Here is a 57671-nt window from a genome sequence, read left to right on the forward strand (position 1 = left end):
CTATGTTTATTCATGTTAGCCTCTGCTGTTTAGTTGATAGACAAACTAATTATGGCTCTGGCTTTGAATTAAGCTAACCCACGAAAAGCGGAGGCTAACACCGTGTGGGAGTCATTATGTCTATGTTTTACGAGGCATCGAGTAGATGAAGCTAATCTATTACTCTAATGCGCAGCGTCTCTGAACCTCTTTGTGAATAATTCAATAAAAGATTTTTTGCACAAAGAGCAGAGAATGAGAAGTAAATGAGGATTATCTTAAAGGCTAATATTAGCATGCGTAAAACACGATGCATTAATAAAGGTAAGCTGCTACCTCATCAAATAAGCCACTTAAACACCTGTCATACATTCCAAAACGCCCATTAAAGCAACAGCAAATCCTCTTTTTATATTTTACGTAGAATCGAAGTAACTAATTGAATCAAAATAGGAACTCGGCTATGGTTAATGCATCAATAAAAATAAATTAAAAACGGGTTATTCTACAAGCTCGTTATACGTTTCAGGAGGCTTGGTTTAATTCCTTAAGTGACTCGGATAAAGAGATGGTAAAAAGTATTATATCTGATGCTGTAAATGAATCTGTTTTTGGTTTCCTTTGTGTACTCGATGGTGTCAGGTCAATTTTTGATACAGGTGACTCTAACAACCTAAAGTTAACGCACGGTGACACTCTGCTTAACGACATAGAAAATGAATGCTTGCACGATTTGTATAAAAACGTATAACAAGCTGTTAAACAAGAACAAAAAAACAGTTAGTTTCGCTTCGATCCACATTTTAGCCAACTGTTTCCGTCCGCTTAATTGGGCGATATTTTTATCGACGAGTGATGCGCATCGCGCTATACTTGTGTCATGATTAAATCTTTCAAACATAAAGGCCTCAAGAAATACTTCCAAACAGGAAGTATTTCTGGAATTCAGGCCAAACATCAACGCAAATTGCGCATGCAACTTGCAGCAATAGATACCGCACAAGAAATTGATGATATCAATTTACCCGGTTTTAAATTGCACCCTCTCAAAGGGGATCGTGACGGGATTTGGTCTATTACTGTAAATGGTAACTGGCGCATTACTTTTGAGTTTATCGATGGTAATGCATACATTCTCAATTATGAGGACTATCACTAATGACTATGCATAATCCACCACACCCAGGAGAGTTTATCTATGACGTTTACCTAGAGCCTGCAGGCTTTAGTTGCCGTTATTTAGCTAAACAACTAGATGTAGCATCGTCTACATTAAATAGAGTTCTAAAAGGTCAAAGTGCAATCTCACCAGAAATGGCACTTCGCTTATCTAAAGCCATTGGCAGAACTCCTGAGAGTTGGTTAGCAATGCAAGATAACTACGATCTGTGGCATGCAAAACAACAAATTAATTTAACCAATGTCCACGCAGTAAACTTTGCAGTGCCATAAAAAATAATCGGGTAGCCGGAGGTCTCTAACCTCCAGCCCCCACACCACCCATCATGCACTTTTATTAACAGGAAGTGCTATGGGCGGTTCATCTCCCGTAATGAATATTGATCCAAAGATCTCAATGACGCTAAACCTTGTGAAGCTAAATAGTCATTGCCTAGCGCAATATTAATTACTTTTGTTTTTGAGCTTCGACAAGGGCCTTCGCTTCCAAGCGCCTACTTTTGGTGCTGGTGATACCACATGCTATGGCGAGTCGTTCGCTGACAGCCAATTTCATTAAACTGCGTACTGCGCGAGGTAAACTCGCGCTTACAATACACTCCCCTAGCACCTAGTTACCTAGCTCCTAAAACCTTTTTGTAATTGGGCTTCGTTACCCTCACCCCAACTACAATCGCTTAATTTAACACCAAGCAATCTTACAACTTATGACTTACCGCTTAAAGCTGCGATCAAAACACCATCGCCTTACCGCGCCCTGACGCTTCTGAGCTGGCATCTAGTTTGCCATCACGTTCGATGATCACATGCATATCACCAAAATGGCGCTCGTCTAAGGTGTAGCCCATTTTCTCTAGTGCTTTAACAACGCTTGCATCTAACCCTGCATGATGACGGATCACATTTTTAGGCCAAAGTTGATGATGAAAACGCGGGCTATTTACCACTTCATCGGCGCTCATATTAAATTCAACCGCATTTAAAATAGATTCGTACACCGAGCTTATTATGGTGGTGCCGCCCGGTGAGCCGGTGACCATTTTAACTTTATTGCCTTTGAGTAAGATAGTTGGCGTCATTGAGCTAAGCATACGCTTATGCGGCTGGATTTCATTGGCTTTACCACCGAGCGCGCCAAATACATTCATCACCCCTGGTTTGGCACTAAAGTCATCCATTTCATCGTTAAGCAAAAAGCCCGCGCCAGCAACGACTACACCACTGCCATAACCTAAATTAATGGTGGTGGTATTCGATACTGCATTACCCCATTTATCAACTATAGAAAAATGCGTGGTTTGTTCGCTTTCATATAACCCAGGTTTAATGTTTTCAGTCGTCGATATTTTATCGAGTGTGATGCTGCTACTGCGCTTTTTAAGATAATCCATGGCGATTAATTCGCTCTTTGGCACATCAAAAAAGTCTGGATCACCTAAGTACTCTGCTCTATCAGCAAATACGCGTTTGCCAATTTCTGCTAATAAATGAATATATGCTGTGGAGTTATGCTCAAGCCCTGCTTTGGGTTTAGTCAGCTCGTACATTTTTAACCATTGTATTATTGCAATACCGCCGGAGCTTGGTGGTGGTGATGTAAGTACTTGGTAACCGTTCCAAGCTGCTTTCATTGGTGTACGTGATTTTGCTTGATAGGATTTTAAATCCGCTTGGGTAATGATCCCGCCATGTTCAGCCATAAAATCGGCAATGATTTTAGCAGTTTCGCCTTCATAAAATCCTGCCTTACCTTGCTCGCGAATACGTTTTAACGTGGCTGCAAGCTCAGGTTGCTTAAAGTTTTGATTCGCTTTAGCGCTGGCAAAATAATCAGCAAAGTTAATTGTTACGTCTTTTTTAGCCATGCGGGCAATGTAGCGCTCAATACTGCTGGCTAATTTCGGGTGAACAATAAAACCCTGTTCGGCTAACGTTACTGCAGGCTCAACAAGGGTTTTCCAATCAAGTGTGCCGTGTTTTTGATGAGCAAGCCACATACCCGCCACACTACCGGGTACCCCACTGGCGTGAATGCCGTATATCGATTTATTTGCAACCACATTACCTTTGTCATCCAAATACATATCGCGATGGGCGGCAATTGGAGCTGTTTCGCGGTAATCTATAAAGTCGCCTTGCCCGTCTTTTTGGATCAGCATAAAACCACCACCGCCAATGTTTCCCGCTTCAGGCAAAGTAACGGCTAATACAAACTGCGCAGCAATGGCTGCATCAACCGCGTTACCGCCCTGCTCCAAAATGGCTCTTGCTACGTCACTACTGTAACTATCGGGCATAGCCACTGCCGCTTGGGCTGTTTTTCCACTAGCTGCCAATGCAGTTATGTGTAACTGCATTACAACGACACTAAAAATCAGTAAATGTTTTACACCTGCAAACATATTTAATTCCTTGTTGATTTTATTTTTTGATTATTTTATTAACCCCATTAATACACATTCAGTTAACAAGGGTCAAACTACAATGAATAACTTTACACAAATTTTCGATATAACACGGCTGGTAACTCGCCGAACTCGTCGCTATAGGTATAGTGTTCAATAAACTGCAGACCCAGCTTTTCCATCACTTTAATCGAGCCGTTATTGTCTTTTAGTGCAGTGGCGCTAAGTGCCTTGATCTCAACATTGGCGGTGATCACATCGGCAACGGCTTGCGCGGCTTCACTGGCGTAACCTTTACCCCAACTTGTGCGTTTAAAGCGCCAGCCAATTTCAATATCACTAAAATCAGGCTCTGCAGTAAAAAACCCCATTGGCCGAATTAATATCCAACCAATAAAACTGTCATTTTCATTAAGGTTAACTTGCCAAAGCCCCCAGCCCTGTTGTGGATTGCGGTAGGCTTGCATGCGCGGAATAAAAACGTCTTTGATGGTACTCATGGTCGTCGTCTTGCCACGAGTAAGGTACTCCATAACCTGTGGGTCGTTATCGAGTTCAAACAGTAGCGCACTGTCATTTTCATCCATTAATTTAAAATTAAGTCGTGCTGTTCGAGGTATATTCATTTTCGAGCCTGTATATTGCTTGTTTTAAGATTGCCATCAATACTGTACCAGAGGAAATATTCCTCGGGACATCATTATTATACAAAGGAACGAATATGAACAAATTAGCAAGTTTAGTTTTATTAGGCTGTGTAGCACTAACCGGTTGTGAAGATGCTAGCGAAGCAAAAAAAGATGCCGCAGAAGCTAAAACTGAGGTTAAAAAAGCACTTAATGATGCATGGGATGAAGTAAAAGAAACCAGCAATCAATTTAAAGGTGAATCACTTGATGAGCTACTGCAAGAAAGTAAAAAACTTGGCCTTGATATGTATGATGATGGCAAAGAGGTGGCTTTAGATGCCTGGATTGAAAGTAAAGAAGCAGCAGGCGAGTTAACTGAAAAAACCAAGCAAAAAGCCCAACAGCTCGTTGACGAATTACAAGCTGCACGTGAAGAACATAACAAAGAAAGTAATAACTAGTTTACCTGCGGCCTATAGTTTACTGAGGTAGCCCCTACTATTGTAACTATGGACTGACTAACAATTTAATAAACATCCCCGGGCAAGCCCTTCTGCTAACGCAGTACTCACTTCGTGAGTGGGGTATTTGGTTAGAACATAGCTAACTGATGATCCAAATGGAGTTGGTCATAATTATTTCCTTAGTTTTTCACATACTTTCTTATCATTGATCCGTCACCATGTTTTCCTACCGTATTTGCAAAATAACCATCAGACCAAAACTCTCCACCCCATCACTGGAAAATAAACACTCAATATCACTTTATCAGCAATATTGAGTGTTTCGCCAAACAACAGCTCTACTGGCGTGCAATTTTCAACAAACCATTGGTATTCGAGTCTAGGTAAATAGTTTAATAAATGATTGCTTACAAACTGGTAAGGTGCACGTTGTAGTCACTCAGGCCTCCAATGGATAAATCCATATATCAAAGAACGTAATAGGTATTGATAACTTGGACTAACCGTCGTTTTTCGTCTGTGCGCTACAGCGCTATACTTGAAGTGATGCTAATTTTAATACCAATCGACTTAAATATTTAATCATTCTAGCGCGCTAAATAAAGCGCTAACTGCGTTAGTAACTTAACACGATTGGTATAATAAACAGGAGGAGCTAACCGAGGTGAGAGTCTGTGCTAATTGCAGACCACGAAAAGCAAAAAACCAGTAACATCGCTGTTACTGGTTCTTAAAAGATGGTGCGGTTGGGGGGACTTGAACCCCCACGCCCGAAAGCACTACCCCCTCAAGGTAGCGTGTCTACCAATTCCACCACAACCGCATTGTTAAAGCTTTCGCTTTAGGTGTTAAACATATGATTTATTTGAGGTTGATAAATCGTTTAACGATACTTTTAATAAATATTAATTTGGTACGTCAGATTTCTCTTTCGTTGATGTTACTGGAACATCATCAGCTGCAGGAGCAATTGTTTCAACTGCTGGTGCTGCTTCTAGGTTTTCCCACTCATCAGTCTTTTTGATCTGACCTGCAGTTAAGTTACCTAGTACAATACTTAGCACAAAGAAAACACTGGCTAAGATTGTAGTTGTTTTTGTCATAAAGTTACCTGCACCTGACGAACCGAAAACGGTTGCAGAGGCACCAGCACCAAATGATGAACCCATGTCCGCGCCTTTACCTTGTTGAATTAAAACCATACCAACAAGCGCTAAAGCAACAACTAAATAAACTACTAATAAAATTTCGTACATCTTATACGGTCCCTTTTGCACTTTCGCAGATTGCAGTAAATAACTCTGCTTTTAGACTAGCGCCACCAATCAGGCCGCCGTCTATATCTGGTTGTGCAAATAATAATTCGCTATTTTTTTCATTTACGCTGCCACCATAAAGAATGGTCAGCCCTTGTGCTAAATCACTACTGTTATCAGCAATTTTATCACGGATAAATTTGTGCACATGTTGTGCTTGTTCAGGCGATGCAGTCTTACCTGTGCCAATGGCCCAAACGGGCTCGTATGCTATCACAGAATCTTTCAGTGCTGCTAGACCTAATTTATCAATTACTGCATCAATTTGTGCAGCAACGACTAATTCAGTTTGACCTTGTTCGCGTTGCTGTTCACTTTCACCAACGCATAAGATAGGTGTTAAACCCACTTGTTGTGCACGAGCAAACTTAGCTGCAACAGTGTCATTGCTTTCGCCGTAGATACTACGACGTTCAGAGTGACCAACTAACGTATATTGGCAACCTAAATCTTTAATTAATTGCGCATCAACTTCACCAGTAAATGCACCCGGTTCATTTTCAGAAACCGTTTGTGCCCCAGTTGTTACACCTGTTGCTGTTAGCATAGGTAACAATGGGTAAGGTGGAAATACCACAACGTCTATCTGATCTGATTTTACGTTGTTGATAGCGTCAGATAATTGCTGTACTAACTCTTTCGAGCCGTTCATTTTCCAATTGCCTGCGACCATTGGCTTGCGTATTGCCATTTTTCCACTCCACATTAGAAAGCGGGCGAGATAGTAACTCGACTCGCCCAAAGTTACAAGAGGTTATTGTTCTTAATCAGTTTGTTTGCTCATAGATTCGACAACTGCAGCAATTTTTTGTGCACTATCAAGGACTATTTTCTCTTCTTCGGCTTCTACCATCACGCGAACAACCGGCTCAGTGCCAGATTTACGTAATAACACACGGCCTTTACCAGCAAGTTGTTTTTCAACATCAGCAACCGCAGCAATAACCTCTGGTGCAAGTGTTGGATCTGTGCCCGCTTTATAGCGCACATTAATCATCTTCATCGGGTATTTAACAAACCCTGCGCCAAGATCTTTTAGCGTACGATTTTGCGCCACCATAGCAGCCAAAACTTGTAGGCTTGAAATGATGCCATCACCGGTGCTGATCAAATCCAGATTCAATACATGCCCTGAGCTTTCACCGCCGATTTTCCAGCCTTTTTCTTGTAGTAATTCCATTACATAACGGTCACCCACTTTACTGCGAGCAAACTCAATACCTTTCGCTTTAAGCGCGTTTTCAAGACCCATATTAGACATTACCGTGCCAACAACACCACCGCCTAACATGTCATCATTGGCAGCTTGGCAGGCAATAATATAAACAATATCATCACCATCAAAGACACGGCCATTGTGATCAATCATCATTACACGGTCGCCATCACCATCATAGGCAATGCCGACATCAGCATTATGTTCTAATACTTTGCGTTTTAATGCATCAACATGGGTCGCACCGCATTCTAGGTTGATGTTTACACCATTTGGCTCGCAAGCATGGCTAATTATCTGCGCGCCTAATTCACGCATTACTGATGGTGCGATATGATAAGTTGCACCATTGGCACAATCTAATACAATCTTTAAACCTTCTAACGACAGGCCTTGTGGGAATTGGCTTTTACAAAACTCAATATAACGGCCATCAGCGCTTTCTAAACGGCGGGCTTTACCTAGCTTATCAGATGCTACACAGGTCATTGGTTCATCAAGCATTGCTTCAATTTGTAGCTCAACTTCATCAGCTAACTTCAAACCTCGGCCACAAAAAAACTTAATGCCGTTGTCATGATATGGGTTATGAGATGCACTGATCACAATTCCAGCTTCAGCACGAAATGTTTGCGTTAAATATGCAACGGCTGGCGTCGGCATCGGGCCAAGTAATACCACATCGATACCTGCGGCGATCAAACCCGCTTCAAGTGATGTCTCTAACATATAACCAGAAATGCGAGTATCTTTACCAATAATGACTTTCTTAGTGCCATTTTTTGATAGTACCTTGCCTGCAGCCCAACCTAATTTAAGTGCAAATTCTGGTGTAATTGGGTATTCACCTACCATGCCACGTACACCATCGGTGCCAAAATACTTTCTTTCTTTCATTTTTAAATTCCTTGTTCGCAAGCTTGCCACACGCCAAGCACATCTGCGGTTTCTTTTACATCATGTACACGAATAATTTTTGCGCCATTTTGCGCTGCAATTAATGCCCCTGCTAAACTGCCAGCAAGGCGCTCGTTTGTTTGTCTATTTAATAAGTTGCCAATCATTGATTTGCGCGATAGTCCTGCTAAAACAGGTAAACCAAAGTGGTTAAATTCATTAAACCGCGCCAGTAATTGGTAGTTGTGACTGAGGGTTTTACCAAAGCCAAACCCGGGGTCTAAAATAATTTGCTGGCGCTGAATACCCGCTGTTTCACAGGCATTGATCCGCTGTACAAAAAAATCATTTATATCACTGAATAAATCATCGTAATGTGGAGAGTTTTGCATACTTCGAGGTTGGCCTTGCATGTGCATTAAACACACCGCAACGTCTGGATACTGAGCAACTGTTGCCAGTGCGTTTGGCTCTTGTAAAGCACGCACATCATTAACAATATCAGCACCAGCTAGAATAGCTTGACGCATTACTTCACTTTTACTGGTATCAATCGAAATGATGCAATCATTAACGGCGCTATCACTGTGGGCACGAATTGCCTCGATTGCGGGTATTACTCTGGCTAATTCATCCTCAAGGCTAACATCAGGCGCACCAGGACGTGTTGATTCGCCACCAATATCTAATATGGTAGCACCATCTGCGAGTAACTTTTGAGCTTGTATGACAGCGCTGTCTGTTTGATAGTAGCGCCCACCATCTGAAAAAGAGTCAGGAGTGACATTCAAGATCCCCATTATAACTGGGGTGTCGAGGTGTAAACTGCGACCTCTAGGTAACTTAACTGTGGTCATCTATCACCTTCAATACATCCATTGCATTGATATATATACTTTATTTAACCAGTTACAAAAAAGCCCCGACAATCGGGGCTTTTCGTTTAGCTATTTTAACTGTTATTCAGCTTTATCATCAAGATTTGTTTCATCTTTTTGAGCTGGCTTGTCGTCTTTTTCAGCAACTGGCTCTGCTTTGCTCTCTTCAACTGCTGGTTTTTTATCAGCAGTATCACGGCGGTCATGCGCATCACGTGGTTCACGTACAGGCTGACGTGCCATTAGATCATCAATTTGCTTAGCATCAATCGTTTCATATTTCATTAATGCATCTTTCATTGAATGCAGAATATCAATATGATCTTTCAAGATTTGCTCAGCGCGTTGATAGTTGCGATCTGAGAACAAACGAACTTCAGCATCAATTACTTTTGCCGTTTCATCCGACATGCTCATGGCACGACCACCGCCGCCACCCATGTACATCTCATTTTGATCTTCAGCGTATAGTAATGGCCCTAATTTTTCACTTAGGCCCCACTGTGTAACCATTTTGCGCGCAATGTCAGTAGCACGTTCAATATCGTTACTAGCACCGGTAGTTACTTTATCTTCACCATAAATCAGTGCTTCAGCAATTCGGCCACCATATAAGCTTGAAATCATAGATTCCAATAGCTCTTTAGAGTGACTAACACGGTCTTGCTCTGGTAAATACATCGTTACACCAAGGGCACGGCCACGTGGAATAATCGATACTTTATAAACAGGATCGTGCTCTGGTACGATGCGGCCAACAATTGCATGTCCGGCTTCATGATACGCAGTCATTTCTTTTTCTTTCTCGCTCATCACCATGGTCTTGCGCTCTGCGCCCATCATGATTTTATCTTTAGCAGCATCAAATTCAGCCATGCTAACAACACGTTTATTACCACGTGCAGCATATAGAGCCGCTTCATTGACTAAGTTTGCTAAATCAGCACCAGAAAATCCAGGTGTACCACGCGCAATAACAGAAGCTTCTACGTTATCGCCTAATGGCACTTTTCGCATATGTACTTTAAGGATCTGTTCACGGCCACGGATATCAGGTAAGCCAACCACTACTTGACGGTCAAAACGACCAGGACGAAGTAATGCTGGATCAAGTACATCTGGGCGGTTAGTCGCGGCAATAACGATAATACCTTCATTGCCTTCAAAGCCATCCATCTCTACTAGCATTTGGTTAAGTGTTTGCTCACGCTCATCGTGACCACCACCCATACCTGCGCCACGTTTACGGCCTACGGCATCAATTTCATCGATAAAGATGATACATGGCGCTGCTTTTTTCGCTTGTTCAAACATATCTCGAACACGCGAAGCACCCACACCAACAAACATCTCAACAAAGTCTGAACCTGAAATCGTAAAGAATGGTACTTTTGCTTCACCAGCAACGGCCTTAGCAAGTAAGGTTTTACCCGTACCTGGAGGACCAACCATTAATACGCCTTTAGGAATACTACCGCCAAGTTTTTGGAATTTAGATGGATCACGTAAGAAATCAACAAGCTCTGTTAGATCGTCTTTAGCTTCATCACAACCGGCAACATCTGCGAAGGTGGTTTTAATTTGGTCTTCACTCATTAAGCGTGCTTTACTCTTGCCAAACGACATAGCACCTTTGCCACCGCCGCCTTGCATTTGACGCATGAAGAAAATCCATACCCCAATTAGTAATAACATTGGGAACCATGAAATTAAGATGCTCGCTAAGAATGATTGCTCTTCTGGCTTCACACCTTTTACATTCACATCACTTTTTAATAAGTCATTAAGAATGTCTTTATCATAAATAGGCATGATCGTTTGAAAGCGATCGCCATTGGTTTTAGTGCCAGTAATTGTGCCACTGGTACTTTCGATTGCCACTTCTTGTATAGCGCCACTTCGGGCATCTTTTACAAATTGACTGTAACTAGTTTGACGGTCTGTTTGATCGCCACCATTAAAGCTCTGAAATACTGACATTAGCACAACTGCAATGACCAGCCAGAGTATTAGATTTTTCGCCATATCGCTCAAGGGGTTAACCTCTTGTATCCAATTAATTTAAATTCAACTAAACGCCTGACAACTGTACTACAGTTTGTAGCCTGTCGCTACTATATATACTTCACGTGATCGCGCACGTGAGGCGTCGGGTTTACGGATTTTTACAGTTTTAAAGCTATCACGCACTGTTTTTAAGAATTCATCAAAGCCTTCACCTTGGAATACTTTAACAACAAATGCACCATTTTTCTTTAAAACTTGGCTACACATATCTAATGCTAATTCCACTAAATACATGCTTCCAGCTTGGTCAACGGAGCTATTACCACTCATATTTGGTGCCATATCAGAGAGCACCACATCAACATTTTTACCATTAATGCGATTTAATAACGCATCTAAAACAGCTTCTTCTCGGAAATCTCCTTGCAAAAAATCAACGCCGGCCAATGAATCCATAGGTAATATATCACAAGCGATCACCTGCCCTTTATCGCCTACTTTTTCTGCTAAATACTGTGACCAGCTTCCCGGCGCAGCTCCCAAATCAACAACAGTCATGGCTGGGCGTAGTAATTTATCTTTATTTTGGATCTCGTCGAGTTTAAAAATCGCACGAGAGCGCCAACCTTTCTTTTGTGCCTCGTGAACATAAGGATCATCAAAATGTTCCTTCAACCATCGCTGTGAACTGGCCGAAAGTTTCTTATTCGTCATAAATTAACACGCAACTAATTAGTAATATTCTCTAGATGGCGTTAGAATACCCTTAATTCAAGCCATATTCAGCAAAATTTGTAACAACATGAAATTATCGAACAAACAAAAGCAGTTTTTAAAAGGTCAAGCACACTCTCTAAAACCAGTTGTACTTCTTGGTTCTAACGGTTTAACTGAAGGTGTATTAGTTGAAATTCAAAGCGCTCTAGAAATCCACGAACTTATTAAAGTAAAAGTACCTACTGATGATCGTGAGACTAAAGCACTGATTTTTGAAGCTATTATTCGTGAAACCGGTGCTGAGAAATTACAGTCAATCGGCCACACCCTTGTGCTTTATCGCCAAAGCGAAGAAAAGAAGATCCAATTACCACGTAATTAATTTTCTATTCCGCTATAAAAAAACCAGCAATTGCTGGTTTTTTTATATCTGCGACGCAACTGCAATAAATTGTAAATAAATATATTACATTGCTCAAAAATTCATCTTCATATCACTCAACTGATAACCTTGCGCTTCGCTTTGTAAGATAAAATAGCGGTTAAATTCAGTTTCAGGCATCTTTTCAACATCTATTTGCGCTATTAATTTTGCCAATTCTGCCGTGGTATTACTATGGCCTACAATCACCACTACGCCATCTTGCGCTAAAACAGTGTGTTTAAATGCGGCTAAGTCACGAGGGTCGTAGCTTTGAATTGTAATATTAAAATGTTCAGCAATAGGAGTTGCGGTCTCGATAGTGCGATTATAGTCCGTACTAAAAACTGCTGTTGGCTGGACTTTACTAAGCAGACTCACTAACTGCTGCGCCCGTTGCTTGCCGGCATCCGTAAGATGGGGATCGTTGCCTGTTAATTTTTCACTATGGCGAAACAAAAAAATACTTTGCGGTGCTGCTGTTAAATTCGCAGTAAACAGTAATATTACGCTCGCTAAAATATAGTTCATTTGTCTTCCTCTTTATACATTGCTAGTTGTTGTGAGCGTTTGAATAGCAACACACGATCAATAAACTCTGTCGTTAATTCATTAATGATACCGGTTTCGGCGTTAAGGATCAGACTGAAACCTATGTTTAAGTGCGGTATTACTACAAGGTCACTGCGATATCCTTGCACCCAGCCGCTATGATAGTAAATGGTTTCATTATCATATTCGTAAACCCGCCAGCCTAAGCCATAATAGGCCTCGCTAAGGTGCTTTTTCCACACTCGACGCCGTAACTCTTTTTTTGTATGCGTATAAGGACGAGTTTGACTGGCTAGCACTGCACTGGATAATACCGTTGGGTAATATCCTAACTGCGCTTTTAACCAAATAGCCATATCACTGGCACTAGCATTAACGCCGGCTGCGGGAAGTACCTTGTAATAATTTTTTTTCAATTTTGCGGTATGCCAGCGTTTGCGCCCTCTTACATGGGGATGAGCATAATTATCATCTGTTACCATCGCTGTATAACCCAGGCTTGCATCATTCATATTTAATGGTGAAAATATAAATTCACTCATCCACCGAGAGTAATCCAATTTAGTACTGCTTTTGATCACTTCAGCAATTAAGCTAAACATCACATTTTGATAGCCATAGCACTGCCCTGGTTGGCAGATAGGTTCAACACTCAACAACTTTTGCACTATATCAGGGTAACTCATTCTTGATTCAATCAAGTTATCATACGCATTAGGTACTAAACCGCTGGAGTGACTGAGTAAGTGAAAAACTTTTAAATTATTTTTGTAATCCGTATTGGCGAAGGCTGGAATAAATTTACTGACAGGGTCGTCTAAAGCAAACTTCCCCTCATTGGCTAACTTTGCACTGAGTGAGCCTGCAAACGTTTTAGATACCGATGCTAAGCGAAACCGAGTATGGGCATTGACTGCTAAGCCCTTATTTAGCTTTGTTACCCCAAACCCTTGTATATGCGTATCATCAGGGCCATTAACTATCGACAACGCAGCCCCTGGGATCCCTTTGCTTTTTAATTTATGTTCGAGATGTTGTGTATAATCATTGACAAATTCTTGCCACTGTTGCTTGCTGGCATGAACCTGCGATTGAAATAAAACTAACGTGATAACGAAAAAAAAGGAGTTGATTAACGACACAAAAGGCTTCATTTTTTATTATTTTTATCTAGATTAAGACATTCTTAGCTTTATAATACCATGAAGTTTTATTAAGACTAACGTACAATATTCCGATTATCGAGCTTTCAAAGGGTTTTAAAGTGTTCATACGTTATTTATCAATAGTTTTTTTTACTTTCATTACAACGGCCTGTGTCACTGCGCCGCCACCTGCTGCGCCTTTAGAAATGCCACTCAAACCGCAATTAAAAAGCCAAAGCTATCAAGTAGCCTATGAAACCGAACATGCTTCACCGAAAGTAAAATCAGTACAATTACCAGCGCATAAAATTACTCGTAACCAAACTGTGCAAGTTATTGCCGATAAAGCAAGTGTCACGGATACCCTATTTAAACAAATAACTGATGCATTAACGACTATGAACTTACGTGTCGTTGATCAAGGCAATAGTGATTATACCCTAGCTATACACCAGCTAGAGCTCAACTTTATTGAAGATACTGAATATCAAATACAACCACCGAATAAAGCGTATCCTTTATTTGCGCAAATAACACAACTGTATCCGATCCAACAATGCTCAACCATCAATGCAGAGGTTAGCATGCGCCTGATCCATCGTGCATCAGGTGATGTAGTGTGGTTTGGAAAATCCTCAATCGACAGTGCAAGCTTCCACCGCGAACCACTTATTTACAGCTTCAGTGATGAACAAGTGATCAGTAATGAGCTTGAAGTAGCCACTTTTATCCATCAACAAAATACTGAGCAAGCACGTCTTGCCCGTGCCAATCAAGAAGTCAGTATACCAAGCTATAAAACCATTTCTAAAATGACCAGTTTAGCTAAACTTCAAGGACCGTGTAATCGCACTGAAGTGAGTGCTCTAACACCGATGATGCACTATTATCTGAGTAGTATTTTGATCGATAAAATTAAAGTACACTAAGTTCATGTCTGCAGAATGACTACTGGCTACAATTTTTTACAGATCAAAGGAACTCTTTGACAATATAATACACTTAACAACTGCTTAATTTATTTGGATCATGGATGCAACGTAAACAACACACTCTACAGAAACTACTGTTATTACTGATCAGTGTGGGTTTATGGAGCACCTCTAGCAATGCCAGCAATCGCTATTATGCTGATAATACCTTAGAGCCTACCTCAGGCTTTGCTTGGGATTGGAGCGCGGGTGCGGGCTATTATGTTGAAGATTCTTATTTAGTTGGAATGGATTCTTACAGTGACGGCCTAGAACTTGATATTAACCTTGCTATTTCTTACGAACGCTTTTATTTAGATATTGATCATAGCCAACTCAGTGGCGGCATTATTATTGGTTATAGCATCATCAATAAGTATGATTGGGATCTTGATATTCTTGGCACTAATATGCAAGCTGGGTTTGATGAAACAGGACTCGACTTTTATAGCAGTGGAGTGGTGTCAGAACTTAAAGGAATACGAAGCCGAAAAAGTGACTTTGATACTGGCTTACGCCTTACCCGCCGCTTTGAAAACTCACAAATCTCTTTTGAATACTTACATGACATTTCCAGTGCTCATAATGGCTGGGTTGTAAATAGCTTTTTTAGTCATATTTTACCATGGCAAAACTGGGAGTTTCGCACCGGTGTTGGTATCAGCGCTTACTCAGCTGATTTCACCAATTACTATTTTGGCATTACAACAGAGGAAGCCACCGCTACTCGTGCGGTCTATCAAACAGACACCGCAATGAGTATGATTTTTGAATTCCACGCCGAGTACCCACTCAATCAACACTGGGTATTTTTAGGTGGCTGGCTATCTACCTGGTTTTCAAATGAAATTTCCAACAGTCCCATTGTATCTCAGGATTATCAGCATAAAGCCATGGTAGGCGTGCGCTATGTATTTTAAAACCACAGTAATTTTATTACTGTTACTTAACACAAAGCCGTTATTGGCCGATGGCGAAGAACCGCACGACAGTAGTTTAATTGCATTGCCCGATACCTGTGTTGCACTGCGAGAAGGACGCAGCTGCTATGCTGATATTGAGTTAAGCTGGCAACAAACTAGCATCGGTAATTACTGTTTACGTGATGCAACATCGAAGCATATTATGCAATGCTGGCTTAGACAAAATAGCGGGAAGTTAAATTATGCTTTTGATTCTGTTGAAAGCATTTCATTTGAGTTAATAAACAGCGATACCGGTAAGATCATTGCATCAAAACAAGTACAGTTGCAATGGGTGTATCAAAATCGCCAAAAGAAACGCCGCTGGCGGCTTTTTTAAAACGAGATAAAGCATGAATAATTACGGCACAATATTACTTGTTGAAGATGACGGCTCTTTAGCCCAGTGGGTGGCAGAGTATTTAACTGAGCAAGGCTACACAACTCATATTTGTGAGCGAGGCGACCAAGTTGTCAGTCATGTAAAAGAGCTCAAGCCTGACTTAATTTTACTCGACATTATGCTCCCCGGCCAAGACGGTATTAGTGTCTGTCGTGAACTACGTCAATTTTACCAAAGCCCTATTATTATGCTAACCGCTCGAGACGAAGAAATGGACGAAGTGATTGGTCTTGAAGTCGGTGCCAGTGATTATATAATGAAACCGGTCAGGCCGCGTGCATTACTAGCGCGGATCAAAGCGGCGCTGCGCGCCAATAACGATAATTCGGAGTCGCAAGCGGATGATACCATTATTCAGGTAGGCTCTTTAAAAATTGATACACAATCTCGCAATGTTTTTATTAATGATATTGATCAAGGGGTATCCAGCGCTGAGTACTTATTACTGCATTATTTAGCCTGTAACGCAGGGCAAGTTGTGTCGCGAGATGCTGTATTCAAAGCAACCAAGGGCCGTGAATATGATGGCCTTGATCGCAGTGTCGATGTGCTCATTTCTGCGCTGCGTAAAAAATTTAATGATGATCCCCAGCAACCTGAAAAAATTAAAACAATTTGGGGGCGAGGCTATTTACTCGTCGCAAGCGCTTGGTGATCGCCGCTAAGGTATACTGGCGAACGCTATGAAAAAGTTTTATCTTTCCTTATTAGCCAGTGCCCTACTCTCGATTGTGATATTAGGTTGGTTAATTGATGCTTTTAGTCAGCAAACTCATACCTCGCAGGATGAGTTTGGCTTTCAAAGTAAACTTTTAATGGGCTTCAGCCAGCAAATTGCCAGCCAACCCTTCATGCAAAGAGCAGACTACACCGCCTTACTTGCACAACAGTTTTCGTTGGGATTAAGTTATCGAGCCACGCAATCTTTAGCGCTGCCACCATCACTGCTAGAAGAGATCAATGCTGAAGGCGGACTGATTTTAGAAGATCAAGAAGGGTATTACCTACTCTACAGTAATGATTTGCTTGCGCCTTTTCATCTTAAATTACGTTTAGAAAAACCCCACGAACAAGATCAACAAAATGATATGTTACTTACCTTAATGTTTTACGCTGGGTTATGTGTGTTTATGGGGTTTATTATTGCACCATTAGCTAAACGACTAGGCGTGGTTAATGACGCAGCTAAAAAGTTTGCCAGTGGCGACTTACATGCTCGCATTCGGGTATCCCATTTCACTTACATTAAAGATGTTGAGCTTACTTTTAACCGCATGGCAAGCCAGATCGAAAAATTACTCGATGAAAATAAACTGATGGCCTCGAGTTTATCTCATGATATACGCACCCCCATTGCCTGCCTACGATTTGGCTTAGATGCGGCACTAGATAGTCATAGCGAAGAAAAAATAAAACATTATTTAAATCGTATGGAAGCTGATTTAGACCAAATGGAATCAATGTTGAAAAGTTATTTAGCATTTGCCACGCTTGAGCAAAAAGCCAACCAACTGACCTACTCACACACTGAGTTAAACAGCTACCTAAGCACCCTAATACAACAACTAGAGCCTAAGTTAGTACAGCAACAACTTGATTTACAACTTATCTGTCATGATAATTCTCATATTTATGCAGATTTACACTGGTTAGCACGCGCAATCACTAATCTGCTTAGCAATGCCTGTGACTTTGCCAAACAGAAAATTATTCTCACAGCATCAATGAAAGAGCAAACACTGATAATCACTGTTGAGGATGATGGTCCAGGTATCGAAGAGCAAAATTGGCACAAAGTTTTTAGTCCTTTTTTTCAAGAACAGAGTCATCGCAATCGAGCCGATCAAAGTTATGGTCTAGGACTTGCAATTGTAGCTAAAGTAGCTGATTGGCATCATGGCAGTGTAAGCGTAAATCGCAGTAAGCAGCTAGCGGGTGCATGCTTTACCCTTAAAATACATAACCCAGAACAATTGTAACTTTTATGTTACAGTTTACATTATCATAAATAACCTCATTATGATTAGATAACAACAACTTAAATTATAAATGTTAACAGCATTGGCATTCTAAGTTTTGTAAATACAGTCAGGCGTTAATTCTTCACGGCTGCAGTTAAAAATAAGAGCTTTTTATTTTTTAACATTTACAGTAGATTGTCAGCGCCGTCACTATATAGAGAAGAAAAAATAATTATGAGCGCAGTCAGAGGGGAGTTTAGCTCCCGTTTTGGATTCATTATGGCCGCAGCAGGATCTGCAGTAGGTCTTGGTAATATCTGGGGTTTCCCAACACAGACAGCCAGCAATGGAGGCGCGGCCTTTTTAATTGCTTACCTTGTATTAGCATTTTGTTTAGCTTACCCAGCACTGATGGCAGAGCTAACAATTGGTCGCCATGGTCAAGCCAATGCGGTTAGTTCATTGCGGAAAATTTCAAATAACCCGCTCCAAAAACGTTTTGCGTTTGTGGTCGGTTTTGGCGGTATCATATGTGCCGGACTGATCCTCAGCTTTTATGCCATTGTCGCCGGTTGGATGATCAGTGCCACTCTAGAGCCCATTGCGACTTTAGTGGGCAGTGAGAGCTCTTCAACTTGGTTGAGTGAGCAGTCACTCTCTAGAAACCTTATATTTACTGCTGGATTTATTATTCTTACTGTCGCAATCATTAGCCGCGGAGTAGAAAATGGCATTGAAAAATGGTCAAAACGCCTAATGCCCGCATTGCTGACTATTTTATTTGCACTGATTGTTTATGTGATGATGCAAGAAGGCGCTATGACAGGCCTAAAAGCCTACTTAGTGCCTGATTTCAGCTCTATTTTAGACCCTGAATTACTTGTTAGTGCACTGGGACAAGCGTTCTTTTCGTTGTCATTAGGCACTAGTGTGATGATCATTTATGGCTCTTACATTAGTAAAAAAGAAAATTTAGTTTCACTTGGCGCCTACGTTACCCTGATTGATGTGTTTATTGCTTTTGTTGCTGGGTTACTAATTATCCCTGCGATGTACGTTGCGCAGGCACAAGGGGTGGAAATATTCTCAGCTACTGGAGAGTTGCTTTCTGAAGACACTTTAGTATTTCAAGTATTACCCGCTCTTTTTGATGGCATGGGCACCATTGGCTTATTCGTTGGCTTTGCCTTTTTTGCATTGATGAGTATAGCTGCTCTGACATCATCTATTTCAATGCTTGAAGCACCGGTTTCGTATGCTGTAGAGCGCTTTGATCTTGGCCGTGTAAAAGCCACCTGGTTAATAGGAACGATTATAGCATTGGTGAGCTTTACAATAGTTCTGAACTTTAATGCGCTGTTTGGTTTAGTTATTGCGCTCACAACTAAATTTGGTCAACCTATTCTTGGTTTAATGTGTTGCTTGTTTGTCGGCTGGATTTGGTATCGCAACTCACTATTAAACGAAATACAACAAGGCTGCCCAGAAGTTGCTACCAGCCTATTTTGGAAAATATGGCCATGGTATATTAAATTCATTTGCCCAATTGCAATTGGTTTAGTGTTTGTCAGCTCACTATTAGGCTAACTCAAAAAACCGCTCTTTACACTGAGCGGTTTTTTAAAATCATATCTTGATGTGCAATATTATCTTCTAAATAAGGCTCGCCAATACATTGAAAACCCAGCGACTGATAAAACGCGAGTAAATAGGTTTGCGCGCCAATGTATATATCCTTGTTCGGCCAGTGCGTAAAGCAACACTGGATCGCCTCTTTAACCAATAACGCTGCTAACCCCTTACCTCGTTGTGATTTTTCAACCAGCACGCGGCCAATAGCGCTGTACTGCTCATTTTTCTCATAACAGCGTGCGTATGCAGCTAATTGTTCAGCCTCGAGCCAATAGAGATGCTGAGTTGTTACAGTGCAATCAATATCGTCTAATTCAGGGTATGGGCATTGCTGCTCGACTACAAATACATCGACCCGCGTGCGCATGATAGTAAACAGTACCTGCGCAGACAGTTGAGAAAATGGTTTTGTTGTTAATTGCATAAAAACTCCTAACATAAAAAAGCCCAGTCAATGCAGGGCTATTTACTAAGCTTAGCTAACTAACCGAGCTCTGGATAGCTAGGCAAGCAAACGTTCTAATTGATCACATAAATGCGAAAGATTAACGTGATCATGTTCAATCGTCAGGTCAACATAGCCATCGCCACGAAAACCACGATCAAGCTCAATTAAAACATGAGTTTTATGCGCTTCAGGCACAAACGATAGTTCAATCTCTTGAATACCGAACAAGCTACGGCTATTTGGTTTATATTCCAGCTCTTGATAACAACCTGAGACAGAGTTAAACGTACTAGCGCGTAAGAAGCCCTTTTCAACATCCGCTTTTACCAAGCTAAAACCCAGTTTATCCATCGCTTGCATAAAAGTAGTTACGGCATCATTTGGATAAATATGAAGATGATCTTTATCCGTAGGATCAAGTGCTAAATCAATATCTAAACCTGTTTCAAGCCAAACATGTGATTGGTTATAACCGGCGTTGATTTCGGTGATCGGTGTTTCTGAATGTAAGCGCGCTTCAAACGGAATGTGTTTTTGCTGACCCGGTTCAATTGTACCAATATCGGTTATACGCCACTTATCAATAATATGATTGGTAAAATAAGCACCGTCTTCACCTTCCACTTTTACGCGCGTCATTAATGCTAAATCAAGACCTGTTATTGCTTGGCTAACATCCCCTGCGGTGATCACTATTTGGGCATTAAATAGTTGCCCAGGTTGTAAATGCTCAGTTTCAAGCACGGTATCTACTGTTGCTGCACCAATACCGACTGATGCAAGAATTTTTTTAAACATCTATTTCTCCTTAAGCTTAATTCACCTAAACCTGAATCACGCTTAAATTCCTTTGTTACTGCATCTTAACCATATTTAAAAGCTGCTGTCAGTGAAAAAATAACTATTTTTTATGTTTTTAGCAGAATACCTAACTAAACGAGTGTTTTTCATACGCAGGTATACCCTTATACGCACAATTTATATGCATAATATGCAGGAATGATTTTCAAAAATGCTGATATTTCGCTACACTAGGTAACCAAATGAAGTGATATTAAGAATTATGGAACTATTATATTTTGCTGTCGCATTTGTGTGTGGCTTTGCCGTGTACCAACTTAAACTTCCTCCGCTAATCGGTTTTTTGATTGCTGGCTTTGTACTGAACTTATCTGGCTTTAAAACCACTGAGCTACTTAATACGATTGCTAATTTAGGGATCACGTTATTACTATTTAGTATTGGTCTGAAACTAAAAGTTAGCCATCTTATTAAGCCACAAGTTTGGGCCCCTGCCTCTTTACATATTATTATTAGTAGCGCTATTTTTTGCAGTTTGATGCTGTTCTTAGGCGCACTTTCGTTGCCATTATTTGCAGACCTAAGTTGGCAAAGTGCGTTGCTTGTTGGTTTTGCTTTTAGCTTTTCTAGCACAGTTTTTGCTGTAAAAGTACTTGAAGAACGTGGCGAAATGGCCAGCCTTCACGGCAAAATAGCCATTGGTATTTTGGTTATGCAAGATATCTTTGCAGTGATATTTTTAGCCATCAGCACAGGTAAAATCCCCAACGGTTGGGCTTTTGCGCTATTAGTTGCCTTGCCATTGTTACGACCAGTCATGTTTTGGGTGTTAAATCGTTCTAAACATGGTGAGCTACTACCTTTGTTTGGCTTTTTCTTTGCACTTGTCGTTGGCTATCATGCATTTGAATTTGCAGGCTTGAAAGGTGATTTAGGCGCGTTGATCATCGGTATGATCTTTGCTCCTCATAAAAAAGCCAGTGAGCTTGCAAAATCACTACTCAATCTAAAAGAAATTTTATTAGTTGGGTTTTTCTTAACAATTGGTTTAGGTGCTGATCTGACGCTCAACTCATTACTTATAGCGCTTATTATTGTATTGGTGCTACCAGTCAAAGTTGCCCTGTATTATATACTAACGAATGCCTTTAAGTTACGCGCTCGTACCTCCTTATTGAGTGCATTTACCTTAGCTAACTACAGCGAGTTTGGCTTGATAGTCTGTATGGTTGCTGCCAGTAGCGGGTTAATCACATCTGAGTGGTTGGCTGTTATGGCTATTGCAGTATCAATGACCTTTATCATTGCATCCCCACTAAATAAACGTTCAAACGAAATTTATGTAAAAATCGAAGCTTGGCTCATACGTTTTGAAAGCCCTACTCGCTTAGCAGAAGAACTTCCTGTGAACTTAAATGACACCAAGATTGTTATTTTTGGTATGGGTCGTATTGGCACCGGTGCATATGAAACAATTAACATCACCCATCCTGGCGTTGTAGCTGGAGTAGACATCAAGCCAGAAGTGGTCGAGAAGCATGTTTCACGAGGCCGTAAGGCGCTCTTGGCAGATGCAACCGATCCAGACTTTTGGCAACGGGTAAATCACTCCCATGTAGAGATGATCATGCTCGCGATGCCAAAACATATGCAAAACATTTTTGCTTTGGAGCAATTGCGTGCTTCGGGTTACCAAGGTCAAGTTACTGCCATTGCTAACTATCCAGATCAGCAAAAAGAACTTGAAGATATGGGCGTTGACTCTACTTATAACTTCTATTTAGAGGCCGGTAGCGGCTTCGCTGAGCATGTAAAACAAAAATTATTTCCATAATATAGAAAGGTTCTCAGTACCACAAAAGGTACTGAGAACTATTTTCATTTAATTTTCATATCCTTATATATAGCCGCCTGAAACAATCCCGCAGAAGTCCCCAAATAAGAGTCAAGCGCATTTACAAAGCTTTACATCCAGATTGGCATTTACCCATGAAAAAAGAGTAAACTGCACTTGTTGAGTAATACGTAAGTATCTATTTTTAGCACAAAAAAAGCCTTCTCATGTTTGTGTATACGTATTTATCGGCATTTTGTCTTTTACTATTAAATAAGGTTTTTAGATGAAAAATAAGTTTGCTACACAGTTTCAGACAGTGGCGGATGATGTAAATAACCCAAAACTGGTTGAACTTCAAAATCGCCTTGATGAAATACAAAGAAATGGAATGACAGCGTTAACAATGCGCGCAGTGCTATTTCAAAAAATGCTCGATATATATCAAGTGCCGGAAAATCATTTCTTGCGTGATAGCGAAACACCAAGCCGCATCGATGATCCGTCAATTATAAACAAACTTAAACAACTTGGATTTACCAAAAAGCATCAATACCAGATCCATTAGTAATTATGAGGGCCCTACTCTCCCTCATTAAATAGGCTGTTTCTTGCCCGTCACAGCCTATTTTCTCTCTCTCTTTTGTAATACACTTCACGCATAACCTAGCAAACTAAGTTAACCATGGATCCAGAGCTTTTAAAAATAGCGATTAATACAAAAATGCCATTTGGTAAATATGCAGGCCGCCCTTTGCTGTTATTACCAGAACCATACTTAGTCTGGTTTAAGCAGCAAGGATTTCCTCACGGCACACTCGGTGCTCAATTAGCAATGATGTATGAAGTTAAACTCAATGGCTTGGAGCAGATGCTCATGCCGCTTTTAAAAACACATAAATAAATTAAAAGTAATAAATAATGGAACTTACTTAGCAAAGTGAAGTCTACTCTTTTGCTACTTGTTGATTTTGGTTTTAACCGCAGAAAAGCGCCTATTAGGCGCTTTTTTTTTGAGTATCAATTTAGCCACAGATATAGCAATAGAAAAGGAGTTACTTACCCTGAACTCTGGTTACTTAGGCAAATAGATTGTAAATTTGGCGCCACCTAATTCTGAATTCGATATCGAACAGCTGCCTTGGTGCCAAGACACTATTTTTGCCACAATGGCTAAACCAAGCCCAAAGCCTCCAGTCTTTTTATCGCGACTTTTATCAAGTCGGGCAAAAGGTTTAAACACTGCATCCCATTGTGATTGTTCAATGCCAGGGCCATCGTCTTCGACCGATAAAATTAACTGCCCAGTATTTTCAACTAAGCTAATTCGCACTTCGTGACGAGCATATTTCAACGCATTGCCTACTAAGTTTTGGATACTGCGGGCGATAAAGTGACTGTCACAAGTGTAACTGCATAAAGCTGGTAATTGCATATTGAGTTTTATTTGCGTAGCAAAATCAAGTTTAGTGACAACACTTTCTACTAGCTGCACTAAGTTACATGTTTGCACCGTAAGATTAGGTTGTTGGCTATCAAGGCGAGCATAATCAAGCATTTCTTTAACTAACGACTCTAACTCCACAATATCTAATTGCATGTTATCGATATATTCAAAGGCTTTTTCGTCAGCTACTTTATCCTCAAGCATTGCCAACGCAAATTTTAAACGTGCCAGTGGCGTTCTAAACTCATGCGATACCGACGATGTAAGTTCTTGTTGAGCGGTTAATAAATGCTGAATACGCTGCTGCATAGCACTTAAGGTGTCGGTAATTGGTAAAAAGAATGATTTCGAGGTGGCGCTCAGCTCAAAGTCTTGTGATCCACCAACGGCTTCACAGGCCAGTCGCAACTTAGCAAAATCACGCCACAGTAAAAAACTCCATAAGCCAACAGGGATCCCAACGACACACAATAATAATAGATAAGGCCAAACGGATGAGAATACTGGCGCAGAAACGGTAATTGGACCCACTTGCAATAATTGCTCATTATCAACAACGATATACCAGATAGCTCGCTGTTGTTGATCAAATAGATAAATATAATTATGTAGGTTAAGTTCTTGTTGTTGTTGTGCGGGCAACATTAGGTCTTGTTTTTGTACTATTTCACTTTGAAAGCGAGTGGCTATTTTAGTAAGCCCTTGCGGGGTTTGCGCTAATAGCCATAGGGATTGACCAAACTCATCATCGAGCGCAATTTGTTGTTGACTGTCTTCATAGGGCCAAAGTTGTTCAATTACCCCACTGACTAAAAACAGGGAAACTATAATATACACATATAAACTTGCAAATAGTTTCCCCATTAATAGTTACATACCCCATGCATCGGAGACAAATAAGTAGCCTTGTCCCCAAACGGTTTTAATACGGTATGGTTTATCGCTGTTATCACCTAATTTTTTACGGATCCGAGATACACGTACATCTACGGTGCGGTCTAATCCATCATATTGGCGACCAATCATGTGTTGATGAACATGTTCACGACTTAGTACTTCACCGGAATTTGAAGCTAATAACCACAGTAATTCAAATTCATGGGAAGTGAGGGTGATTTCGTTATTCTTTAAGCGAACAATACGGCTGGTTTTATCAATACATAAATCGCCAAATTGTAATTCTTCTGGCGCTTTTACTGATGCTTGGCCACGGCGTAATAGCGCATTAATACGGGCAAGCAATACTCTTGGCTCAGCTGGCTTAATAACATAATCATCGGCACCAAGTTCCAAACCAATGACTTGATCAAAGTCTTCACCTTTGGCGGTCAACATTAATATTGGTAAGCTAAATTTATCTCTGACTTGACGACAAACACTAAAGCCATCTTTACCTGGCAGCATCACATCGAGGATCATCAAATCAACCGGATTGTTTTCAAGGTAACTAAACACTTCATCGCCACGGTCTAGCACCGCCACTTCAAGGCCATTATTTTCAAGATAGTCACGGGTTAATTGCTGTAACCCTAAATCATCTTCTACAAGTAAGATCTTTGCCATTTGCAGCTCCAAGATTAAAAAAAGCTCCACGGAGAACGTAATCGGCGCCGAGTTGTTTTAGCGCGAGTGCTCTGTACTTCAATGCGTGTTGTCGCCAGTAATTCATCCGTGTGAGGATTGACTAGGGAGTATATGGTTTCAACCTGAACACGCGCTTTATGATTGAATTCTTCTAAGGTAACCTGTTGCCAACATTGCAGTTGTTGATCTTCGCTGTATAAACAAACGTCCATTTTATGGGGCATATTTAAAGCAAATTTTACATCAACATCGCAAAAGTCTTGTTGTTCGGAAACCACACAGACTTTTGGAGTAACTGTTAATATATCTTTTTTTGCGACAGCTAACTTTGGCCATACCAACAAAAAAATGACGCACGCACCAAGTTGTAAATACTTCATATTAAAAAATATGATCAAACCCTATAAAGGCAGTCAGAGAATACGTTTGTTCAAACAGCGGACTGTCGTCAGCTAAGGCGGAATAATCATAATAAGCCAGATGAAAACGCAATGAGTTGGCTCCATTTAAGGGCCAGCGGGCATCTATTTTAGCATAAGGCTGCCAACTACTGCCAACCTCAATTGCACGAACTGGAGACTCTTTTTCTGTTACGCCATAAAAATATGTATTCAGTGCTGCCGATTTATACCAGATGCCAATAGTCGGCTTAATCTGTAACTCACCAATGTTCTTGTGCATTTGCCACTGCAGTGCACTTCGCCACCCGTCATACACTCCGGATACATCAGCTAATGCCTGCACGGAAAATACATGCTGCTGATAGCTATAATGGTAACTCAGGCCAGCATCGAGTGCCCATTTACGTTTATTAAGCTCACGGATATCTAGACTAGGTTGTTGGATTTGAAGTTCATTTTCACTGTTCGTAAATGAACTTTCTGATCTTAATGCAAAAATGTTACTTGGATGCCAATCAACAAAAAAACGAGTTTCCGAATTAAACTCAGTGACTAGATTAAAGGTATGTGGGGAGTCTTGTATCAGGCTATAGCCTAAGCGACCATTATCAAAAAAGAACTGTTCACCGTAATAAGCTATATCTGGGATCAACACTAATGGTAAATCACCTCCACCAGCTAATGGATTTGTTATGACTCCTAATCCCGTGTTAAGGCTCAAGTGCCACTGCCCTGTTGTTATATCCTGCACAGGCTCAATTTCTGATGGCTGTGCAAAACAAGGTACTGTAAGCCATACAGAGATGCAAAGCGCAGTAAGAATATTAACTATCGACTTCATTGTTGTTATTTATGCCAAAAGAGACAACCCAATATCGTTATCATAGCAAGGTATTAATAACTAATCCCTAGACGATTACAATCATTCACACTTTTGATACATATGGAACGATTCAAGGTAAATAAACTTTACATCTGCGTATTTAGACTCGGCTAAGGAGCTAAGCTATTAACGTTTTTCAGTGATTGAGCAATCTCCCATAATGCATTTAACGCGGCATCTGGTAACTCTTTACGTAATACTGCCAAACCAATCTCAAACCCGGCAGGGGCCTCTTTTTGATCACTGATCACCTGAACGCGATCTTTTAATGGGCTATTATCTAAAACAATTTTTGGCACCATGGCAATGCCTAGCCCTAAACTCACCATTGACACCATAGCTTCATGCCCCGCTACTTGCGCATAGATCTTTGCATTAATACCGTGCTTACGCCACCACAGCTCTAACCTTTGACGAGTAAAACCTTGCTCTGGCACTATAAACTCAAGCTCAGACCAATCTATCTTATCGCCAAACTGGGCCAGTTTTTCAGTGAGCAACGACGGAATACGTGGCGCGATAAATACCAAGGATGAATAACCAATACTGGCAAATGCAATTTGCGTCGGTAATTTATCAGGCTTTGCGGCAATTGCCATGGCTTCGTGTCCGTCAAGCACACGGTTTATTGCCACTGCGGGATCGCCAGTATTAAGCTTTATTTCTATATGTTGATGTTGCAAACGCAGTTGCTCTAATAGTTGATGCAAAAAACTATAAGAGGCCGTTACTGAACAGTAAATGCTTACTTTACCGTAAATAGTTTGCTCAGGATTTTGTACATTTGCTCGAAAACGCTGCCAATTAGCTAACGTAGCCGTTGCATAGTCGATAAACGATTCTCCTTCAGCTGTTAACTTTACACTGCGATTATCGCGACTGAATAATGCGACTCCAACTTCATCCTCTAACTGTTTAATATTGCGACTTAAGGTGGGAGCACTTATGTGGCATAACTCGCTGGCACGGGCAAAATGTAAGGTTTTGGCAAGTGCCAGAAAGTAATGTAATCGTTTATGGTCCATAGTGATCCCAATAGTTAGCGGTTATTAATTAAAGCATTTCATTTTTTGAAATACTTTAATGCAAATATATCATTTTACGCAAGGGTAAAAATTCCTTATGGTGACTTTAAGCAAAGCAGCAAGCGCTTGCATCTAACAAATACGAAATTTATAGGATACTAACAATGGCGAATTATTTTAATACTCTTCCCTTACGCGAGCAGTTAGCACAACTAGCACAATGTGAATTTATGGATCCGGCTGAATTTGCCGATGGTGTTGAAGCACTTAAAGGCAAAAAACTTGTTATTGTTGGGTGTGGTGCACAAGGTTTAAACCAAGGACTGAACTTACGAGATTCAGGTTTAGATGTTGCCTACACATTGCGTGATTCTGCAATCAGCGAACGTCGTCAATCATTTCTTAATGCGTCAGAAAATGGTTTTACTGTAGGTACTTACGAAGAATTGATCCCTACTGCTGATGTTGTGTTAAACCTAACACCTGATAAACAGCATACTGCGGTTGTAAACGCAATCATGCCGATGATGAAACAAGGCTCTACGCTTGCTTATTCTCATGGCTTCAACATTGTTGAAGAAGGTATGCAAGTACGTGATGATATCACTGTAATCATGGTTGCACCTAAGTGCCCAGGCTCTGAGGTTCGTGAAGAGTATAAACGCGGTTTTGGTGTCCCAACTCTTATTGCTGTTCACCCAGAAAATGATCCTCAGGGACATGGTCTAGCCCAGGCTAAAGCTTATGCAGCGGGTACTGGCGGTCATCGCGCTGGGGTATTAAAGTCTTCATTTATTGCTGAAGTAAAATCAGACCTAATGGGTGAGCAAACAATTCTTTGCGGCATGTTACAGACAGGCTCAATTTTATGTTTTGATAAGATGATCGAAAAAGGTATAGATGCCGGTTACGCATCAAAACTAATTCAATACGGTTGGGAAGTTGTTACTGAAGCACTTAAATACGGCGGCGTTACAAATATGCTTGACCGTTTATCAAACCCAGCGAAAGTAAAAGCGTTTGAATTAAGTGAAGAATTAAAAGTAATCATGCGCCCGCTTTACAATAAACACCAAGACGACATCATCGATGGTACGTTCTCTCGTGTAATGATGGAAGATTGGGCGAATGATGATGCAAACCTTTTGAAATGGCGTGCAGAAACAGCTGAAACAAATTTTGAAAAAACCCCTGCCGGTGATGTTGAAATCAGCGAACAAGAGTTTTTTGATAACGGTATATTGATGGTTGCAATGGTGAAAGCCGGTGTAGAATTAGCGTTTGAGACCATGACTGCAGCGGGTATTATAGCTGAGTCAGCATATTATGAATCGCTACATGAAACGCCATTAATTGCCAATACCATTGCGCGTAAAAAATTATTCGAAATGAACCGCACGATCTCCGATACTGCAGAGTATGGTTGCTACTTATACAATCACGCATGTTTGCCACTGTTACAAGACTTTATGCAAAACATCGATACTGATGTGATTGGTAGAGGCTTAGGCGAGCGCTGTAATCATGTTGATAACCAAACACTAATTGCAATCAACAAGTCGCTGCGTGAGCACCCTGTTGAAATCATTGGTACCAAATTGCGTGGCTACATGTCAGCAATGAAGAAAATTGTTTAACCCTGGAAAGTAACAATTTCGCTTGTTAGAAACCAAGCCCACATGCTAAACGCAGTGGGCTTTTTCATTTTATTTACTTTGTCAAAATACATCTTAGAGTAAATTACAAACTGAGTACTTACTCTAATAGATGATGAACTGCATGAAAAAAACATGCTAAAATACCCGCATAATTTGTAAATTCAGTACCCACAATGTCGTATAAAACTCTTAGTATCACGCGTAAGATCACTATTTTAGGGATCGCTATTGCCCTGTCAGTTGCCAGCTTAATTGGCATTACGGCGCTGTTATCCGCCAAAACCATTATCGAACAACGGATGATACAATCTGAGTTGCCCAGTAAACTACACGCAATTAATAACTATATCAGCTTAGAAATAAATGAATTGCTTAGTGCGGCCGAACAAGTATCAAGTAATCATTTTATACTCGCGTGGGCAAATAGTCGTGATAACAATGATGACGTTTTAATCAAAGAATTAAATCGTCTGGTAAAACAATACGGCTTAGCAACCGCATCATGGGCAAATCGCGATACCGCGCAGTACTGGAATCAAGATGGCTTTTTAAGAGTATTAGATAGGCAGCAAGATGGCTGGTTTTTTGATTTTAAAAACGCCAATCAAGCTTACTCTATTAGCTTATATCAAGAGCCTAATGGCGACACAAAAATGTTTGTAAATCATCAACAGATCAATGGCATCGGCTTAACCGGACTGGCAAAAAGTATTGATGATATGCAGGCACTGCTAAATAAATTTACTATCGAGCAAACCGGTTTTGTATTTATCACTGACGATAAAGGCGTAATTAAACTCCATCAAGACGTTAATAAAGTAGAAAAAACAAATCTAGATAGCTTGTATGGTCATCAAGTAAGTGGTCAATTATTAACAAGCAATGAATTTAACTTGCAAGAAGTCGAACTCAATGGCGACACTTTTTTCCTTGCGGCGAGTCCAATTAAAAACACTCAACTCTATGTGGTTGCACAAGTACCAAAAGCAGAAGTGTTTGCCGGGATCACCACTTTACAATGGCAAATTTTAAGTTTTGCTATCGCAATTGCGCTGTTGGCATGTATCGTTAGTTTTTTACTGGCTCGTTCGTTAGCTTCACCGCTATCAAAAATGGCAGAGTTATTTACTCGTTTAGGATCTGGTGATGCCAATCTAGCTTATCGTTTACCTCACAGTGACCAGCCTGAGCTATCAGCATTAACGAATGGTTTTAACCAATTCATTGATAAAATTGAAACCGCCATTGCGCAAGTCTCCCACGAAAGTTTAAAAATTCGTCAAAGCTCAGATCAGGTATTTACTCAAGCCAAGCATAACTCACAGGCAATGGACAACCAAAAAGAGCAGACTATCTCTGTTGCAGCAGCAATCAACGAAATGGGCGCGACAGTGCAAGAAATTGCCCACAGCGCCGCAACTGCCGCAAAACTGACCGAAGATAGTAAAGCGAATACATTACAGAGCCACCAGCAAGTAGTGCAAAGCCAACAGAGTATTACCGCATTAGCCAGTGATATTGACACAATTGCGAGACAAGTGACTGAGCTTGCCAATAAAACCCAGACTATTGCCAGTATTGTTGACTCTATTCGTGGTATTTCAGAGCAAACCAATTTATTAGCACTAAATGCAGCAATTGAATCAGCACGTGCTGGTGAACATGGCCGCGGCTTTGCCGTGGTTGCGGATGAAGTACGAGCCTTAGCCAACCGTACGTCACAATCAACGACTGAAATTCAATCAATGATTGAAGAGCTCGCGAAAACAGCTACCAATGTGGTTGAACATATTGCCCAGTCCAAAGATAAAGCTCAACACAGCGTAGCAACAATGCAAAGCTCTGTGCAGTTGCTTGATGCCATTACCAATACCGCTAATGAAATTAATGATATGGCAACCTTGATTGCTACAGCTACTGAGGAGCAAAGTAGCGTGGTTGCTGACGTCGGCCGCAATATTGAACAAATTAGTGAGATCAGCGATATGGCAATGCGAGAACAAATTGATACCGAGCAGGCGATCAAAGGACTTGCAACCAGCGCACAAACCTTAGCAAGTTTAGTCGCCACCTTTGAAAAGCGCTGACACAGTTTGTAACATTTAACATCTACCCCGACTAAAAAACAGACTAAACTTAATAAGTCAGTAATTAGTTGGGGTATGATTATGACAATATTAACGCGGCTTTATAAGCTAGCAGTCATTGTGCTGCTTTTTAGTATCTCTGCCTGTACCAGTGTGAGTAATCAACCAATACTCATCCCGCCACCAGTGACTGAAAACCAATCTTTCACGCTTTACCCGGTAGAAAGTAGTGAACAGATTTTTACCTTAAGCGATACAATAACACAACAACTCGATGCAGCCTTTCCAAGTACTAAACGCAATTTAAACACAACTCGAAAATTACTAAACTTTTTGTTAGAAAATGGCGATGCATCCTTACTATATCAAGCAGGGGCTACCCTAACCGCCAATCAAGCCTACCGAGATTTAAATGCTAACTGTTTATCATTATCGATTTTGGCCTATAGTATCGCGGAATATTTAGGCATGCAGGGGCAATTTCAAACGGTTCATATTCCTGAGTATTGGGCGCTAAATAAAGGCTATAACTTATTGACTGGGCATATTAATTTGATCGTCACACAGCGTCGTAACAACAACACTAATGTGACTTATGTGTATGACGCAAAAACCTCATTAGTGATTGATTTTGATCCGAACTCGCGAGGCGAGAAATTTCAGACGACCCCCATCAGCAAACAACGAATTACCGCGATGTTTTATAACAATAAAGGGGCAGCGGCAATGCTCAATCAAAATTATGATTTAGCCTATAGCTACTTTTTAGCGGCAACAAAAGCAGATAAATATTACTCTGCTGCATGGGGTAACTTAGCCGTATTACTTCGCCTTGATTCTCAGTATGATAACGCCGAATTAGCCTATAATTATGCTTTGCTGCTTAATAACGACAACAATACAGCACTGGGCAACTTAGCTTTACTGTATCAACTCACCGACCGTCCTGAACTGGCCGACAAGATTTTATCTAAACTTGATTTGAAGCGCCAAAGTAATCCGTATTATCATGTGTCATTAGGAAATAACGCATACCTTGAACAAAACTATCAAGATGCCATCAAGCATTTCAATAAAGCAAAAAGAATTGATGATAATATTCATGATAGCTACTTTGGTCTTGCCCGCACGTATTATCAGTTAGGTGATTTTAAGCAAGCGTATCGCCAATTACGTTTGGCTAATAAACATGCCGATTTTGACCATGATAAGCAACGTTATCAAAATAAATTACAGGCACTAAGTGACATGACCGCGCGAGTAATTAATCATTAACTATTTTATTTTGCTATTGAGCCTCAGCTTTTCAACATTGTGCCAAAGTAATAGCAGCGCGCAGCAACAGCTGATTGATGATCTGAGGCATCTGAGCTCTACGGCTCTAAGCGGTAGAAAAACCAATACCGACGGCGCGCATACCAGTGCCCAATACATTAGTACGCGACTGCAAACGCTCGGTTACAATACACAATTACAGCCGTTTAGTTACAGCCATGGCTGGTCTTCAAAAGCAACGGGGCAAAATGTAGTTGCGACTTTAAAACCACCGCACTTAGTCAAGACTCATTTGGTAATTACCGCTCATTATGATCACTTAGGTATGCGTGGTAACACTTTATATGCAGGCGCAAACGATAATGCCAGTGGCGTCAGTGCCTTGTTATTCCTAGCGCAACGCTTCGCACACACAAATCTGCCTTTCCAACTTAGTTTTGTTGCTACTGACGCAGAGGAAAATGGTTTACATGGAGCTGAATATTTTGTTAGTCAATTGCAAATCGACGACAGCGTAACCGTGCTAAATATTAATTTGGATATGTTAGCAGTAAAGCCGCCAAAAAAAATCTTATATGCCTTTGTCTCACATGCACAACGCAGTGCTTTACAAGCACAACTACAGCAGGTGCCTGAGCATAATTTAAAGATAAAAGTAGCTAGTTCATCAACCACAATGAACAGAATGACCCTCGGAGATAGTATTGATTGGCGCCGAGCAAGCGACCATTATGCGTTTGCTAAAGCCGGAATTGCTTATATTTACTTTGGTATGGGTCATGACCCCCACCATCATAAAAGTTCCGACCTACTAAGTAATATTGACCAAGCACTTTATATTGATGCTGTTAATTATATTGCCGTATTTATTAGCCAACTTGATATAAATGATATAAACACTCTTTGAGCTAAATTGTAGATAGTAAATATATTTTAAACTAAATTCAGGTTAGCAAAATCCCAGAGCTAACAAACACTCGCTTTTGTGCCTTACTTAAGCGTTTAATTTTTATCTCAAGCTTGCTGGCTTCACTGCGAGAACCGACTTCACATTGATATATTAAAGTCAGTGGCCCCTTCCCCTTTAAGTTTTTAGCCCCTTTGCCCGCTTGATGTGCGGCAAATCGTTTTGCCACATCCGTGCTGATCCCAGTGTACCAATGCCCTAAACGTGTTTGTACAATATAAAGTGACCACGTGGAAATCTTAGTTGTCATAGTATTTTCAGTAGTAGTTAAACTTTTTGCGGACTCAGAGGTCAAAATTACGCTCCAAACATCGATAGTAAAAATTAAGTCACAAACAATTACTCAAAAGGGTTTTACCTTAGGTGACTAATCGGTATCATGCAGTTTATAAAAAATAAGGATCCAAACAAACAATGCAGTCGTTAAAAACTTTTTCTCTTTGGTTTATCGTTGCTCTGACCTTAAGTGCAACCGCCGGTTGTTCTAGCTGGGTTTATCGTATCAACATCCCACAAGGTAACTTTTTAGAACAAACCGATGTTGACAAGCTTCGTATCAATATGACCCGTGAGCAAGTTCTTTATGTATTAGGTAAACCTGTTGCAGAAGACGCTTTCGATAAAAACACGTGGCATTACTTATATTCTTTTAACCTTGGCCGTGATAACGAACAACGTAAATCACTGACTATTAATTTTGAAAATGAAAAATTGGTATCGCTCAGTGGTGACTATGAACAACCCGCAGAGTTTAATACACCGCTTGAGCAATAACGCTCCAGTTCAGTAAATTACGAAAAGGTTAGCAACAGCTAACCTTTTTTGTTTGAGCTATTATTTAGCTTTATCAAGCGGTCGCCCACCTGTAATTTTATTAGCACGACCTTCGTCTTTAGCTTTTTCTGCACGTTTTCGTCGTGCGTCTTTAGGATCAGCAATTAAAGGACGGTAAATTTCAATTCTATCGCCATCCTCAAGCACTTGCGTAAGCTTGCAGGTACGGTTCCATATTCCTAAGGTTAATGCTAAGCCATCAATTTCAGGGCACTTAGCGAGGATACCTGATTGCATCACGGCATTTTCTGCCGTTGTACCAACTGGTACTTCAACAAGCAAACACGTTGCCGTGGTAGGTAATGCATACACAACTTCAACTTTTATCATCATCGCAGTCCATATACCTGTTTAGCGCGTTGAGTAAATGCATTCACCATGTTTTTTGCAACATCGTTAAATACGCGCCCAAACGCAAGTTCAATTAATTTACTCGCAAATTCAAACTCAAGCTGTAGCTGAACTTTACATGCATTGTCATCCAACACTTGAAAATGCCAACGCCCTTGCAAGGCTTTAAATGGCCCATCAACTAAGCGCAATGTTACTGTATTATCATCTACAAAGGTGTTTTCAGTAGTAAACCATTTTTTTATACCCGCTTTGGAAATTTCCAAACTTGCCGTCATGGTATTACCTTGCTGTGCAATAATTTTTGCATCCGAGCAATGGGGTAAAAATTCAGGATAAGCATCCACATCATTGACTAAATCAAACATTTCTTTGCTGCTATACATTACTAGCGCACTTTTTTCTATTTGTGGCATACTCACTCCCAACTGTGTGGGCGAATTTTAGCAAGCTTTGCGTTTTTCCCCAAACTTTCATGGCGCTTTATTTACAAACACTTTTTTATTAGCAAAAATAAAAAATCGATGTAAAAAGCAGAGCTTTACGTATAATATGGGCCACTATGGCTAAGAAAAATTCATCTAAATCGACAAGTAATACTATCGCGCTAAATAAAAAGGCGCGTCATGAGTATTTTTTACACGACAAGTTTGAGGCTGGTGTTGAACTACAAGGCTGGGAAGTAAAAAGTATCCGAGCTGGTAAAGTAAACATCTCTGAAACATACATTCACCTTAAAAATGGCGAAGCGTTTTTGCTTGGCAGTCAAATACAGCCTCTCAATAGTGCTTCAACCCATGTTATTTGCGATCCATTACGTTATCGCAAGTTATTATTAAGCAGACGCGAGCTAGATCGCTTAGTCGGTGCGACTGAGCGCGATGGCTATTCATTAATCGCCACTGCCATGTATTGGAAAAAATGCTGGGTGAAACTTGAGTTCCACCTCGGTAAAGGTAAAAAAATGCATGACAAACGTGAAGACGGTAAAAACAAAGACTGGTCTCGCGAAAAAGAACGGTTAATGAAGCACAAAGTTTAATCTATCTAAACAACCTCAAAAACGCCTAACCCAGTTAGGCGTTTTTATTTATATCCCTTAAATCCTTCTAACTGTATCAAATATAGTACACCTCTTTACAATTCAATTTGATAACAAACCTGTTACATGGTATTGATGTGTGTGGTTCATTTGACCAGATAAAATTAACATTATAACAAGGATTTAAGGATGAAGAACATACTCCCATTTAAACCTAAGCTAATCGCTTGTGTAACACTTGCACTTTCAACAGCGGGTTATACTTCTCAATCATTTGCTGCGGACGAAGCAAAAAAAGTTGAACGTATTGAAGTGACGGGTTCTAGAATAAAGCGAACAGATATTGAAGGCCCTTCCCCAGTACAATCAATTAGTCGCGCCGATATCGATAATATGGGCTATGACAACTTACAACAATTACTGGAAAGAATGCCTGCTGCTGGTAATGGTACTTTTTCTACTCGCGGTAATAATCAGGATTCGACCGCTAACGGCTCTGCAGCGGTATCGCTACGAGGTTTAGGCGCTGATGCAACACTTGTATTAATTAATGGCCGTCGAGTAGCTATAAGCGCATTTGCGGAGAGTATCACTAACTCATTTGTTGATATTAACAGTATTCCGGTCTCTGCTATCGAACGTATTGATATTCTTAAAGATGGTGCCTCTGCAATTTATGGTTCCGATGCCGTTGCAGGTGTGGTGAATATTATTTTGAAAAAAGACATCGATGGTTTAGAAGTTAATTTAGGTTATGGTGGTACTGACGGCCCTAACTATGAAGAAACCTCAGCAAGCATAGTTTGGGGTACCTCAAACGAAAAAAGCAGTGCGTCTGTGATCATCGATTACTTTAAAAACACCTCTTTATCATCAGATGAAATGGGCCGCTTAGGCACTGCTAATCAAACCGCGAATGGTGGTGAAGATTTCCGTTCATCTCGTGGCTTTCCAGGTACATTTGGCGTGAATGGCGTCCAAACTCCAGATCCAAGTTGTCCTGCAGATCAAATTAGTGGTAGCGATAGTTGTGTGTTTGATTATGGACCCTATGGCTATATTGCCCCAGCTTCTGAACGCGTTGGCGCGATTTCTCAGTTTGAATATAACTTTGATAATGGTATTACTGCCTTTATGGAAATGGCTGTTCAACACAACAATTCAATTGCCGCAGGTGCTCCAACACCATTAGATAAAGATGCAGGTTTAACAGTCCCAGGGAATCATCCAAATAATCCTTTCAATCAAGAAGTAATTATCAACTACTATAGAACTGTTGATGCGGGTGCCCGTCAATGGGATATTGAGTCAGACACTTTGCGATTTGTTGCCGGTCTACGTGGTGAAATTAGCGATTGGAGCTGGGAAGCCGCTGTACAAAAAGGCCGTAGTAAATCAATGCAAACCGGTGATCGTACTCAAGGCTGGGTAAGAACTGATTTTTTACAGCAAGAAATAGATGCCGGCAACTACAACCCATTTGGCGGCACTTATAATGATCCTGCAGTCATTGAACGTATTTCAACCAGCCTAGTTCGTCGTGGTGAATCACATATGACCTCTTTTGATGCCAACATCACTGGCGAAGCGTTTAGTTTTGGTGACAATGTCGTGATGATGGCGGCTGGTATTGAGTACCGTGAAGAGGATGTCAGTGATACCCCTGATGATCAATTTCAGCGAGGTTTAATTTTTGGTACTGAGTCCGTTTCTGCTGCCGCTGAGCGGGACCAATACGCTGCCTATGTTGAATTCTCAATCCCATTAGCTGATAGCTTAGAATTACAACTTGCAGGTCGTTACGATGATTACAGTGACTTTGGTACCACAACCAATCCTAAAGTAGCGCTGCGCTGGGCACCTACTGATGAAATTACTGTTCGCGGCTCTTGGGCACAAGGTTTTAGAGCACCTTCACTAGCACAAATAGGTCTAGGTCCATCAGAGAAAAGTCAATTCTTTATTGATAATTACCGCTGTAGTGCTACAGGTCTTGATTGTAAAGCTCTTGATTACAATATCCAATTTGCTGGTAACCCTGATTTACAAGCTGAAGAATCTGAATCATGGAACGTTGGTTTTATTTGGGCTCCTATGGCTGAACTTGGCTTTAGTATTGATGTATGGAGTATTACTCAAGATAACAAAATTGATGAACAAGCATTCGGCCCAATTTATGACGCAGAATGTAACAACCAAAACAGTACGATTTGTGTTCGCCTAGCCCCAGCCGGAAGCGAAACCCTTGGTGTTATCCAAAAAATTCATAGCACTTTTAAAAATGTCTCTTCGCAGGAAGTGTCTGGTGTTGATTTCTCAGCAAATTATAATCACTCCTTGGATGATCTTGGTTTACTTAAGTTCAACTTAGAATGGTCCTATCAAGACAAGTTTGAAAAAGACGGTCGCGATTATACTGGTGAATATGGTTACCCTGAACACCGCTGGATGTTCTCAACTAATTGGGAGCTTGGTGAATTCAATACTAATGTAAATATCAGCTATGTGGGTGAGTTTGAAGATACGCCTGATATTGATTTTGATGGCACCCTCGATTTTGATAGCAACACGTCAAGAATGGTTGATTCACAAGTCTTAGTTGATTTACAAACGGCTTATCGTATTACCGAATCGACCAAGATCTCGATTGGCGTAAATAACCTATTTGATGAAGAGCCACCATTTGCAATTGGTGATGGTGATGGTGATTTATACGGTTATGCTTCCGCGGTTCACAACCCTCGCGGACGTTATATCTACACCAAAGTGTCATTCGCTTTCTAGCGACTACCCTAAATAAAAAACCCGCCAAATTGGCGGGTTTTTCATATTCTAAAACAAAGGCCTAAATTATAGGTCGCTTTCGTTTTCTGAAAGGAACTTAGCAACGCCTGCTGGGCTTGCATCCATACCTTTTTTACCTTCAGTCCAACCAGCTGGACATACTTCACCGTGCTCAGTGTGAAACGCTAGAGCGTCAACCATACGAAGCATTTCGTCGATGTTACGACCTAGTGGTAAGTCATTTACTACTTGATGACGTACATTACCTTCTTCATCAATTAAGAATGAACCACGAAATGCAACGCCCGCTTCTGGATGCTCAACATCGTATGCTTTACAGATTTCGTGCTTAACATCTGCAACTAGTGCGTATTTAACTGCACCGATACCGCCGTCTGCAACAGCAGTGTTACGCCATGCGTTGTGTGAGAATTGTGAATCGATTGAAACACCAATTACTTCTACGCCACGCTTTTGGAATTCTTCATAACGCTTGTCAAAAGCAATTAGTTCAGAAGGACATACGAAAGTGAAATCTAATGGGTAAAAGAAGATGACTGCTTTTTTACCTTTGATTGTTTCGTGAAGATTGTAGCTATCTACGATCTCGCCGTTACCTAGTACTGCTGCAGCGGTAAAGTCTGGTGCCTGGCGGCCTACTAATACACCCATTTTATTCTCCAAATATTTGAGTTTGCTTTTAATTGCTTACGCAATGCTTGCCTTTAATATGGGATCTAAAAAATAAATACCAAGGGCTAGCATGCATAATTATCAGAATATTTTAGAGACTAAAGACTTAAAATAACAATCGTATTTTCCGATGTCACTCATCGAAAAATACGAACGCGGTGTATCACTCGCTGTTTGTCATTAATAACAGCGAAAAAAAACCTGCATATGCAGGCTCCTTATAGATATAACTACACAGTAAATGCAGAGTTAATCCATGATATTTTCCGGCATATCACCACGGATTTTTTGCCAGATCTCACCTGTTTGATGACCATATTTCCGCATCATTGAAATTGCGCCGTCATGTTCGCGTTTCTCAGCAAGTATGGTTAAATCTTTATAGAATTGACGCGCTAACTGACGCGTGCCTGGATCTGAAAAGTAATGACAGCCAATTTTAGAGTAAAAACCCTTAAAACCATTAAGAATAAGTACATAAATACGGTTATTACCTGCAACAGCCAACTCATGATGTACTTTATAATCATAATCAGCGAAAGCTTGTGCACTATCTTCAAGTTCATCACTTTTTGAAAGAATTTCTATCACGCGATCAGGTGCTAGTTTAATGGCAGCGCGAGTATAGATAGCGCTAATATTAGTACGCGCAGAAAGTAACTGGTCGGTTAACTCGGGCATTTTATCTTCATCAAGACGCGCTAAGGTCTCTAAAATATTAAGTCCTGAGGTTTCCCAAAAGTTATTTACTCGAGTCGGTTTACCGTGTTGGATTGTTAACCAACCATCACGCGCTAAACGCTGCAGTACTTCACGTAAGGTTGTACGAGTAACACCGATTAATTCTGATAACTCTCGCTCAGCGGGAAGAATAGAACCTGGTGGAAAATCACCATTCCAAATTGACTCAACAATGTACTCTTCGGCAAACCCTGCTGGGCTTTTCGCTTTAAAAATTCTCATTCAATTCCCACTTGAGTTACCACATAACATTACTTTAAACGATTAACTGACTGATTGTACCAGATGAAGCCAAACTAACAAGTAAAGTCACTTCATTAATTCACCCACGACGACAGGCTTAAGCCTCTACTCTCGCCACGTTTTTAAAATGGATACAGGCTAATTTATCACTCTTTCAGTGTCGCTTTCTTTTATACTAAATTGAAGGGATTGACCACAAAGAGTAATAGACATTTAACTTCATTATGCACACTATACGGACTGAATAAAAATACCCATTTCGCTATTTCAGCTACACTTAATATAGCGCGGCATATTAAATGGATAAAAGGTACGTGATGTTGTTTATAGCTTTTTTGTTTACACCACGGCTAGACTGAATTAACTTAACCAACAACAGTTATACTTAAATGTACAATAATAAGGAACACCTATGCAACAGAGTGTTTTCAATGCAATTTTTAAGAATTTTTTAGGCTCTGCCCCACAGTGGTATAAATACACAATTATTGCTTTTTTAGCTATTAACCCTGTGTTATTTCATATCAATCCCTATATGGCTGGTTGGGCATTAGTTTTAGAGTTTATTTTTACTCTCGCGATGGCGCTGAAATGTTATCCACTGCAACCAGGTGGTTTACTTGCAATTGAAGCACTGTTTATAGGCATGACAACTGCCGGGCAAGTAGAGCATGAAATTGTTCAAAATGTAGATGTAATCTTACTGTTGATCTTTATGGTCGCAGGTATCTACTTTATGAAAGATTTATTACTCTATATTTTCACCCGCTTGGTGGTATCAGTTCGCAGCAAAACTGTACTTTCCTTAGCATTTACTATTTCTGCAGCATTTCTTTCTGCTTTTTTAGACGCACTTACAGTAATGGCGGTGGTCATAGCTGTCGCTATGGGCTTTTACAGTATTTACCATAAAGTCGCCTCAGGGAAAGACTCCACTAGTGAACATGACATTAACGATGATAACCAAGTACGCCCAGTTAATCGTCAGGAACTTGAAGAATTTCGAGCTTTTTTACGTAACTTATTAATGCATGCTTCGATTGGTACCGCGCTTGGTGGAGTCTGTACTATGGTGGGTGAACCACAAAATCTTATTATTGCAGAACGAGCAAGCTGGCAATTTGGGGAGTTTTTCTTGCGTATGTTGCCTGTTACTATGCCTGTATTCATCGCTGGTATTGTTACTACAATATTACTCGAAAAAACAAAAACCTTCGGTTATGGCGCAAAGTTACCAGAACCGATTCATCAAATACTTGCTGATCACGCAAAAGAGCTCGATAACAAACGCACTAAACGCGATAAAGTTAATCTGATGTTTCAGTCATTTATTGCTGTATGGTTGATCATTGCATTAGCTTTACACCTTGCCACGGTTGGCTTAATTGGCTTATCCGTCATTATTTTTGCAACTGCGTCCGCTGGTATAATCGAAGAACACCAACTAGGAAAAGCGTTTGAAGAAGCATTGCCGTTTACTGCACTGTTATGTGTATTTTTCTCAATCGTTGCAGTAATTATTGATCAACACTTATTTACTCCTGTAATAACTTGGGTACTGACATTTGAAGGGCAATTACAGTTAGTTATGTTTTTTGTCGCTAATGGCCTACTCTCGATGGTCAGTGATAATGTGTTTGTTGGCACTGTTTACATCAACGAAGTAGCGGCGGCTTTAAAAGCAGGACAAATTAGTCGCGACCAATTTGATTTATTAGCAGTAGCAATTAATACTGGTACTAACTTACCAAGTGTAGCCACACCGAATGGACAAGCTGCATTTTTATTCTTACTAACATCAACACTTGCTCCCGTATTACGTTTATCTTACGGGCGTATGGTTTATATGGCACTTCCCTATACCATTGTACTTACGGTTGTTGGTTTAAGCTCTACATATCTAGGGCTTAGTGAGGTAACTGATTTACTCTATCAATGGGGTTGGATTGAACACCACAGCGCAAGCTTACAAAGTATAGGAAGTTCAGGGCATTAAATATCCAAACTCTGGACAGTAAATCCCTTAACCCATATTTAGGTTAAAGAGTAAAAAACAAAGCTGCTTCGGCAGCTTTTTTATTGTTACAAATCATATTTATCCTTGCGCCTAGTTTAATGACTAAGTCATAATTCATCTACAAATTATAGATTGGATATTTTATGACTTGGTTAGCAAATTTAGCCCAACAGCGCAGTGCTTGGTTACTGCTCGCTTTTAGTGCTTTTATTTTTGAAGTAATCGCATTGTTTTTTCAATATCAAATGGGCTTAGAGCCATGCATTATGTGTATTTACCAACGTACTGCCATGCTGGGGTTATTAGCCGCAGGGTTACTCGGTGCAATTAAACCCACGAATGTAATATGCCGTCTAACAGCATTTTCTGCATGGGCAGTTGCCAGTATTTGGGGTTATTTAATTGCACGCGAACATATCGATATGCAAACTACCACCGATCCTTTTGCGTTTAGCTGTGAATTCGAACCTAATTTCCCATTACCATTGCACGAATGGATGCCACATTTTTTTGCTGCAACAGGTGACTGTGGCAACATCGATTGGCAATTTGCAGGGCTAAGTATGCCGGCGTGGATGGAGATCATTTTTGCCGCATTTACTCTGATACTAATGGCCGTTGTAGCAAGTCGTTTAATAATTAAAAAGTCGCTGTGATGATGGCATTATTTTCAAGTCAAGTAACGCAATTAAAATCGTTTAAAATACGTCAACGTCAGCAAATAATTGCGATTGCAGTGAGTATGTTAACTCCAATGCAAAAAATCAGTTTGCGTATTATAAAGCTGGTTTTATTGATCCCAGTATTTCTATCATTAGCGTATGTTGAAGGTTGGTTGTTACTTCCAGCTTTACTTCTGGCCGGGTTAAGCTACCCGTTGTTAACCACTCCAGTCGAAATTCAATTCTCTAAACGCTATTTAAGGCACGCTATTAAGCAATTTGAGCAGGGCGAATAATTCGCCCTGCTGATTTTTAGAATGTAACTTTGCCATCCAATTTAGCGACTAATTTTTCGCCAATACCTTTCACCTGCGCTAAATCTGCAACAGACTTAAACTTGCCTTGCTTGGTACGGAAATCAATTATCGCTTGCGCTTTTGATTTACCAATACCCGGCAGCTGAGTAAGCTGTTCGACTGTTGCTTGATTCACATTGACTAACTGAACTTTCTTCATACTTTCAGCAGTCTCTGTTTTAGTTACAGCTGCGCTACTAGGCAATGAAATAGCTAAGCCAAGCACTACCACTATTAAAGTTAAAAACTTCATGTTTCTCCTCCATGATATCCATACGTGGACTCAATTAATAGTTGATTTTAATGCCTTCACTTTTGGACTACCTCCAAATAAAGTCATACTAAAAAAGTGCGACTATTTAAATAAAGTAAAGTTGTACCTCTTTGTCAAATCCTAGTAGTAAAAAATAAAAATGTTCACTTGCAAAAAGACCAATAAACAATTACTGTACATAAAAACAGTAATCAATCAAGGTGAACTTGTTATTCACCAAGCAAATTGGCAGGAGAAATCATGGCTGTTGTTGTTAAATATGTTGTAGAGAGAAACGGAGTCGAGCGTATGACGTTTACTACTAAAAAAGAAGCTGACGCGTATGACAAAATGCTTGATATAGCAGAGTCGCTTGAGGTTATGCTTGAGAAAGTTGATGTGCCACTAAGCGAACAACAAATCGAATCGCTCGCACTTGAGATTGCTAAAAGTAAAGACGACTTTATGAATGTACTTAAAGGCGGCAAAGAGGCAATACAGAAAACACCTACGGCGAAAGTAAAAAAAGAAAATGTAGCGTCGATTAAAGCCAGCGCAGATAAAGAAGCAAGCTAAAAAATTACAAGTTAACTTACTAAAAAAGGGCAATTAATTGCCCTTTTTTAGTTATAAAAATTACTACCCGTTATAGCCCTCGTTCAACTTCATCAAATAATTCGGTGATCTCTTTATTTGGTGGCGCTGTTGATAAGCTCACTGTAATGATTGCAATTGTTGCAAGTATAAAGCCCGGTATAATTTCATAAATGATACTGCTGAGGCTCTCACCATTTATAGTGATTGGCGCGTATATCCAGATCAACACTGTCCCTGCACCCACAACCATGCCACTGATCGCACCTTGTAGATTCATTCGCTTCCAATACAAGCTAAGTAATACTAACGGGCCAAACGCAGCCCCAAAACCAGCCCATGCATTACTTACTAAATCTAAAATAGAACTATCGCGATCATAAGCCAAATAAATAGCAAATAATGCAACGAGTAGTACACTAATTCGCCCAACTAAAACCAGCTCGGTTTGTGATGCATCACGGTTTAAATAAATTTTATAGAAGTCTTCAGTCAAAGAGCTTGAACAAACCAATAACTGAGATGAAATAGTACTCATAATCGCAGCTAAAATAGCAGCAAGTAAAAAGCCGGCAATAAGTGGATGGAAAACCAATTCAGATAATACTAAGAATATAGTTTCTTTATCGTCAATCAGCATTTGATTTTCGATCATGTAAGCGGCACCAAATAGTCCAGTTAACACTGCACCAATCGCTGATAAAGTCATCCACGACATACCAATACGACGCATAGTTGGCATATCTTTCACTGACCGTACTGACATAAAACGTACTATGATATGCGGTTGACCAAAATAACCTAAGCCCCATGCCATTGCAGAAATAATAGCGATAGTTGAACCACCAGCAAACCAATCTAACATATTAAGCGAGTGGACTTCGCTCTCTTTCGGAGCGCTTAACAGCAAGTCATAGCTGGCATTAGCAAGTGTGTCTAACACTGGCTGGTCTAGCATCGTATAAGTAACAATAGGTACAGCAAGTAGCGAGACAAACATAATGCAACCTTGCACAAAGTCAGTCAAACTAACAGCTAAGAAACCACCAAACAATGTATAGAGTACGACGACTCCGGTTGTCACATAAAGCCCTGTTTCGTAACTCATCTGAAATGAGTTTTCGAATAATTTACCGCCAGCGACAACGCCTGAAGAAGTATAAAGTGTAAAGAAAACGATGATCACGATTGCCGAGATGACTCGTAATATATTTTTATTATCAGCAAAACGATTAGCAAAGTAATCTGGGATGGTAATCGAGTCATTCGCTTTTTCAGTATAGACACGTAGCCTTGGCGCGACTAAAAAGTAGTTTGCCCAAGCACCAAGTACTAAACCTATCGCAATCCAAACTTTACTTAAGCCAAATAGATACATAGCACCGGGTAAACCCATAAGTAGCCAACCACTCATGTCCGATGCACCTGCAGATAGTGCAGCTACAGCTGGTGATAAACTTCTGCCACCCAACATATAACCCGACACATCGGCGGTAGACTGCTTATAAGCGTACAAGCCAATACCTAGCATTACGATAAAATACGCAGCTAAAGAAATAATCATTCCAGTTTCCAAACTCGCCTCCAACTCTGAAGTTAAAACCTGGCTTTCAATCCTAATAATGACTCATAAATCAATACTATATAAAGTCATTATTGGTGTAAAAACCAACCTAGAACTTGACTATATCACGCAAAGGGTGAATAACTCCACTTACTGAGGTAGCCAAGTAATGATATAAGGTGGAGTTGTTTTTATCTGATGGTTAATTATTTAACTACAGAACATGGTAATTAATACTTAATTACCTTAGGATTAGATCGATGATGTATCAATTAATTAATACTATAGCATTGATATTCTAAATATAATTAATGCTATTTATGCTGTTTTATCTTATATTGCCCAAGTAATCGCTTAACTGATGTGGACCCGCTGTTTATGTATTTTTATGCTGCACGCCAACCAATTTTAGATCGAAACAAACAACTTGTAGGGTATGAGCTACTCTTTCGTGATGGCGTTGATAATGTATTCCCTGATATTGATGGTGACGAGGCAACCACTCGGCTAATTGAAGGTAGTCAATTCAATTTTGGTTTAGAAGATCTCACCGATAATAAACCAGCGTATATCAACTTTACGCTTGAAACATTACAAAAAGGCTACCCAACTCTGCTTGGTAAAGATCAGATTGTTGTAGAAATACTCGAAACAATTCAACCAGGGAAACGCTTGCTCGCGATCGTCAAAGACTTAAAACAAAAAGGTTATACGCTCGCGCTGGATGATTATATTCACCAGCCTGTATGGCGTCATTTTTATCCTTTTATTGATATTATTAAAATAGATTTTATCAATTGTGACGTTGACACTATCCACACCATAATCGAAGAAATTAAACCTTATCCGCATATAAAATTATTAGCAGAAAAGGTAGAAACCTACGAAAAGTATCAATTAGCATTAGATCTTGGCTTTACTTACTTTCAGGGGTTTTTCTTTTCCAAACCAGAAATGGTGCAAAGTAAAACCTTGCCGCCATCAGAGATAGCTCTTGCCGAGCTGCTTTATGAGACATCCACTGTTGAAGTCAATTTAAAGAAAATTACCGACGTATTTGAGCGAGATGTAAACCTCTCTTATAAATTATTACGTTATAGTAATTCAGCGGCATTTAAGCGCAGAGCTGAGATCAGCACCATCAAACAAGCACTAATTGTGCTAGGTGCAGCAGAAATTAAAAAGTTTTTATCCTTGTTGTTTGCAGCTCAAGTTGCTGGTGATAAACCCGCAGAGTTAATACGCTTATCGTTAACCAGAGCACGCTTTACTGAGTTGCTAGCTATAAACCATAATAAACTCAAAGATACGGGCATGGCTTTTTTAACCGGTATGATGTCATTAATGGATGCCATATTAGATGAAGATATGCAAAGCGTGATGAAAAAGCTACCATTATCCAACGACATAAAGTTAGCATTATTAGAGGATCAAGGTTTACTGGCACAATATCTGCGCTTAGTAAAATTATACGAACAAGCCAATTGGCAAGGTGCAAACGCGATTAAAGATGAGCTTGGTCTTGGCGCTGGTAAAGTGCCAGATGCGTATCATGATGCCGTTAACTGGGCTAATGAACAAATGAAAGTGCTGGCAGGATAATAAATAATACCGTAAATAACAATGCCAGCTTAGACGCTGGCATTTTTATTTAACCTGAAAATACACATTAAAGGCTTTCTAAAAAGTCTTCATCAAAATCGTCGGGCTCTTTTTCAACCGGTGGATTACCATCATACAACTCATATAACTGACGTTGAAAGTAAATGTCTTTCATAAAAATATACGGATCGAGTGACTCATTCAATAAGCTTTCTTGTGGTATTAAAGAAGCCCGAGCTTCTACAGCCTTTAACGCAAACACCAATACAGTTTGTGGCGTGGTTAAGGCAATTTTTGGTAACACATAGCCATCAACCACTGCACCCGTTAGGTTACGCGCTGTTGACGGTCCCATTCCCGGTAGCATTAAATAAGCACCGTCGCCTATTCCCCATACCCCCAGAGTTTGACCAAAGTCTTCATCGACAATATTCAAACCAAGCGATGTCGCAACATCAAATAAGCCAAAAATACCCACAGTTGAATTAACTAAAAACCGCGCTAAGCTCACGCCTGCGTTACCCGCTTTACCTTGTAGCGTGGCATTAACTACATCAGTTGGTGCACTAATGTTGCCAGTAAAATTGACGATACTACGGCGCACCGGTGTTGGTGTTACGGCCACATACCCTACCGCAACAGGGCGCAGAACATAAGCATCAAGTACATCCATATTAAAATCATACATTGGACGGTTAAATGATTGTAGTGGATCTCGCTCATCTATTTTTTCGTCAGGCACTTGCGCGCATCCTGCTAGCACCAATAGCCCAAACAAAACTAAACTCTGTCTTAACATCTTTTATCCTTAAGGTATTAATTCATTGATAAGTAAATCGTAAGCCTTGGTTTGGCTACGTTCTAACACATCTGAACGCCCTTCCAACTCACCCGTTGAAGGCATTACTGATGCATCCTTTGAAATGCGTGCAGTTAAAATAATTTTATCAACGCTTGAAAGCGTTAACCCTGCGACCATAGCATTACTATCACTTAACTGTACTTCAATTGGAAAACTATAATCTGTTAATTTTACCACTGCGAGCGGCATTGGCGGACCATTGGCAGCTTTTGCAAATACGAATAAGGTACCTTGGATTGGAAGCTTGTCCGCAAGCTGTGGCGCAAGATTAACGGTAACTTTGATAGCACTCATTTTAGCTGCGTTATTATCCTCGCCACTGCCCTGCTCAGCTTGTGGTTGCAATGCAGGTGCTAGTTGTGTGTTTTCAGCTGTAATATTTTGTTCAATTTCAGTAATTCGCTGAGCAATCATGTCATAGCGAGTATCTTGCTCATCCATACTCTTTAAAAGCACTTCGAATGCTGCTTTTGCTTGCAACCAATCATGACGCTCATAAGCAATTAACGCTAACAATGAAATAGCATCAAGGTTAGTTGGATCGTCTTTGAGCACTTTAGAGAGCATACCCGCAGCGCGCGTCATATTTACATCACTGCCTTCAAGTAATAGTACTTGGCTGTAACTGATCAGCACAGGCATGTTGTCAGGATCCATGCGTAGCACTTTATCAAATGACTGTTGCGCCATGTCGTATTCATTCAATGACATTGCAACACGACCGAGTAGCATCCAAGCCACTTGATCATCACCACTTTGCGCAAGTTTAGTGCGTAGCCCTAACGCAAACGCTTGTAATTCATTTTGGGTTAAAGGTTCGCCTTGTTGCATCACGGCTCGTTCACCATAAACTGCTAAATTATCCATGGCGCTGTGCCAGTTCTGCAACTGTTGTTGTGAACCAGTTGCGGTATAAAATACAGCGGTAAAAGCGATTAAAAATGCACTGCCTGTTAATGCAAAAATACGGTTATTGCCTCTGCTCATCAGTGATTTTTCAGGCGATAACTCATTTAGTAAACGACGTTTGAGCTCAATCACAGACTCATCATGGTTAACTTGGTCAATACGTTGATTTGCTAAATCATTTGCCAGCTCGCCAAGGCGCTGATGGTAGATGGCAATAAGCTCTGAATTAGCATTGTAAGTGAGACTTTGTACCCGCTCTTTACTCAAAAACGGCAATGCCACAAACGTCACAGCTAATAAGGTTAATAATGCAAAAGAAACCCACATTAGTATCATTTAAATCTGCTCCTGACGTTCATTTTTCGCAATGAGCTTGGCTAATAACGCCTCATCTTGCTCACTCCATGTTTGCTTAACCGCAGCCTTACGTTGACGAAAAATAATAAAGCCAAAGCCAAATACCACTATCAAAATAGGTAATACCCATAGCACTAATGTTGCTGGCGTTACTGGCGGATCGTAGTGAACAAAATAGCCATAGCGGTCAATCATATATTCAATCACATCGTCTTTCGATTTGCCTTCTTTGACTAACGCCAATACTTTTTCGCGCAAATCTTTCGCAACCACAGCATCTGAATCTGCGATATTTTGATTTTGACATTTAGGGCAACGTAATTCTTTAGTTAACTCAGTAAAGCGTTGCGCTTGTTCGTTGTTATCAAATTGGTAACGATCTTGCTCTGCCATAGCTATGCCACTGGCTAGTATCATTAAAGCAATTAAAAAATATTTCATGGCTGTAATTCCTGCATCAAGGGAGCAAATTTAGCACGCCAAACTCGTGGGTTTATATCGCCAGTATGGTGCAATAAAATGGTGCCTTTGCTATCCACTAAAAATGTTTCAGGTGCACCTGACACACCTAAATCAAGCGAAAGAGTACGGTGTAAGTCAAGAATATTAAACTGATACGGATCACCGGCACGACTTAACATTGACGTCACTTCTTCACGTAGCGCTGGCATATCAAATTCACCATCAAAGTCAGCATCATAACTTTGTACATAGTAAAGCCCGATAATTTTAACGCCTTGCTCTCGCAATTGGGTTAAATAATCTAATTCAGCTAAACAGGTAGGACACCAAGTGCCCCATACATTGAGTAGATATACATCGCCTTTTAATTGGCTATCTTGCCAACGCTTTGAATCCTGCATTAAATCAGGTAAATCAAAGGCTGGCATTGGCTGACCTAACCGACCGGTTTGAATTTCTCTTGGGTTTGAAAACAAACCTTGAAATAAAAACACGCACACTAAAACAAATGCCAGCAGAGGTATCAGCGCTAACAACTTGCGGTTCATACCAGTTTCTCCTGTGACTTATCGGTTTTTTTCTTGCTAGTACGGTAACGTTTGTCACCTAAAATCATAAAACCGGCAAGTGAGATCAATACACCACCAATCCACATCCAACGTACAAATGGCTTGTGATAGATGCGCAATGACCAACCGCCGTTATTTAATTGCTCACCCAGAGCAAGGTATAAATCACGGGTAAAGCCAGCATCAATTGCAGCCTCAGTCATAAATTGCATACCAATATCGTAACGGCGCTTTTCAGCATGCAGTACAGTGACTAGTTTATCATTTTTCAGGACGCTCACTTCTCCAGCATGACCACTGTAGTTTGCACCACGAATAGTGTATACCCCTTCAAAACGATACTGATATTGATTTAACTGTACGATTTCGCCCGGCTTCATCGAAACATCACGTTCAACCGAATACGCCGAAGTTAAAGTGACACCTGCGATAACAAAGGCAATACCAACATGCCCTAGTACCATAGCCCAATAACTAAGTCCTAACCTTTTAAGACCTTGGCTAAAGTTAGTTTGCAAAGTAGCTTTAACATATAAATCAACACCGGTGGTGATCACAATCCATATCGCAAGCGTGGTCGCCAATAAAGTTAAAGGCGCTACGCTGGCATAACTTGAATATAACCAAGCAGCACTGATCACTATGCTCATTAACGCTGACACAAGTAGTTTATTTTGTAAAAAAGACCACTTATTTTGCTTCCAACGTAACAGAGGGCCAATGCCCATTAAGATGGCAAACGGCACCAAAATAATGGCAAACATTTTATTAAAGAATGGTTCGCCAATTGAAATACTGCCTAAGCCCATTTCTTTATGAACCATAGGTAATAAAGTACCCAGTAACACAATAAATGTAGCAACCACTAAAAATATATTATTGAGCCATAACGCCACTTCACGTGATACCAGTTTGTAACGACCTTCGCTGCGTACTTGCGATACCCTAAATGCATATAAGGTTAACGCACCACCAACCACTATCGCTAAAAACGCTAAGATAAATAAGCCACGATCAGGATCGGTAGCAAACGCATGCACTGACACAATAATGCCAGAGCGAACAATAAAGGTGCCCAGTAAACTCAATGAAAATGCAGCAATCGCAAGTAATACGGTCCATGATTTAAATACACCGCGTTTTTCGGTTGCCGATAATGAGTGCAATAATGCAGTAGCTACTAACCAAGGCATAAGCGATGCGTTTTCAACGGGATCCCAAAACCACCAGCCACCCCAGCCAAGCTCGGAATATGCCCACCAGCTTCCAATAGTAATACCTAGTGTTAAAAATCCCCACGCAGTCATTGTCCAAGGACGTGACCACTTAGCCCACGTATTATCAAGTTTACCTGTTAATAACGCTGCAATTGCGAATGCAAAAGAAACCGATAGACCAACATAACCCATATATAATAAAGGTGGATGGATGATCATCCCTGGATCTTGTAATAGCGGATTAAGGTCGCGCCCTTCGACAGGAAAATACGGCAGTAATAATTCAAATGGATTTGACATCCACAGGGTGTAAAGCATAAAGCCAACACCTAAAAAGCCTAACACACCTAATACACGAGCACGCAGTATCCAAGGCAGTGAATTAGAGCGCAGTGCTACTACTGCTGTCCAACCGGCTTGCATTACTAGCCACAATAAAATAGCACCTTCGTGCCCACCCCAGGTTGAAGTGATTTTATAATACCAAGGCAAGGTACTGCTAGAATGATAAGCCACGTACGCGACGGTAAAATCATCGGTTAAACTGGCATAAATTAAGGCAGCGAATGACACTAATACAAATACAAATTGGCCAACAGCTAATGAAGGAGCTGCACGCATTAACCGTAAATTACCAGTATGTGCGCCCCATAGAGGAAAAATACACAATAAAACACTCAGCACCATGGCCAGTGTTAGGGAAAAATAACCGAGTTCTGGGATCATCTTAATTGCCACTTTCTAAGTTATATTTAGGTTTTTCGTGTTTGATCCCCTTCACCGCTTCCGCAACTTCAGCAGGCATGTATTCTTCATCATGCTTAGCCAATACTTCAAACGCTTCTATTACATTAGGTTCAATCAACACACCTTGAGCAACAATCCCTTGCCCCTCGCGAAATAAGTCAGGCAAAATACCTTGGTATTTGATCGTTACTAAAGGGCCTGTATCAATCAAGGTAAAGCTTACTTGTAGGCTGGTTTCATCTCGAATCACTGATCCTGGGACCACCATACCGCCAATACGCAACTTTTGACCAATGTGCGGCTTTTCTTTATTCGGGCCTTTACCTTCAATTAACTCACTTGGAGTATAAAATAAGTTAATATTTTCTTGCAGCGCATACAATACTAAACCGATGGCGGCACCAATACCGAATACAATAGCGACGACGCCAAGCAAACGTTTCTTACGTCTTGGGTTCATGCTTGATTCTCCTGTTGAGCGTGTTTAATGCGAGCCTCTCGTTCAGCTTGTTGCTGCACAGAAGCCATAATGCGCTTAGTATCATTAAAAGAGCTTACTAAAATACCTAATAAAATCAGTGCACATGAACCAAAAGAAAGCCACACATAAAAGCCGTAACCGCCCATGGCAATAAAATCAGAAAAAGAATCAAACTGCATAACTAGCCCCTATTTAACAACTGACGCACCCAAGGGCGATGCTTTTCACGTTGTAAAATTTCATTTTTAAGACGCATCAAAGTCACCATGCCAACAAAACCAGCAAACGCGACTATATTTACCATTAATGGCCAAAACATACTTGAATCAATGGCTTTCGTATCAAACTTGGTAATAGTGGCACCTTGATGCAAGGTGTTCCACCACTCAACCGAAAAGTGGATAATGGGTAGGTTAATTACCCCCACAATAGCTAAAATAGATGCAGCTCGACCTGCTGCTTTTTTATCTTCAAAGGCATGATATAAAGACAATACCCCCAAATATAGAAATAATAGAATGAGCTCAGACGTAAGTCGTGCATCCCATACCCACCAGGCACCCCACATAGGTTTACCCCAAGCGGCGCCAGTAATAAGTGCAATTGCAGTTACACATGCGCCAACAGGTGCGATGGCAATCACCGCCAACTCGGCATTACGAAGTTGCCATACCAAAGCGATCACTGCCGCAATAGCCATTGATGAATAAGCCCCCATCGACAAAATAGCTGACGGTACATGAATGAAAATAATGCGATAACTGTCTTTTTGTTGATAGTCAGCTGGTGCATAGGCTAACCCCCAGACCCAACCAATAATCATAAAGACAACCGTTATCACGGCAAAATAGGGCAGTAACGTATTGCATAATTGATATGCACGATCTGCTTTAGCGTAGGGATGTAACCACTTCCACATATTAACTTACACTCACTTTCAATGCTGACGATATGGCAATTGGTGCGCTGATAATTGCAATGACAAGCATCGCACCAAGGATGGCAAGCTGACCACTATAATCCAGCGACATTGTGCTGGTATCGATAGCAGACGTTGCAAAAATTAATACGGGGATATATAAAGGCAAGACCAATAAACTCATCAAAATGCCGCCTTTTTGTAATCCCACTGTAAGCCCAGCGCCAATAGCGCCGATAAAACTAAGTAATGGCGTACCCAATAGCAAGGTAAGCACCGTTGCAATCAATGCTTGATTGTCTAAATTTAATAACAAGGCGAACAGCGGCGTCATCAACACCAACGGCAAGCCTGTAATAATCCAATGGGCAACGACTTTGCCAAGCACCGTCAACGGTAACGGGTACGATGAAGCAATCAATTGCTCTAAACTACCATCATGATAGTCATCACGAAATAGTTTATCTAAGCCTAACATGGTTGAAAGTAACGCAGCGACCCAGATAATACCAGGTGCCATACGGCTAAGTAGACCGGGCTCAGGACCAATTGCTAACGGAAATAATGTAATAACAATTAAGAAGAACAAAATGGGGTTTACGATTTCAGCACGCTGGCGAAATGCCAGCCGTAAATCTTTTTTACAAACGGCACTAAATAGCTGCCAATATGAATGCTGGCGTAACATCAGTGTCGGTACTCCAGAGTAACGGTTTGCAACTCATTAAAGTGGGTCGTTAAGTCTTGGTGGGTGGTTAATAAAATCGCCCCACCTTGTGCTAGGTGAGCTAAAAAGCGTTGCTGCAAAAATGCGATACCGGCTTTATCTAAGGCTGTAAATGGCTCATCCAGCACCCATAACTTCGCATCATTAAGCCAAAGTCTGATCAACGCAACACGACGTTGTTGACCAGCAGATAGAGTACGCACAGGTACATCTTCAAGACCAACTAAGCCAATCTTAGCTAATAATGAGTAAAGATCTTGCTCAGTGTCGTAACCTTGAATCTGTAACCAAAATCGCAGGTTTTCAATCGCACTAAGTTGGCTATTCACCCCTGTTTTATGGCCGATAAATAACAATTGCCGGGCAAATTCATCATAATTTTTAGCAATTGATTCACCTTGCCACATAACTTGTCCTTCATCGGGCGCAGAAAAACCCGCAATTATACGCAGCAAGGATGTTTTACCAGCCCCATTTGGGCCTGCTAATTGCATGATTTGGCCTGATTTCAAGCTGAAATTAAGATCCGCAAACAAACAACGTTCTTGCTTGATGCAGGTGACGGACTTAATGTGTAACAAGATGATGATTCTCTATACCCAAAATTAGGCGTTAGTCTAGCATAATGATAGGGTAATACGAATAATGCTTTGCACCGATTAACAAAAACTTGATTTAAAATAATGAACAAACCTACACAGATAACATTAGCGAATTCGCTTCCTGTCAGTCATTCGTCGCACAATGGCGTTGCACAGCAATTACCTGTTTTCAGCGAGCAAACACTCAGCGCTAAAAACATCGTGTTCGCCAAAGGCTCTGTGCAGATGGAAGTCTATGTTGATAAGCATTGGCAAACATTACGCTTAGCTACAACTGGCACTGAAACAAACACTCAAAAAATTGCCAGTGCCGATATTCAACTCAGTAATGATGGTAAACAACTCACTATTTTACCAAAGCAAGCTGAGATCAGCTTGCGTCAAACAAACCAACTGCAAAGTGTTTTAAATTTAATTAACAGTGGTGTTCAGGTCGAGAATAAACCTTTGTCGTTGCAAATTATTTTACAGCCTGCTGCAAAATTACTGTTAAATCAGTTACACGCCAGTATTCCTATCAATAAAGAAGTCGCCCAACTACTGCACAATGAGCAAGATCTAAAAGCAATAATTACCCCGAACCGCAATAATTTTACCTTAAGTGTTGTTAATCGCTTTGCTGATACACTTCACCAGCAGCCAATCAGCCAAGCAAAACTTGCTCTTTGGCTCAGTAAACTGGTACCAAATGGGCAGCTACAGCTAGATAAAAATACCGCAATACTGAGCTTTAATAATTATAATGGCAATATTAAGCTCGCACTGCAGCAGCCGTTAAATAATCACAGCATACACTCAACTCAGCCTGGTGGGGTAATTCAAAAAGTACAATTAAATGCGCTTAATGAACAATTAATAATAAAAACGCAGCTACCAAAAATAGCTCTGCAGTTAAAAAATTCATTAGCCCATACTTTTAATTCATTGCTACAAAAAAGCCATGTACCAGGCCAGTTTAATACCCAAACAAGTGTCGCACCTAGCAGCCCCTTATTGGTCAGCAGCAGCCCAATAAGCTCGTGGTTGCAAGACAGTTTTGCTGACTTAAAAACCCGGATCAGTGACGCTGTACGCTATTTTGAAAGCAAACCATTTAGTCAAGTCAGCAATAAATCAGCTGTAGCACAATCACTAACACCAACAGATCAAACTGCACAAACCTTACTACCCAAATCACTCAGGCAAATAAACCTTGTGGCAATGGCGACAAGCAACACCCAACCATTACTGACAGATATTAGCCAAGGTACCGCGCTGCCAAAGCATTATCATCAATCGCCTCCCCTGGTACAGTTATTTCAGCGATTAAAAGCCGGTTTAGCAAGTATTACAGAGCCTAATGCGGTTAAAAATAACAGTACTACTGCGGCGCCACTGAGCAAAGATACCGATAACTACAAACAATTAAATAAACTAGCTGCCGCGATTCAATCCAGCGAGCAAACTACAGTAGCGCAAAATAAAACACCGCAGGTTACTGTTAATCCAAAACAAGCAGCATCTGATATTAATGCTCAACCTGCTCAGCTAAACAAAGAACCTATCGCTAAAGCGCTAGCACACAGTCCCGAACAAGTTCTACCCAGCAAAACCAATAGTACAACTGTCAATGTCAGTGATAATAGCGCTGTCGCCAAAACAGTTATAGCCGATGCTCAGCAAAAATTAAAAACAACTCCACCTTTTGCTGCAGGAGTAGATACCAAAGTAGCATCTCTAACAGCACAGCTAAACAACGACAACCTAAAAGCAAGTACTCACTTACATATAGAAGCACTATTAAAAGGACCGATAACCAGCGCTTTGCCAGCCAGCCAGATTAGCTTGCCACTGGAAGCCAAATTATTGGCACCACTTTTAAAAACGCCTATCGAAAAGCCGCTACCTAATTTTAAATCAGCAGCAAACTACGATAAACAGCATATCGCTTCACAAATTA

General features: G+C 40.6%; 60 protein-coding genes, 1 tRNA gene and 1 pseudogene (1 of these 62 running past the window's edge). 26 read left to right on the plus strand and 36 right to left on the minus strand.

All coding sequences use genetic code 11. From position 1 onward, the window contains the following. The first annotated feature begins 859 nt into the window (after positions 1-859). Positions 860-1138 carry a type II toxin-antitoxin system RelE/ParE family toxin gene (locus tag H5200_RS04975; protein WP_182761075.1) on the plus strand — a complete coding sequence of 93 codons (279 nt, stop codon included), beginning with the start codon at positions 860-862 and terminating at the stop codon, positions 1136-1138. Beyond that, on the plus strand, positions 1138-1431 hold the full coding sequence (locus H5200_RS04980) for a HigA family addiction module antitoxin (protein WP_182719628.1): 294 nt from the start codon (positions 1138-1140) through the stop codon (positions 1429-1431). The genes H5200_RS04975 and H5200_RS04980 overlap by 1 nt, the downstream gene beginning before the upstream one ends. Before the next feature lie 458 nt (positions 1432-1889). Here the strand turns inward: H5200_RS04980 and ggt are convergent, their stop codons facing one another. Next, entirely contained in the window at positions 1890-3560 is a 1671-nt protein-coding gene (gene ggt / locus H5200_RS04985) for a gamma-glutamyltransferase (protein ID WP_182761076.1), read from the minus strand. A gap of 92 nt (positions 3561-3652) precedes the next feature. Next, on the minus strand, positions 3653-4189 hold the full coding sequence (locus H5200_RS04990; protein WP_182761077.1) for a GNAT family N-acetyltransferase: 537 nt from the start codon (positions 4187-4189) through the stop codon (positions 3653-3655). A gap of 95 nt (positions 4190-4284) precedes the next feature. On the opposite strand from H5200_RS04990, the gene H5200_RS04995 reads away from it, so the two are divergent. After that, complete coding sequence (locus tag H5200_RS04995) at positions 4285-4653, plus strand: hypothetical protein (protein WP_182761078.1); 369 nt, start codon at positions 4285-4287, stop codon at positions 4651-4653. Between the two features lie 182 nt (positions 4654-4835). On the opposite strand, the pseudogene H5200_RS05000 reads toward H5200_RS04995, so the two are convergent. The 8 genes and pseudogenes from H5200_RS05000 to rlmE form a co-directional block, all read right to left on the minus strand. Continuing rightward, positions 4836-4928 (minus strand): annotated as a pseudogene (locus H5200_RS05000) (transposase); the annotation flags it as partial. A gap of 466 nt (positions 4929-5394) precedes the next feature. Further along, positions 5395-5479 (minus strand) — tRNA-Leu (locus tag H5200_RS05005). Between the two features lie 82 nt (positions 5480-5561). Beyond that, a complete protein-coding gene (gene secG, locus H5200_RS05010) occupies positions 5562-5912 on the minus strand; it encodes a preprotein translocase subunit SecG (protein WP_169019853.1) in 351 nt (116 codons plus the stop codon). A gap of 1 nt (position 5913) precedes the next feature. Then, a complete protein-coding gene (gene tpiA, locus H5200_RS05015) occupies positions 5914-6663 on the minus strand; it encodes a triose-phosphate isomerase (RefSeq protein ID WP_182761079.1) in 750 nt (249 codons plus the stop codon). 72 nt (positions 6664-6735) lie between these two features. Then, positions 6736-8085 (minus strand): phosphoglucosamine mutase, encoded by a 1350-nt coding sequence (glmM, locus tag H5200_RS05020; protein ID WP_182761080.1) that lies wholly within the window; start codon positions 8083-8085, stop codon positions 6736-6738. 2 nt (positions 8086-8087) lie between these two features. Continuing rightward, positions 8088-8942 carry a dihydropteroate synthase gene (gene folP / locus H5200_RS05025; RefSeq protein WP_182761081.1) on the minus strand — a complete coding sequence of 285 codons (855 nt, stop codon included), beginning with the start codon at positions 8940-8942 and terminating at the stop codon, positions 8088-8090. 102 nt (positions 8943-9044) lie between these two features. Continuing rightward, on the minus strand, positions 9045-10988 hold the full coding sequence (gene ftsH, locus H5200_RS05030) for an ATP-dependent zinc metalloprotease FtsH (protein WP_145239198.1): 1944 nt from the start codon (positions 10986-10988) through the stop codon (positions 9045-9047). 66 nt (positions 10989-11054) lie between these two features. Next, positions 11055-11684, minus strand: a complete 630-nt coding sequence (rlmE, locus tag H5200_RS05035; RefSeq protein WP_145239201.1) for a 23S rRNA (uridine(2552)-2'-O)-methyltransferase RlmE — start codon at positions 11682-11684, stop codon at positions 11055-11057. A gap of 88 nt (positions 11685-11772) precedes the next feature. Between rlmE and yhbY the strand changes: the two genes are divergently transcribed. Further along, the gene (gene yhbY, locus H5200_RS05040) at positions 11773-12069 is read left to right on the plus strand and encodes a ribosome assembly RNA-binding protein YhbY (protein WP_016707974.1); all 297 of its coding nucleotides are present in this window, start codon (positions 11773-11775) and stop codon (positions 12067-12069) included. A 93-nt stretch (positions 12070-12162) separates the two neighbouring features. On the opposite strand, the gene H5200_RS05045 is transcribed toward yhbY, so the two are convergent. Further along, positions 12163-12639: a histidine phosphatase family protein gene (locus H5200_RS05045; RefSeq protein WP_182719336.1), complete on the minus strand. Its 477-nt coding sequence runs from the start codon at positions 12637-12639 to the stop codon at positions 12163-12165. Continuing rightward, entirely contained in the window at positions 12636-13814 is a 1179-nt protein-coding gene (locus H5200_RS05050) for a serine hydrolase (protein ID WP_182719335.1), read from the minus strand. The genes H5200_RS05045 and H5200_RS05050 overlap by 4 nt, the downstream gene beginning before the upstream one ends. Positions 13815-13930: 116 nt before the next feature. Here H5200_RS05050 and H5200_RS05055 point away from each other — a divergent pair, with 116 nt between their 5' ends. From H5200_RS05055 to H5200_RS05080, 6 genes are all read left to right on the plus strand, one after another. Continuing rightward, complete coding sequence (locus H5200_RS05055; protein ID WP_182719340.1) at positions 13931-14734, plus strand: hypothetical protein; 804 nt, start codon at positions 13931-13933, stop codon at positions 14732-14734. Positions 14735-14838: 104 nt separating this feature from the next. Further along, positions 14839-15696 (plus strand): MipA/OmpV family protein, encoded by an 858-nt coding sequence (locus H5200_RS05060; protein WP_149981433.1) that lies wholly within the window; start codon positions 14839-14841, stop codon positions 15694-15696. Beyond that, the gene (locus tag H5200_RS05065) at positions 15686-16078 is read left to right on the plus strand and encodes a DUF3019 domain-containing protein (RefSeq protein WP_182761082.1); all 393 of its coding nucleotides are present in this window, start codon (positions 15686-15688) and stop codon (positions 16076-16078) included. The genes H5200_RS05060 and H5200_RS05065 overlap by 11 nt, the downstream gene beginning before the upstream one ends. A 13-nt stretch (positions 16079-16091) precedes the next feature. Next, positions 16092-16796, plus strand: a complete 705-nt coding sequence (locus H5200_RS05070; RefSeq protein ID WP_149981435.1) for a response regulator transcription factor — start codon at positions 16092-16094, stop codon at positions 16794-16796. Between the two features lie 28 nt (positions 16797-16824). Further along, positions 16825-18120: an ATP-binding protein gene (locus tag H5200_RS05075; RefSeq protein WP_182719333.1), complete on the plus strand. Its 1296-nt coding sequence runs from the start codon at positions 16825-16827 to the stop codon at positions 18118-18120. A gap of 216 nt (positions 18121-18336) precedes the next feature. Next, positions 18337-19689 (plus strand): sodium-dependent transporter, encoded by a 1353-nt coding sequence (locus H5200_RS05080; RefSeq protein ID WP_149981437.1) that lies wholly within the window; start codon positions 18337-18339, stop codon positions 19687-19689. Between the two features lie 16 nt (positions 19690-19705). Here the strand turns inward: H5200_RS05080 and H5200_RS05085 are convergent, their stop codons facing one another. After that, the gene (locus tag H5200_RS05085; protein WP_182719331.1) at positions 19706-20158 is read right to left on the minus strand and encodes a GNAT family N-acetyltransferase; all 453 of its coding nucleotides are present in this window, start codon (positions 20156-20158) and stop codon (positions 19706-19708) included. A 78-nt stretch (positions 20159-20236) separates the two neighbouring features. Continuing rightward, positions 20237-20980: a sporulation protein gene (locus H5200_RS05090; protein WP_145239228.1), complete on the minus strand. Its 744-nt coding sequence runs from the start codon at positions 20978-20980 to the stop codon at positions 20237-20239. Between the two features lie 265 nt (positions 20981-21245). Here H5200_RS05090 and H5200_RS05095 point away from each other — a divergent pair, with 265 nt between their 5' ends. The 3 genes from H5200_RS05095 (at position 21246) to H5200_RS05105 (ending at position 23721) form a co-directional block, all read left to right on the plus strand. After that, complete coding sequence (locus tag H5200_RS05095; RefSeq protein ID WP_145239230.1) at positions 21246-22817, plus strand: cation:proton antiporter family protein; 1572 nt, start codon at positions 21246-21248, stop codon at positions 22815-22817. 286 nt (positions 22818-23103) lie between these two features. Continuing rightward, positions 23104-23385 carry a hypothetical protein gene (locus H5200_RS05100; protein WP_145239233.1) on the plus strand — a complete coding sequence of 94 codons (282 nt, stop codon included), beginning with the start codon at positions 23104-23106 and terminating at the stop codon, positions 23383-23385. A gap of 117 nt (positions 23386-23502) precedes the next feature. Beyond that, entirely contained in the window at positions 23503-23721 is a 219-nt protein-coding gene (locus H5200_RS05105) for a DUF3820 family protein (protein ID WP_182719329.1), read from the plus strand. A 171-nt stretch (positions 23722-23892) separates the two neighbouring features. Here H5200_RS05105 and H5200_RS05110 read toward each other — a convergent pair whose 3' ends face one another. The 5 genes from H5200_RS05110 to ilvY form a co-directional block, all read right to left on the minus strand. Continuing rightward, complete coding sequence (locus H5200_RS05110) at positions 23893-25128, minus strand: ATP-binding protein (RefSeq protein WP_182739676.1); 1236 nt, start codon at positions 25126-25128, stop codon at positions 23893-23895. A gap of 6 nt (positions 25129-25134) precedes the next feature. Beyond that, a complete protein-coding gene (locus H5200_RS05115) occupies positions 25135-25827 on the minus strand; it encodes a response regulator (protein WP_145239242.1) in 693 nt (230 codons plus the stop codon). 14 nt (positions 25828-25841) lie between these two features. Next, positions 25842-26228: a DUF3019 domain-containing protein gene (locus H5200_RS05120; protein ID WP_145239246.1), complete on the minus strand. Its 387-nt coding sequence runs from the start codon at positions 26226-26228 to the stop codon at positions 25842-25844. Position 26229: 1 nt separating this feature from the next. Then, complete coding sequence (locus H5200_RS05125) at positions 26230-27090, minus strand: MipA/OmpV family protein (protein ID WP_182731025.1); 861 nt, start codon at positions 27088-27090, stop codon at positions 26230-26232. Between the two features lie 152 nt (positions 27091-27242). Then, positions 27243-28157: an HTH-type transcriptional activator IlvY gene (gene ilvY / locus H5200_RS05130; protein ID WP_145239251.1), complete on the minus strand. Its 915-nt coding sequence runs from the start codon at positions 28155-28157 to the stop codon at positions 27243-27245. A 164-nt stretch (positions 28158-28321) separates the two neighbouring features. Between ilvY and ilvC the strand changes: the two genes are divergently transcribed. From ilvC to H5200_RS05150, 4 genes are all read left to right on the plus strand, one after another. Then, on the plus strand, positions 28322-29794 hold the full coding sequence (gene ilvC, locus H5200_RS05135; RefSeq protein ID WP_145239254.1) for a ketol-acid reductoisomerase: 1473 nt from the start codon (positions 28322-28324) through the stop codon (positions 29792-29794). Between the two features lie 194 nt (positions 29795-29988). Beyond that, positions 29989-31902, plus strand: a complete 1914-nt coding sequence (locus tag H5200_RS05140) for a methyl-accepting chemotaxis protein (RefSeq protein WP_182761083.1) — start codon at positions 29989-29991, stop codon at positions 31900-31902. Between the two features lie 81 nt (positions 31903-31983). Beyond that, positions 31984-33177, plus strand: coding sequence for a tetratricopeptide repeat protein (locus H5200_RS05145; protein ID WP_182761084.1), 1194 nt, complete (start codon positions 31984-31986; stop codon positions 33175-33177). Positions 33178-33214: 37 nt separating this feature from the next. Continuing rightward, entirely contained in the window at positions 33215-34084 is an 870-nt protein-coding gene (locus H5200_RS05150) for a M28 family peptidase (RefSeq protein ID WP_246175529.1), read from the plus strand. A 37-nt stretch (positions 34085-34121) separates the two neighbouring features. Here H5200_RS05150 and H5200_RS05155 read toward each other — a convergent pair whose 3' ends face one another. Next, on the minus strand, positions 34122-34439 hold the full coding sequence (locus H5200_RS05155; RefSeq protein WP_182761085.1) for a GIY-YIG nuclease family protein: 318 nt from the start codon (positions 34437-34439) through the stop codon (positions 34122-34124). A gap of 119 nt (positions 34440-34558) precedes the next feature. On the opposite strand from H5200_RS05155, the gene H5200_RS05160 reads away from it, so the two are divergent. After that, a complete protein-coding gene (locus H5200_RS05160) occupies positions 34559-34918 on the plus strand; it encodes an outer membrane protein assembly factor BamE (protein WP_145239264.1) in 360 nt (119 codons plus the stop codon). A gap of 60 nt (positions 34919-34978) precedes the next feature. Here H5200_RS05160 and H5200_RS05165 read toward each other — a convergent pair whose 3' ends face one another. Together H5200_RS05165 and H5200_RS05170 are read right to left on the minus strand one after the other, a co-directional pair. Beyond that, the gene (locus H5200_RS05165) at positions 34979-35308 is read right to left on the minus strand and encodes an RnfH family protein (protein ID WP_145239596.1); all 330 of its coding nucleotides are present in this window, start codon (positions 35306-35308) and stop codon (positions 34979-34981) included. Continuing rightward, positions 35308-35745: a type II toxin-antitoxin system RatA family toxin gene (locus H5200_RS05170; RefSeq protein WP_149981450.1), complete on the minus strand. Its 438-nt coding sequence runs from the start codon at positions 35743-35745 to the stop codon at positions 35308-35310. Before H5200_RS05170 ends, H5200_RS05165 begins: the two co-directional genes overlap by 1 nt. A gap of 146 nt (positions 35746-35891) precedes the next feature. Between H5200_RS05170 and smpB the strand changes: the two genes are divergently transcribed. After that, on the plus strand, positions 35892-36371 hold the full coding sequence (smpB, locus tag H5200_RS05175) for an SsrA-binding protein SmpB (RefSeq protein ID WP_064666579.1): 480 nt from the start codon (positions 35892-35894) through the stop codon (positions 36369-36371). Between the two features lie 189 nt (positions 36372-36560). Continuing rightward, positions 36561-39155, plus strand: a complete 2595-nt coding sequence (locus tag H5200_RS05180) for a TonB-dependent receptor (RefSeq protein ID WP_182719321.1) — start codon at positions 36561-36563, stop codon at positions 39153-39155. Between the two features lie 66 nt (positions 39156-39221). Here H5200_RS05180 and H5200_RS05185 read toward each other — a convergent pair whose 3' ends face one another. Next, positions 39222-39827 carry a peroxiredoxin C gene (locus H5200_RS05185; protein ID WP_145239274.1) on the minus strand — a complete coding sequence of 202 codons (606 nt, stop codon included), beginning with the start codon at positions 39825-39827 and terminating at the stop codon, positions 39222-39224. 270 nt (positions 39828-40097) lie between these two features. Further along, complete coding sequence (fadR, locus tag H5200_RS05190) at positions 40098-40811, minus strand: fatty acid metabolism transcriptional regulator FadR (protein ID WP_149981452.1); 714 nt, start codon at positions 40809-40811, stop codon at positions 40098-40100. A gap of 433 nt (positions 40812-41244) precedes the next feature. Here fadR and nhaB point away from each other — a divergent pair, with 433 nt between their 5' ends. The 3 genes from nhaB (at position 41245) to H5200_RS05205 (ending at position 43807) form a co-directional block, all read left to right on the plus strand. Continuing rightward, a complete protein-coding gene (gene nhaB, locus H5200_RS05195) occupies positions 41245-42828 on the plus strand; it encodes a sodium/proton antiporter NhaB (RefSeq protein ID WP_182718161.1) in 1584 nt (527 codons plus the stop codon). Positions 42829-42992: 164 nt separating this feature from the next. Then, the gene (gene dsbB / locus H5200_RS05200) at positions 42993-43505 is read left to right on the plus strand and encodes a disulfide bond formation protein DsbB (protein WP_182739673.1); all 513 of its coding nucleotides are present in this window, start codon (positions 42993-42995) and stop codon (positions 43503-43505) included. Further along, on the plus strand, positions 43505-43807 hold the full coding sequence (locus H5200_RS05205) for a DUF6170 family protein (RefSeq protein WP_182718163.1): 303 nt from the start codon (positions 43505-43507) through the stop codon (positions 43805-43807). The genes dsbB and H5200_RS05205 overlap by 1 nt, the downstream gene beginning before the upstream one ends. A 16-nt stretch (positions 43808-43823) precedes the next feature. On the opposite strand, the gene H5200_RS05210 is transcribed toward H5200_RS05205, so the two are convergent. Next, positions 43824-44120 (minus strand): ComEA family DNA-binding protein, encoded by a 297-nt coding sequence (locus H5200_RS05210; protein ID WP_182718164.1) that lies wholly within the window; start codon positions 44118-44120, stop codon positions 43824-43826. 261 nt (positions 44121-44381) lie between these two features. Between H5200_RS05210 and H5200_RS05215 the strand changes: the two genes are divergently transcribed. After that, positions 44382-44696, plus strand: coding sequence for a YebG family protein (locus H5200_RS05215; protein WP_182718165.1), 315 nt, complete (start codon positions 44382-44384; stop codon positions 44694-44696). Positions 44697-44766: 70 nt separating this feature from the next. Here H5200_RS05215 and putP read toward each other — a convergent pair whose 3' ends face one another. Beyond that, positions 44767-46278, minus strand: a complete 1512-nt coding sequence (gene putP / locus H5200_RS05220; protein WP_149981458.1) for a sodium/proline symporter PutP — start codon at positions 46276-46278, stop codon at positions 44767-44769. Between the two features lie 378 nt (positions 46279-46656). On the opposite strand from putP, the gene H5200_RS05225 reads away from it, so the two are divergent. Continuing rightward, the gene (locus H5200_RS05225) at positions 46657-47880 is read left to right on the plus strand and encodes an EAL and HDOD domain-containing protein (protein ID WP_182718219.1); all 1224 of its coding nucleotides are present in this window, start codon (positions 46657-46659) and stop codon (positions 47878-47880) included. 67 nt (positions 47881-47947) lie between these two features. Here H5200_RS05225 and H5200_RS05230 read toward each other — a convergent pair whose 3' ends face one another. From H5200_RS05230 to ccmA, 10 genes are read right to left on the minus strand one after another with little or no spacing between them, the layout of a single operon-like run. Next, on the minus strand, positions 47948-48679 hold the full coding sequence (locus H5200_RS05230) for a VacJ family lipoprotein (protein WP_182718166.1): 732 nt from the start codon (positions 48677-48679) through the stop codon (positions 47948-47950). Positions 48680-48688: 9 nt separating this feature from the next. Beyond that, entirely contained in the window at positions 48689-49987 is a 1299-nt protein-coding gene (gene ccmI / locus H5200_RS05235) for a c-type cytochrome biogenesis protein CcmI (RefSeq protein ID WP_182761086.1), read from the minus strand. Continuing rightward, positions 49988-50449: a cytochrome c-type biogenesis protein gene (locus H5200_RS05240; RefSeq protein WP_182739671.1), complete on the minus strand. Its 462-nt coding sequence runs from the start codon at positions 50447-50449 to the stop codon at positions 49988-49990. Then, positions 50446-51018: a DsbE family thiol:disulfide interchange protein gene (locus tag H5200_RS05245; RefSeq protein ID WP_182718169.1), complete on the minus strand. Its 573-nt coding sequence runs from the start codon at positions 51016-51018 to the stop codon at positions 50446-50448. Before H5200_RS05245 ends, H5200_RS05240 begins: the two co-directional genes overlap by 4 nt. Continuing rightward, positions 51015-52982 (minus strand): heme lyase CcmF/NrfE family subunit, encoded by a 1968-nt coding sequence (locus H5200_RS05250; protein ID WP_182761087.1) that lies wholly within the window; start codon positions 52980-52982, stop codon positions 51015-51017. Before H5200_RS05250 ends, H5200_RS05245 begins: the two co-directional genes overlap by 4 nt. A 1-nt stretch (position 52983) precedes the next feature. After that, entirely contained in the window at positions 52984-53463 is a 480-nt protein-coding gene (ccmE, locus tag H5200_RS05255) for a cytochrome c maturation protein CcmE (protein ID WP_149981464.1), read from the minus strand. Then, complete coding sequence (gene ccmD / locus H5200_RS05260) at positions 53460-53663, minus strand: heme exporter protein CcmD (protein WP_182739670.1); 204 nt, start codon at positions 53661-53663, stop codon at positions 53460-53462. The genes ccmE and ccmD overlap by 4 nt, the downstream gene beginning before the upstream one ends. 2 nt (positions 53664-53665) lie before the next feature. Further along, positions 53666-54403 carry a heme ABC transporter permease gene (locus H5200_RS05265; RefSeq protein ID WP_149981466.1) on the minus strand — a complete coding sequence of 246 codons (738 nt, stop codon included), beginning with the start codon at positions 54401-54403 and terminating at the stop codon, positions 53666-53668. Between the two features lies 1 nt (position 54404). Beyond that, the gene (gene ccmB, locus H5200_RS05270) at positions 54405-55091 is read right to left on the minus strand and encodes a heme exporter protein CcmB (protein WP_182718172.1); all 687 of its coding nucleotides are present in this window, start codon (positions 55089-55091) and stop codon (positions 54405-54407) included. Beyond that, positions 55091-55711: a cytochrome c biogenesis heme-transporting ATPase CcmA gene (ccmA, locus tag H5200_RS05275; RefSeq protein ID WP_149981467.1), complete on the minus strand. Its 621-nt coding sequence runs from the start codon at positions 55709-55711 to the stop codon at positions 55091-55093. The genes ccmB and ccmA overlap by 1 nt, the downstream gene beginning before the upstream one ends. A 102-nt stretch (positions 55712-55813) precedes the next feature. Between ccmA and H5200_RS23890 the strand changes: the two genes are divergently transcribed. Further along, a protein-coding gene (locus tag H5200_RS23890) for a flagellar hook-length control protein FliK (RefSeq protein WP_259399173.1) crosses the window boundary here: on the plus strand, positions 55814-57671 show its 5' portion. The gene runs 809 nt beyond the window's last position; 1858 of the gene's 2667 nt are visible here — the first part of the coding sequence; its start codon is at positions 55814-55816; its stop codon lies off the right edge, out of view.

Source organism: Pseudoalteromonas sp. SG43-7, assembly GCF_014164295.1.
Classification (GTDB): Bacteria; Pseudomonadota; Gammaproteobacteria; order Enterobacterales; family Alteromonadaceae; genus Pseudoalteromonas; species Pseudoalteromonas rhizosphaerae.

What these genes read in the sequence shown, in the direction of transcription:
- H5200_RS04975 (WP_182761075.1), top strand. Translation starts at nt 860, where the DNA reads ATGATTAAATCTTTCAAACATAAAGGCCTCAAGAAATACTTCCAAACA.
- H5200_RS04980 (WP_182719628.1), top strand. Translation starts at nt 1,138, where the DNA reads ATGACTATGCATAATCCACCACACCCAGGAGAGTTTATCTATGACGTT.
- ggt (WP_182761076.1), bottom strand. Translation starts at nt 3,560, where the DNA reads ATGTTTGCAGGTGTAAAACATTTACTGATTTTTAGTGTCGTTGTAATG.
- H5200_RS04990 (WP_182761077.1), bottom strand. Translation starts at nt 4,189, where the DNA reads ATGAATATACCTCGAACAGCACGACTTAATTTTAAATTAATGGATGAA.
- H5200_RS04995 (WP_182761078.1), top strand. Translation starts at nt 4,285, where the DNA reads ATGAACAAATTAGCAAGTTTAGTTTTATTAGGCTGTGTAGCACTAACC.
- secG (WP_169019853.1), bottom strand. Translation starts at nt 5,912, where the DNA reads ATGTACGAAATTTTATTAGTAGTTTATTTAGTTGTTGCTTTAGCGCTT.
- tpiA (WP_182761079.1), bottom strand. Translation starts at nt 6,663, where the DNA reads ATGGCAATACGCAAGCCAATGGTCGCAGGCAATTGGAAAATGAACGGC.
- glmM (WP_182761080.1), bottom strand. Translation starts at nt 8,085, where the DNA reads ATGAAAGAAAGAAAGTATTTTGGCACCGATGGTGTACGTGGCATGGTA.
- folP (WP_182761081.1), bottom strand. Translation starts at nt 8,942, where the DNA reads ATGACCACAGTTAAGTTACCTAGAGGTCGCAGTTTACACCTCGACACC.
- ftsH (WP_145239198.1), bottom strand. Translation starts at nt 10,988, where the DNA reads ATGGCGAAAAATCTAATACTCTGGCTGGTCATTGCAGTTGTGCTAATG.
- rlmE (WP_145239201.1), bottom strand. Translation starts at nt 11,684, where the DNA reads ATGACGAATAAGAAACTTTCGGCCAGTTCACAGCGATGGTTGAAGGAA.
- yhbY (WP_016707974.1), top strand. Translation starts at nt 11,773, where the DNA reads ATGAAATTATCGAACAAACAAAAGCAGTTTTTAAAAGGTCAAGCACAC.
- H5200_RS05045 (WP_182719336.1), bottom strand. Translation starts at nt 12,639, where the DNA reads ATGAACTATATTTTAGCGAGCGTAATATTACTGTTTACTGCGAATTTA.
- H5200_RS05050 (WP_182719335.1), bottom strand. Translation starts at nt 13,814, where the DNA reads ATGAAGCCTTTTGTGTCGTTAATCAACTCCTTTTTTTTCGTTATCACG.
- H5200_RS05060 (WP_149981433.1), top strand. Translation starts at nt 14,839, where the DNA reads ATGCAACGTAAACAACACACTCTACAGAAACTACTGTTATTACTGATC.
- H5200_RS05065 (WP_182761082.1), top strand. Translation starts at nt 15,686, where the DNA reads ATGTATTTTAAAACCACAGTAATTTTATTACTGTTACTTAACACAAAG.
- H5200_RS05070 (WP_149981435.1), top strand. Translation starts at nt 16,092, where the DNA reads ATGAATAATTACGGCACAATATTACTTGTTGAAGATGACGGCTCTTTA.
- H5200_RS05075 (WP_182719333.1), top strand. Translation starts at nt 16,825, where the DNA reads ATGAAAAAGTTTTATCTTTCCTTATTAGCCAGTGCCCTACTCTCGATT.
- H5200_RS05080 (WP_149981437.1), top strand. Translation starts at nt 18,337, where the DNA reads ATGAGCGCAGTCAGAGGGGAGTTTAGCTCCCGTTTTGGATTCATTATG.
- H5200_RS05085 (WP_182719331.1), bottom strand. Translation starts at nt 20,158, where the DNA reads ATGCAATTAACAACAAAACCATTTTCTCAACTGTCTGCGCAGGTACTG.
- H5200_RS05090 (WP_145239228.1), bottom strand. Translation starts at nt 20,980, where the DNA reads ATGTTTAAAAAAATTCTTGCATCAGTCGGTATTGGTGCAGCAACAGTA.
- H5200_RS05095 (WP_145239230.1), top strand. Translation starts at nt 21,246, where the DNA reads ATGGAACTATTATATTTTGCTGTCGCATTTGTGTGTGGCTTTGCCGTG.
- H5200_RS05100 (WP_145239233.1), top strand. Translation starts at nt 23,104, where the DNA reads ATGAAAAATAAGTTTGCTACACAGTTTCAGACAGTGGCGGATGATGTA.
- H5200_RS05105 (WP_182719329.1), top strand. Translation starts at nt 23,503, where the DNA reads ATGGATCCAGAGCTTTTAAAAATAGCGATTAATACAAAAATGCCATTT.
- H5200_RS05110 (WP_182739676.1), bottom strand. Translation starts at nt 25,128, where the DNA reads ATGGGGAAACTATTTGCAAGTTTATATGTGTATATTATAGTTTCCCTG.
- H5200_RS05115 (WP_145239242.1), bottom strand. Translation starts at nt 25,827, where the DNA reads ATGGCAAAGATCTTACTTGTAGAAGATGATTTAGGGTTACAGCAATTA.
- H5200_RS05120 (WP_145239246.1), bottom strand. Translation starts at nt 26,228, where the DNA reads ATGAAGTATTTACAACTTGGTGCGTGCGTCATTTTTTTGTTGGTATGG.
- H5200_RS05125 (WP_182731025.1), bottom strand. Translation starts at nt 27,090, where the DNA reads ATGAAGTCGATAGTTAATATTCTTACTGCGCTTTGCATCTCTGTATGG.
- ilvY (WP_145239251.1), bottom strand. Translation starts at nt 28,157, where the DNA reads ATGGACCATAAACGATTACATTACTTTCTGGCACTTGCCAAAACCTTA.
- ilvC (WP_145239254.1), top strand. Translation starts at nt 28,322, where the DNA reads ATGGCGAATTATTTTAATACTCTTCCCTTACGCGAGCAGTTAGCACAA.
- H5200_RS05140 (WP_182761083.1), top strand. Translation starts at nt 29,989, where the DNA reads ATGTCGTATAAAACTCTTAGTATCACGCGTAAGATCACTATTTTAGGG.
- H5200_RS05145 (WP_182761084.1), top strand. Translation starts at nt 31,984, where the DNA reads ATGACAATATTAACGCGGCTTTATAAGCTAGCAGTCATTGTGCTGCTT.
- H5200_RS05160 (WP_145239264.1), top strand. Translation starts at nt 34,559, where the DNA reads ATGCAGTCGTTAAAAACTTTTTCTCTTTGGTTTATCGTTGCTCTGACC.
- H5200_RS05165 (WP_145239596.1), bottom strand. Translation starts at nt 35,308, where the DNA reads ATGATAAAAGTTGAAGTTGTGTATGCATTACCTACCACGGCAACGTGT.
- H5200_RS05170 (WP_149981450.1), bottom strand. Translation starts at nt 35,745, where the DNA reads ATGCCACAAATAGAAAAAAGTGCGCTAGTAATGTATAGCAGCAAAGAA.
- smpB (WP_064666579.1), top strand. Translation starts at nt 35,892, where the DNA reads ATGGCTAAGAAAAATTCATCTAAATCGACAAGTAATACTATCGCGCTA.
- H5200_RS05180 (WP_182719321.1), top strand. Translation starts at nt 36,561, where the DNA reads ATGAAGAACATACTCCCATTTAAACCTAAGCTAATCGCTTGTGTAACA.
- H5200_RS05185 (WP_145239274.1), bottom strand. Translation starts at nt 39,827, where the DNA reads ATGGGTGTATTAGTAGGCCGCCAGGCACCAGACTTTACCGCTGCAGCA.
- fadR (WP_149981452.1), bottom strand. Translation starts at nt 40,811, where the DNA reads ATGAGAATTTTTAAAGCGAAAAGCCCAGCAGGGTTTGCCGAAGAGTAC.
- nhaB (WP_182718161.1), top strand. Translation starts at nt 41,245, where the DNA reads ATGCAACAGAGTGTTTTCAATGCAATTTTTAAGAATTTTTTAGGCTCT.
- dsbB (WP_182739673.1), top strand. Translation starts at nt 42,993, where the DNA reads ATGACTTGGTTAGCAAATTTAGCCCAACAGCGCAGTGCTTGGTTACTG.
- H5200_RS05205 (WP_182718163.1), top strand. Translation starts at nt 43,505, where the DNA reads ATGATGGCATTATTTTCAAGTCAAGTAACGCAATTAAAATCGTTTAAA.
- H5200_RS05210 (WP_182718164.1), bottom strand. Translation starts at nt 44,120, where the DNA reads ATGAAGTTTTTAACTTTAATAGTGGTAGTGCTTGGCTTAGCTATTTCA.
- H5200_RS05215 (WP_182718165.1), top strand. Translation starts at nt 44,382, where the DNA reads ATGGCTGTTGTTGTTAAATATGTTGTAGAGAGAAACGGAGTCGAGCGT.
- putP (WP_149981458.1), bottom strand. Translation starts at nt 46,278, where the DNA reads ATGATTATTTCTTTAGCTGCGTATTTTATCGTAATGCTAGGTATTGGC.
- H5200_RS05225 (WP_182718219.1), top strand. Translation starts at nt 46,657, where the DNA reads ATGTATTTTTATGCTGCACGCCAACCAATTTTAGATCGAAACAAACAA.
- H5200_RS05230 (WP_182718166.1), bottom strand. Translation starts at nt 48,679, where the DNA reads ATGTTAAGACAGAGTTTAGTTTTGTTTGGGCTATTGGTGCTAGCAGGA.
- ccmI (WP_182761086.1), bottom strand. Translation starts at nt 49,987, where the DNA reads ATGATACTAATGTGGGTTTCTTTTGCATTATTAACCTTATTAGCTGTG.
- H5200_RS05240 (WP_182739671.1), bottom strand. Translation starts at nt 50,449, where the DNA reads ATGAAATATTTTTTAATTGCTTTAATGATACTAGCCAGTGGCATAGCT.
- H5200_RS05245 (WP_182718169.1), bottom strand. Translation starts at nt 51,018, where the DNA reads ATGAACCGCAAGTTGTTAGCGCTGATACCTCTGCTGGCATTTGTTTTA.
- H5200_RS05250 (WP_182761087.1), bottom strand. Translation starts at nt 52,982, where the DNA reads ATGATCCCAGAACTCGGTTATTTTTCCCTAACACTGGCCATGGTGCTG.
- ccmE (WP_149981464.1), bottom strand. Translation starts at nt 53,463, where the DNA reads ATGAACCCAAGACGTAAGAAACGTTTGCTTGGCGTCGTCGCTATTGTA.
- ccmD (WP_182739670.1), bottom strand. Translation starts at nt 53,663, where the DNA reads ATGCAGTTTGATTCTTTTTCTGATTTTATTGCCATGGGCGGTTACGGC.
- H5200_RS05265 (WP_149981466.1), bottom strand. Translation starts at nt 54,403, where the DNA reads ATGTGGAAGTGGTTACATCCCTACGCTAAAGCAGATCGTGCATATCAA.
- ccmB (WP_182718172.1), bottom strand. Translation starts at nt 55,091, where the DNA reads ATGTTACGCCAGCATTCATATTGGCAGCTATTTAGTGCCGTTTGTAAA.